The sequence below is a fragment of the Pseudomonas sp. IPO3774 genome (assembly GCF_013386835.1).
In the GTDB taxonomy this organism is placed as follows: domain Bacteria; phylum Pseudomonadota; class Gammaproteobacteria; order Pseudomonadales; family Pseudomonadaceae; genus Aquipseudomonas.
In genome coordinates, this window is the sequence record NZ_JACAQY010000055.1 from 52,212 (window position 1) to 109,882 (window position 57,671).

The 57,671-nt window shown below is 62.4% G+C and carries 37 protein-coding genes and 1 pseudogene (1 of these 38 only partly in view); 22 read left to right on the forward strand and 16 right to left on the reverse strand.

The annotated features are described in order from the left end of the window. Positions 1–274: 274 nt before the first annotated feature. The 3 genes from HYE77_RS26255 to ercA form a co-directional block, all read right to left on the reverse strand. Positions 275–1,753: a DASS family sodium-coupled anion symporter gene (locus HYE77_RS26255; protein WP_102369552.1), complete on the reverse strand. Its 1,479-nt coding sequence runs from the start codon at positions 1,751–1,753 to the stop codon at positions 275–277. 79 nt (positions 1,754–1,832) lie between these two features. Continuing rightward, positions 1,833–3,203 carry a hybrid sensor histidine kinase/response regulator gene (locus HYE77_RS26260; protein ID WP_003207799.1) on the reverse strand — a complete coding sequence of 457 codons (1,371 nt, stop codon included), beginning with the start codon at positions 3,201–3,203 and terminating at the stop codon, positions 1,833–1,835. Then, positions 3,187–4,350 carry an alcohol dehydrogenase-like regulatory protein ErcA gene (ercA, locus tag HYE77_RS26265; RefSeq protein WP_003207798.1) on the reverse strand — a complete coding sequence of 388 codons (1,164 nt, stop codon included), beginning with the start codon at positions 4,348–4,350 and terminating at the stop codon, positions 3,187–3,189. Before ercA ends, HYE77_RS26260 begins: the two co-directional genes overlap by 17 nt. A 237-nt stretch (positions 4,351–4,587) precedes the next feature. Between ercA and HYE77_RS26270 the strand changes: the two genes are divergently transcribed. Then, the gene (locus HYE77_RS26270) at positions 4,588–5,253 is read left to right on the forward strand and encodes a response regulator transcription factor (protein WP_003207796.1); all 666 of its coding nucleotides are present in this window, start codon (positions 4,588–4,590) and stop codon (positions 5,251–5,253) included. Between the two features lie 30 nt (positions 5,254–5,283). Here HYE77_RS26270 and HYE77_RS26275 read toward each other — a convergent pair whose 3' ends face one another. Then, the gene (locus HYE77_RS26275; RefSeq protein WP_003207794.1) at positions 5,284–6,099 is read right to left on the reverse strand and encodes a sulfite exporter TauE/SafE family protein; all 816 of its coding nucleotides are present in this window, start codon (positions 6,097–6,099) and stop codon (positions 5,284–5,286) included. A 9-nt stretch (positions 6,100–6,108) separates the two neighbouring features. Then, complete coding sequence (locus HYE77_RS26280) at positions 6,109–7,353, reverse strand: FAD/NAD(P)-binding oxidoreductase (protein WP_087694487.1); 1,245 nt, start codon at positions 7,351–7,353, stop codon at positions 6,109–6,111. 179 nt (positions 7,354–7,532) lie between these two features. Here HYE77_RS26280 and HYE77_RS26285 point away from each other — a divergent pair, with 179 nt between their 5' ends. After that, complete coding sequence (locus HYE77_RS26285; RefSeq protein ID WP_177069810.1) at positions 7,533–8,396, forward strand: MBL fold metallo-hydrolase; 864 nt, start codon at positions 7,533–7,535, stop codon at positions 8,394–8,396. A 122-nt stretch (positions 8,397–8,518) separates the two neighbouring features. Here HYE77_RS26285 and bkdR read toward each other — a convergent pair whose 3' ends face one another. After that, positions 8,519–9,004: a Bkd operon transcriptional regulator BkdR gene (gene bkdR / locus HYE77_RS26290; protein ID WP_003212855.1), complete on the reverse strand. Its 486-nt coding sequence runs from the start codon at positions 9,002–9,004 to the stop codon at positions 8,519–8,521. 195 nt (positions 9,005–9,199) lie between these two features. Between bkdR and HYE77_RS26295 the strand changes: the two genes are divergently transcribed. From HYE77_RS26295 to HYE77_RS26315, 5 genes are all read left to right on the forward strand, one after another. After that, complete coding sequence (locus HYE77_RS26295; protein WP_003212857.1) at positions 9,200–10,435, forward strand: 3-methyl-2-oxobutanoate dehydrogenase (2-methylpropanoyl-transferring) subunit alpha; 1,236 nt, start codon at positions 9,200–9,202, stop codon at positions 10,433–10,435. A gap of 1 nt (position 10,436) precedes the next feature. Further along, on the forward strand, positions 10,437–11,495 hold the full coding sequence (locus HYE77_RS26300; RefSeq protein ID WP_177069811.1) for an alpha-ketoacid dehydrogenase subunit beta: 1,059 nt from the start codon (positions 10,437–10,439) through the stop codon (positions 11,493–11,495). Continuing rightward, positions 11,496–12,770 (forward strand): dihydrolipoamide acetyltransferase family protein, encoded by a 1,275-nt coding sequence (locus tag HYE77_RS26305; RefSeq protein ID WP_177069812.1) that lies wholly within the window; start codon positions 11,496–11,498, stop codon positions 12,768–12,770. A gap of 3 nt (positions 12,771–12,773) precedes the next feature. Continuing rightward, on the forward strand, positions 12,774–14,153 hold the full coding sequence (lpdA, locus tag HYE77_RS26310) for a dihydrolipoyl dehydrogenase (RefSeq protein WP_177069814.1): 1,380 nt from the start codon (positions 12,774–12,776) through the stop codon (positions 14,151–14,153). A gap of 195 nt (positions 14,154–14,348) precedes the next feature. Then, positions 14,349–15,368, forward strand: a complete 1,020-nt coding sequence (locus HYE77_RS26315) for a branched-chain amino acid aminotransferase (protein ID WP_003212864.1) — start codon at positions 14,349–14,351, stop codon at positions 15,366–15,368. Positions 15,369–15,508: 140 nt separating this feature from the next. On the opposite strand, the gene HYE77_RS26320 is transcribed toward HYE77_RS26315, so the two are convergent. After that, complete coding sequence (locus HYE77_RS26320) at positions 15,509–16,405, reverse strand: GNAT family acetyltransferase (protein ID WP_003212866.1); 897 nt, start codon at positions 16,403–16,405, stop codon at positions 15,509–15,511. Positions 16,406–16,683: 278 nt separating this feature from the next. Between HYE77_RS26320 and ctlX the strand changes: the two genes are divergently transcribed. The 7 genes from ctlX (at position 16,684) to HYE77_RS26355 (ending at position 22,735) form a co-directional block, all read left to right on the forward strand. Further along, a complete protein-coding gene (gene ctlX, locus HYE77_RS26325) occupies positions 16,684–17,610 on the forward strand; it encodes a citrulline utilization hydrolase CtlX (RefSeq protein WP_087694491.1) in 927 nt (308 codons plus the stop codon). Between the two features lie 11 nt (positions 17,611–17,621). Beyond that, entirely contained in the window at positions 17,622–18,668 is a 1,047-nt protein-coding gene (locus HYE77_RS26330) for an ornithine cyclodeaminase (protein WP_003212869.1), read from the forward strand. A 356-nt stretch (positions 18,669–19,024) separates the two neighbouring features. Further along, positions 19,025–19,804, forward strand: a complete 780-nt coding sequence (locus HYE77_RS26335; RefSeq protein WP_003212870.1) for an ABC transporter substrate-binding protein — start codon at positions 19,025–19,027, stop codon at positions 19,802–19,804. Positions 19,805–19,964: 160 nt separating this feature from the next. Next, entirely contained in the window at positions 19,965–20,666 is a 702-nt protein-coding gene (locus tag HYE77_RS26340) for an ABC transporter permease (RefSeq protein WP_008434488.1), read from the forward strand. Beyond that, the gene (locus tag HYE77_RS26345; RefSeq protein WP_008434490.1) at positions 20,663–21,376 is read left to right on the forward strand and encodes an ABC transporter permease; all 714 of its coding nucleotides are present in this window, start codon (positions 20,663–20,665) and stop codon (positions 21,374–21,376) included. The genes HYE77_RS26340 and HYE77_RS26345 overlap by 4 nt, the downstream gene beginning before the upstream one ends. Before the next feature lie 3 nt (positions 21,377–21,379). Beyond that, positions 21,380–22,225, forward strand: a complete 846-nt coding sequence (locus HYE77_RS26350) for an ABC transporter ATP-binding protein (RefSeq protein ID WP_256344069.1) — start codon at positions 21,380–21,382, stop codon at positions 22,223–22,225. Positions 22,226–22,237: 12 nt separating this feature from the next. Beyond that, positions 22,238–22,735 (forward strand): Lrp/AsnC family transcriptional regulator, encoded by a 498-nt coding sequence (locus HYE77_RS26355; protein WP_003208571.1) that lies wholly within the window; start codon positions 22,238–22,240, stop codon positions 22,733–22,735. A gap of 119 nt (positions 22,736–22,854) precedes the next feature. Here the strand turns inward: HYE77_RS26355 and HYE77_RS26360 are convergent, their stop codons facing one another. The 4 genes from HYE77_RS26360 to HYE77_RS26375 form a co-directional block, all read right to left on the reverse strand. After that, positions 22,855–23,688 carry a TIGR03915 family putative DNA repair protein gene (locus HYE77_RS26360; RefSeq protein WP_102369559.1) on the reverse strand — a complete coding sequence of 278 codons (834 nt, stop codon included), beginning with the start codon at positions 23,686–23,688 and terminating at the stop codon, positions 22,855–22,857. Next, positions 23,685–24,905, reverse strand: coding sequence for a putative DNA modification/repair radical SAM protein (locus HYE77_RS26365; protein ID WP_003208568.1), 1,221 nt, complete (start codon positions 24,903–24,905; stop codon positions 23,685–23,687). Before HYE77_RS26365 ends, HYE77_RS26360 begins: the two co-directional genes overlap by 4 nt. Before the next feature lie 67 nt (positions 24,906–24,972). Next, entirely contained in the window at positions 24,973–26,310 is a 1,338-nt protein-coding gene (locus HYE77_RS26370) for a lysine N(6)-hydroxylase/L-ornithine N(5)-oxygenase family protein (RefSeq protein ID WP_003208565.1), read from the reverse strand. 127 nt (positions 26,311–26,437) lie between these two features. Further along, positions 26,438–26,920 carry a sigma-70 family RNA polymerase sigma factor gene (locus tag HYE77_RS26375; RefSeq protein ID WP_032899291.1) on the reverse strand — a complete coding sequence of 161 codons (483 nt, stop codon included), beginning with the start codon at positions 26,918–26,920 and terminating at the stop codon, positions 26,438–26,440. Between the two features lie 256 nt (positions 26,921–27,176). Between HYE77_RS26375 and HYE77_RS26380 the strand changes: the two genes are divergently transcribed. The 3 genes from HYE77_RS26380 to HYE77_RS26390 are packed head-to-tail and all read left to right on the forward strand — an operon-like array spanning position 27,177 to position 31,737. Then, entirely contained in the window at positions 27,177–28,349 is a 1,173-nt protein-coding gene (locus HYE77_RS26380) for an efflux RND transporter periplasmic adaptor subunit (protein WP_177069816.1), read from the forward strand. Beyond that, on the forward strand, positions 28,350–30,320 hold the full coding sequence (locus HYE77_RS26385) for a MacB family efflux pump subunit (protein WP_177041538.1): 1,971 nt from the start codon (positions 28,350–28,352) through the stop codon (positions 30,318–30,320). Positions 30,321–30,327: 7 nt separating this feature from the next. After that, positions 30,328–31,737, forward strand: a complete 1,410-nt coding sequence (locus tag HYE77_RS26390; RefSeq protein WP_177069818.1) for an efflux transporter outer membrane subunit — start codon at positions 30,328–30,330, stop codon at positions 31,735–31,737. A gap of 44 nt (positions 31,738–31,781) precedes the next feature. Here the strand turns inward: HYE77_RS26390 and HYE77_RS26395 are convergent, their stop codons facing one another. Beyond that, positions 31,782–33,410: a PvdJ/PvdD/PvdP-like protein gene (locus HYE77_RS26395; RefSeq protein WP_177069820.1), complete on the reverse strand. Its 1,629-nt coding sequence runs from the start codon at positions 33,408–33,410 to the stop codon at positions 31,782–31,784. A 151-nt stretch (positions 33,411–33,561) separates the two neighbouring features. On the opposite strand from HYE77_RS26395, the gene pvdM reads away from it, so the two are divergent. From pvdM to HYE77_RS26420, 5 genes are all read left to right on the forward strand, one after another. After that, on the forward strand, positions 33,562–34,911 hold the full coding sequence (pvdM, locus tag HYE77_RS26400) for a pyoverdine-tailoring dipeptidase-like protein PvdM (RefSeq protein WP_008434503.1): 1,350 nt from the start codon (positions 33,562–33,564) through the stop codon (positions 34,909–34,911). A gap of 27 nt (positions 34,912–34,938) precedes the next feature. Continuing rightward, complete coding sequence (locus tag HYE77_RS26405) at positions 34,939–36,216, forward strand: aminotransferase class V-fold PLP-dependent enzyme (protein ID WP_003208551.1); 1,278 nt, start codon at positions 34,939–34,941, stop codon at positions 36,214–36,216. A 31-nt stretch (positions 36,217–36,247) separates the two neighbouring features. Further along, the gene (locus tag HYE77_RS26410; protein WP_008434504.1) at positions 36,248–37,123 is read left to right on the forward strand and encodes a formylglycine-generating enzyme family protein; all 876 of its coding nucleotides are present in this window, start codon (positions 36,248–36,250) and stop codon (positions 37,121–37,123) included. 157 nt (positions 37,124–37,280) lie between these two features. Next, positions 37,281–38,930: a cyclic peptide export ABC transporter gene (locus HYE77_RS26415; RefSeq protein ID WP_177069822.1), complete on the forward strand. Its 1,650-nt coding sequence runs from the start codon at positions 37,281–37,283 to the stop codon at positions 38,928–38,930. Positions 38,931–39,027: 97 nt separating this feature from the next. Then, the gene (locus HYE77_RS26420; RefSeq protein WP_008434507.1) at positions 39,028–41,493 is read left to right on the forward strand and encodes a TonB-dependent siderophore receptor; all 2,466 of its coding nucleotides are present in this window, start codon (positions 39,028–39,030) and stop codon (positions 41,491–41,493) included. A gap of 50 nt (positions 41,494–41,543) precedes the next feature. Here HYE77_RS26420 and HYE77_RS26425 read toward each other — a convergent pair whose 3' ends face one another. The 4 genes and pseudogenes from HYE77_RS26425 to HYE77_RS33035 all read right to left on the reverse strand — a co-directional run. Then, positions 41,544–42,506 (reverse strand): alpha/beta hydrolase, encoded by a 963-nt coding sequence (locus HYE77_RS26425; RefSeq protein WP_177069824.1) that lies wholly within the window; start codon positions 42,504–42,506, stop codon positions 41,544–41,546. An 84-nt stretch (positions 42,507–42,590) separates the two neighbouring features. Then, positions 42,591–54,920, reverse strand: a complete 12,330-nt coding sequence (locus HYE77_RS26430) for a non-ribosomal peptide synthase/polyketide synthase (RefSeq protein WP_177069826.1) — start codon at positions 54,918–54,920, stop codon at positions 42,591–42,593. Then, positions 54,920–56,872 carry an amino acid adenylation domain-containing protein gene (locus HYE77_RS33030; protein ID WP_371321569.1) on the reverse strand — a complete coding sequence of 651 codons (1,953 nt, stop codon included), beginning with the start codon at positions 56,870–56,872 and terminating at the stop codon, positions 54,920–54,922. Before HYE77_RS33030 ends, HYE77_RS26430 begins: the two co-directional genes overlap by 1 nt. Beyond that, a pseudogene (locus tag HYE77_RS33035) lies at positions 56,867–57,671 on the reverse strand (condensation domain-containing protein) (its annotated part continues 1,970 nt past the right edge of the window); the annotation flags it as partial. The pseudogene HYE77_RS33035 and the gene HYE77_RS33030, both read right to left, overlap by 6 nt.

The window sequence follows — 57,671 nt, forward strand, 5'->3', positions numbered from 1 at the left end:
CCGGCCGGCTTGAGTGTTGTAAATCAAAAGCTAAAGCGGGCACGGTCAAATGTGGGAGCGGGCTTGCTCGCGAAGGTCGTTAACGATGACGCGGGCATCCTGAATGAACGCGGCGCTCTCAGGTTCTTCGCGAGCAAGCCCGCTCCCACAGAAAAGCAGCTCTGCTTTCGCCCTGGATCTTGCCTCTGTTTTTAACACTCAAGCCGGCCGGTAGGCCGCTGTAAGAGCGGAACCATCAGCGGCCGTTACCGAAATAACGGATATGCCCCCCACCTCAAATCCACCCCAACCAACTCCAATACGTAGCCGCAAACACCAACATCAACCCATACCCAATCAACGTCACCAAAATCCCGACCTTGGCAAACTGCCGCGCCGTAAACGTGCCGGTCCCCAAACACACCATATTCTGCGGCGCATTGATGGGCAGGATAAACCCGTAGCTCATCACAAACCCCAGCAACATCGTCATCCCCAGCCGACTGAACTCCCCGGGCAACGTCTGCAACACCGCAATCAAAATCGGCAACAACGCCGAGGTCAACGCCGTGGCACTGGCAAACCCCAAATGAATCACGATCAAAAACACCCCCAGAATCGCAAACACCCCCAGCGGCCCCACCTGGTCCAACCCGGTATGCGCCACCACCTGCGACCCCAGCCACTGCCCCGCCTGGGTGGTCAGCAACGCCGTACCCAGGCTGATGCCAACCCCAAACACAATCACCGTGCCCCACGGAATCCGCGACTGCACATCCTTCCAGGTCATCACCCCAATCCCCGGCATCAGCAAGAACACCAGCCCGGCATACGTCGTCGAGGTCGTATCAAAGCTGTGCAACCGCCCCTCAGTCGCCCACGCCAGCAACAGCAGCACCGACACCGTCAGCAAGCGCTTCTGCGGCCCCGTCATCGGCCCGATGTCCACCAGCGATTGCGCCACCGCCTCCTTGCCTCCGGGAATGCTGTCACTCTCCGGCGGCAGCAGCTTCAACACCAAAAACAACAACACCGCCGACATGATCAGCGCCCACGGCGCCCCGGCGATCAACCAGTCGATCCACGACACCCGCTGCCCCAGCATCTTGTCCATGAAGCCAACCGTCAGCAGGTTCTGCGCCGCCGCCGTCTGGATACCGACGTTCCAGATGCTCGTACCCTGGGCCACGACGATCATGATCCCGGCCGCAATATTCGAACGTTTGTCCACGCCAAACGCGGCAATCACCCCCATCATGATCGGCACCACACACGCACTGCGGGCCGTGGCGCTGGGCACCACCAGGCTCAAGAGGATGGTCACGGCAACTGCCCCGACGAGAATGCCCCGGGTGCTGGTACCCACCCGGGTCAGGGTGACCAACGCGATGCGCCGGTCCAGCCCGGTATGGGTCATGGCTGCGGCGATAAACAACGCGCCGGCCACCAGCGCCAGCGCCGGGTTGGAAAACCCCGTCAACGCCATGCTGATCGCCGGGCTGGAACCGATCAGGTGCGTCGGCTCTTGCAGCGACGGCGCAGTGCCGAGCAAAAACGCCATCAGCGAGGTGATCATGATCGCGCTGGCCTCGTAGGAGACCGCTTCGGTGATCCATACCACCACCGCAAACGCGAGGATCGCCAGCATCCGGTGCCCGGCCACCGGCAAGTCGGCCGGCAGCGGCAACAGCAGCACGCCGACCATCACCAGTACGCCGACCACCAGGCCCAGGGGCAACTTGAATGAAGCAGCTGTTGTTGCGGGGGCACTCATGGGGTTCTCCGTCGGCCGTGAAATCTGGCCCACAGCATGAGGCAAAGCGTCACGCCCGGTGTTGACGGGTATCAAGTGGCTAGGCCAATAACTGGGTCAACACCGCTCGCAACTTGCCGGGCTTGACCGGCTTGTTCAGCAATGGCACGTCCAGGCGCTGCAATGCACGGCGGCATTGGTCGGTGCGGTCGGCGGTGATAATCACTGCCGGAATCCTGCAGCCAAAATGCTCGCGCAACTGGTGCACGACCTCACAGCCCACCACGCCATGGTCCAGGTGATAGTCCGCGAGAATCAGCTCCGGTGCCCGGCCCTGCAACGCAACCAGTGCGCCGGCCTGATCGGTCGCAGTGACCACTTCGCAGCCCCACTGCCCAAGCAGCGCGCTCATGCTGTCGAGGATGCCGACTTCGTTGTCCAGCACCAGCAGCCGCCTCCCCGGCAACGGGTTGCCGGTGCTCGGTTGCGCGGCCACCACACTGATGGGCAGCGGCATGTCCTCGCTGATGGGGACTTCGATGCTGAACATCGAACCGCGCCCCGGCCACGAACGCACCGCCACCGGATAACCGAGGACCTCGGCGATACGCTCGACAATCGCCAACCCCAGTCCCACGCCCTTGCGGTCGGCGGCGCGGCCCACGTCCAGTTGATTGAACTCCAGGAAGATGGCGTCCAGGCGGTCCGCCGCAATTCCGCGCCCGGTGTCCCACACCTCCAGGCGCAACCGCTCACCCCGGCGGCGGGCGCCCAGCAGGATGGAGCCCGCGCTCGTGTAGCGGCAGGCGTTGCTGAGGAAATTGCGCAGGATCCGCGTCACCAGCCGCAGGTCGGTGTTGATTGCGTAATGGCCTGTACGCGCCCGCAGGTTCAGCCCGGACGCCGCGGCCACCGACTGGAATTCCGAGACCAGCGGTGCGAACAGTTCGTCGAGACGGTACAGGGCGATGTCCGGCTTGACCGCCGCTTGATCGAGTCGGGAAATGTCCAGCAAGTCGGTGAGCAAATCCTCGGCGCCTTCCAGGGCCTGATGGGTGCGCTCCACCAACACGTGTTCGACGCTGGGCAAGTTGCGCTCGCGCAGGGTGGAAATCAGCAAGCGTGCGGCGTTGAGGGGTTGCAGCAGGTCATGACTGGCGGCGGCAAGGTATTTGTCCTTGCTGCGGTTGGCGGCCTGGGCGGCATCCCGGGCATCGCGCAGGTCCTGCTCGATCTTCTCGCGCTGGGCGATTTGCTGTTGCAGGTTGCGGTTGGCTTCCAGCAACTCGTCGGTACGCGCCGCGACCCGCTGTTCCAATTCGTCGTTGAGGCGGATGTAGCGATTGCGCTCGGCTTCCAGCTCGTCGAGGCGCGCGGTCAGTTCGGGGTAATGACTCTTGCGCGCCGAGTGGTTGCCCAGCCCCAGGAGCCCCGCGAGTGCCCGTTGCTGATCGTCAGAGAGCTTCGCCATAGACGACCTCGACGTCACGCTGGCTGGACTCACGCGGGTTGGTAAGGATGCACGGGTCGTGCATGGCGTGCTGCGACAGAAAGGGAATGTCCGCCACTCGAATCCCATGCAGGCCGAGGGTTTCATGGAAGCCGATCGCATGCTTCAACGCGATCAAATGGTCCACCAGCCGGCCGCAGATTTGCCGGTGGTTGAGGCCCCGGCAATCAATGCCGAAGGTCTCGGCAATCACCTTGAAACGCTCCGGTGCCGCGCTGTAGTTGAACGCCACCACATGTTCCACCAGCACCGCGTTGCACAGGCCATGGGGCAGGTCGAGAAAGCCGCCAAGGCTGTGGGACATGGCATGCACCGCGCCGAGGATCGCGTTGGAAAACGCCAGCCCGGCCTGCATGCTGCCCAGCATGATTTTCTCCCGCAGGGCGATGTCGCCGGGGTTGGCGATCATCTGCACCAGGTTGCCATTGATCAGGCGCATGGCTTCCAGCGCGTGGGGATCGGTCAGCGGGCCGTGGCCGGTGGACACGAAGGCCTCGATGGCATGCACCAGCGCATCGATGCCGGTACAGGCCGAGAGAAACGGGTCCATGCTCGCCGTGGTTTCCGGGTCGATCAGTGAAACATCGGGCACCACCGCCTTGCTGACGATGGAGAACTTCATGCGCTCCTGCTGGTTGGAAATGATCACGAACTGCGAGACATCCGCCGAGGAGCCCGCGGTAGTCGGGATCAGGATCAGCGGCGGGCTCGGCACGCGGATGGTGTCGACACCTTCGAAGTCGAGGATGCTGCAGCCATGGGCGACCACGATGCCGATGGCCTTGCCGCAGTCCATCGGGCTGCCGCCACCGACGGCGACGATCACGTCGCAATGGTTTTCACGGTAGACCTCGGCGCCGAGCATCACCTCTTCAACCCGGGGGTTGGGCGAAACGGCGGTGTACAGGCAGTAGTCGATGCCGATGGCTTGCAGGCTGGCCTCGACATCGGCCACCCAGCCGACAGCAACCACGCCGGGATCACTCACCACCAACACCTTGCGCGCGCCAAAGGTCTTGGCGTAGTTGCCTACGTTGTGCCGGCAGCCGGCGCCAAAGATGATTTCAGGGGAAACGAATTTACGCAGGAGACTCAGGTTCGGGCTCATTGGTAAGCCTGTTTTTATTATTCTGGAAGATGCGCTCCACACTAACCCATCCGACACTGAATGCAATCAGACCAATGGGTGGCGCTGAAACCGCGACGTACGGCACGATCTACTACTTTGGTACTGATTCCCCTCTCTATCGTCGCATTCCCAAGGCATCGAGACTGGCATGTAATGGGCGCATGACCCTATGGATCGGACCTGCTTGAATAAGCAAAAACAATAAGGCGAACGTCCATGTACAAAATTCTGATAGCCGACGATCACCCACTGTTTCGCGAGGCGATCCACAACGTCATCAGCGACGGGTTCCCGGGCAGCGAAGTGATGGAAACCGGCGACCTGGACAGCGCCCTGACCATGAGCCAGGAGCACGACGATCTGGATCTGATCCTGCTGGACCTGAACATGCCGGGCATGCACGGCCTCAATGGCCTGATCAACCTGCGCAACGAGTCGCCGACGATTCCGGTGGTGATCGTGTCCGCCGAGCAGGACAAGCAGGTCGTGCTGCAAGCCATCACCTATGGCGCGGTGGGGTTTATCACCAAGTCCTCGCCCAGGCTGCAGATGACCGAGGCAATCCAACAGATTCTCAACGGCAATGTGTATTTGCCGCCGGAGATTATTCGCAGCCAGAAAATCGGCGGGCAACGGCGCATGAATGATTGCCTGGGGCTTGCACCGGAGCTGCTGCAGGCCCTGACCCGCAAGCAATTGCTGGTGCTGGAGCGGATGACCAAGGGTGACTCGAACAAGCAAATCGCCTATAGCCTGGAGATTGCCGAGACCACGGTGAAGGCCCATGTCTCGGCGATCCTGCGCAAGTTGAACGTGCACAATCGGGTGCAGGCGATTCTCAGCGCCGGGGACATCGACTTTGGTGCCTACCTGCGGCGCTGATACCCGTAGGGGCGGGATGCTGACCGCATTTCAAGGCACCTGAATGAGGGCCCGAAACAGCATGCCCGCCGCCACCAGCACACACAGGGTGGCAAAACCCACCTGCAAGGTGCGCGCCTTGATCACCGAGCACAGGCGCCGCCCCGCCAACATGCCGACAATGCTCGACCCGATAAACACCCAGCCCATCGGCTCGATACTGACCCCGGCATGAAACGCGCCGATCACGCCGATCAACGAGATCAGGCTGATCACCATCAGCGAGGTGGCGACGATGCCGCGCATCTGCACATCGGTCAGTTGCTTGAAGGCCGGTACGATCAGGAAGCCGCCGCCCACGCCGAGCAGGCCCGATACCGCACCGGTCACTGCGCCGAGGGCGGCCAGGGTGGCGGTGCATTTGGCGGTCCAGGAAAAGCGCCCGGTCTGTTGATCGAGCATGCAGTTCTTCTGGCCCCAGGACGCGGTGCCGTGGTCGCTCGGCCCGGCCTCAAGCTTCTCCCGTTGCAGCATGCGCCAGGCCACCAGCACCATCAGCGCACTGAACAGGCCCATCAGGACTTTCTCCGACATCTGGTGGGCGAAGAAAACCCCCAGCGGCGAAAATAGCGCGCCAAGCAGCGCAATCAGCAGCGCCGCGCGGTAACGCACCAGGCCATGGCGCAAACCGTCGACAGCCCCCACGGCAGCGGCCGCGCCCACCGCGAACAACGACACGGGCGCGGCCTGGGTCATGGTCAACCCCAGCCCCAATACCAGGGCCGGGACACCAAGAATGCCGCCTCCGGCACCGGTCAAGCCCATGACCAACCCCATCAACACGCCCAGAAAACTTGCCAGCAGCATAGGGTTGCCTCAATCCACCTTGGCCAGACGGGTCAGCCACTCGCGGCCCTTGAGCATGCCGTTCCAGTAGAACCACGGCAGGAAACTCGCCTTGAGGAACCACGCCGAACGCCGCGCCACAGTCGGGTCGAGGGGAAAGGTCGGCAGCAACTTGCCGCCATAGCCGAACTCGGCCAGCACCACCTTGCCCTTCTCCACGGTCAGCGGGCAGGAGCCATAGCCGTCGTACTTGAGGGGCAACGGTGCCTGTCTGCGCAGGGCCAGCAGGTTTTCCGCCACCACCACGATTTGCTTGCGCACCGCCGCGGCGGTCTTGGCGTTGGTGGTGGAACACACATCGCCCAGGCCGAAGATGTGCGGGTAGCGCAGGTGTTGCAGGCTCTGGGGATTCACTTCGCACCAGCCGGCGGCATCGGCCAGGGGGCTGTGGCGAATGAAGTCCGGCGAGACCTGTGGCGGGACGACGTGCAGCAGGTCGAAGGTTTTCTCTTCGACGCGCACATTGCCTTCGGCGTCCTTGATTTCGAACCAGGCCTTGCGCGCGGGGCCGTCGACCTTGACCAGGTTGGAGTTGAATGCCAGTTGCGCCGAGTACTTTTCAACGTACTTCATCAGCGGCGGCACGAAGGTCGGCACGCCGAACAAGGCGGCACCAGCCAGGTTGAATTCGACCTTGATGTTTTTCAGGTCACCCTGGCGGAGCCAGTGATCGCACGACAGGTACATGGCTTTTTGCGGAGCGCCGGCACATTTGATCGGCATGGCCGGTTGGGTAAAGATCGCCTTGCCATTTTTGAGTTGCTGCACCAGCTGCCAGGTGTAGGCGGCGTGCTCATAGCTGTAGTTGGACGTTACGCCATGCCGGCCGAGGGTCTCTTGCAGGCCTTCGATCTTCTCCCAGGCCAGGCGCAGGCCCGGGCACACGATGAGGTTCTTCCAACTGACGCGCTGGCCACTGTCGAGCACCAGGGTTTGCTCGTCGGGCAGTAATTCGCTGACCGCGGCCTGGATCCAGGTGACGCCGTTGGGCAGCACGTCGGCCATGGGGCGCACGGTCCTGGTAACGTCATAAGCCCCACCGCCCACCAGGGTCCAGGCCGGCTGGTAGTAGTGGTGGTCGCTGGGCTCGATCAGGATGATGTTCAGGTGCGGGTCGCGCTTGAGCAGGCTGGCCAGCAGGCCGATGCCTGCCGAGCCGCCACCGATGACAACGATATCGCCACTGATGGTAGGTCCCCAGTGTTGGTCGTTCATGGTCTATGGCCTTTTTCAGTTAATGCACGCAAGGGTCGTTGCCGTATGGCACCACGCCCTAGCTGTTTGCCACCACGATGCCATCCTTTGCCTCGGGTCCTTTAATTCACTTAAGCTCACAAGGTTATGTGGAAACCTAACTGAATGTAAGTCGCCATTAGCTATCTGGGAAACCCGTCATGTCAGCGTTGATTCAATCCTTTCTGGACGAGGCGTCGTCGACCTACACCTACGTCGTCTATGAAACGGACGGTGGCCCATGCGCCATCGTTGATTCGGTGCTCAACTACGACCCGGCCTCCGGACGCACCGGCACCGGCCAGGCGGACAAGGTGATCGCGTTTGTGCGCGAGCATGGCTTGCAGGTGCAGTGGTTGCTGGAAACCCACGCCCATGCGGATCATCTGTCGGCTGCGCCTTATTTGCGTCGCCAGCTGGGGGGCAAGATCGCGATTGGCCAGTCCATCAGCAAGGTGCAGGGAGTGTTCAAGAACCTGTTCAACCTGGAGCCGGAGTTTCGGGTGGATGGGTCGCAGTTCGACCATCTGTTTGCGCCGGATGAGGTGTTTCACATCGGCAACCTGAAGGCCCAGGCGCTGCATGTGCCGGGGCATACGCCGGCGGATATGGCTTACCTGATTGATGACCAGTTGATTCTGGTGGGCGACACGCTGTTCATGCCGGACGTGGGCACGGCGCGCTGCGATTTCCCTGGTGGGGATGCGCGCCAGCTGTATGGGTCGATGCGCAAGCTGTTGGCCTTCGCGCCTGAAACCCGCCTTTATGTGTGCCATGACTATCCGCCCGCAGGACGCGCAGCCAAGTGCCTGACCACGGTGGCTGAACAGCGGGCGGGGAATATTCATGTGCATGACGGGGTGGATGAGGCGGCGTTTGTCGAGATGCGCACCACGCGGGATGCCGGGTTGGGCATGCCGACGCTGTTGTTGCCGGCGATTCAGGTGAATGTGCGGGCCGGGGTGATGCCGCCGGCGGAAGGAAATGGGGTGGTTTATTTGAAGATTCCCCTCAACCAGCTTTGAAATGCACTACAAAATGTGGGAGCGGGCTTGCTCGCGAATGCGGTGTATCAGTCTATATTTTCGGTGACTGACACTCCCCATTCGCGAGCAAGCCCGCTCCCACATTTGTTTTGTGTCGTTCGTTAGCCGAGGTTGATGCCGTTAGCCGGTAGCGGCAGCGCGGTCTTGTAGCGCACTTGCTTGAGGGCAAAGCTGGAGCGGATGTTGGCGACACCCGGGACTTTAGTCAGGAAGTCCATCATGAAACGCTCCAGGGACTGGATGGTCGGCACCAGCACCCGAATCAGATAATCGGGGTCGCCGGCCATCAGGTAGCACTCCATCACTTCGGGGCGATCCGAAATCGCCCCTTCGAATTGCTGCAATGCCAATTCGTTCTGCTTTTCCAGGCTGACGTGGATGAACACATTGACGTGCAGCCCCAGCAGGTCGGCGTCCAGCAGCGTCACCTGGTCGCGAATCAGCCCCAGTTCTTCCATGGCCTTGACCCGGTTGAAACACGGCGTGGGCGACAGGTTGACCGAGCGGGCCAGGTCGGCGTTGGTGATGCGGGCGTTCTCCTGAAGGGCGTTCAGAATGCCGATATCGATACGGTCCAGTTTGCGCATGAGACAAAACCACCTGTTTATTATGTTTATGCAGTTTTTTTATCCCCAAATGATCTCCAACGCAATGAAACAGAGATAAATATTCTCCTGAGCCGAGCCTATGATTGTTGTAGGACAAGATTTCTTCTACCCGAAGAAGGACTGTCAGCTACCGCGCCCACTACAAGAAATTCACAAGATAGAGCGTAGAAAGCCATGACTCAGCAGTACGAACCACTGCGCCTGCACGTTCCCGAACCCTCGGGCCGCCCAGGCTGCAAGACCGACTTTACCTACCTGCGCCTGACTGACGCTGGCCTGGTGCGCAAACCCCCAATCGACGTAGAACCCGCCGACACCGCCGACCTGGCCAAGGGCCTGATTCGCGTGCTCGACGATCAAGGCCAGGCCCTCGGCCCATGGGCTGAAGGCGTGCCAGTCGAGATTCTGCGCAAGGGCATGCGCGCCATGCTCAAGACGCGGATCTTCGACAACCGCATGGTGGTCGCCCAGCGTCAGAAGAAGATGTCGTTCTACATGCAAAGCCTCGGCGAAGAAGCCATCGGCAGCGCCCAGGCCCTGGCCTTGAACATCGACGACATGTGCTTCCCCACCTATCGCCAGCAAAGCATCCTGATGGCCCGGGAAGTGCCGCTGGTAGACCTGATCTGCCAGCTGCTGTCCAACGAGCGCGACCCGCTCAAGGGCCGCCAGTTGCCGATCATGTACTCGGTAAAAGATGCCGGCTTCTTCACGATTTCCGGCAACCTCGCCACCCAATTCGTACAAGGCGTGGGCTGGGGCATGGCCTCGGCCATCAAGGGCGATACCAAGATTGCCTCGGCCTGGATCGGCGACGGCGCCACCGCTGAGTCCGACTTCCACACCGCCCTCACCTTCGCCCACGTGTACCGGGCACCCGTGATTCTTAACGTAGTGAATAACCAGTGGGCGATCTCCACCTTCCAGGCCATTGCCGGCGGTGAAGCCACAACCTTTGCCGGACGCGGCGTGGGTTGCGGCATCGCCTCCCTGCGGGTGGACGGCAACGACTTTGTCGCGGTGTACGCCGCCTCCGCCTGGGCCGCCGAACGTGCCCGCCGCAACCTGGGCCCGACCCTGATCGAATGGGTGACCTACCGTGCCGGCCCGCACTCCACCTCCGATGACCCGTCCAAATACCGTCCCGCCGACGACTGGAGCCACTTCCCGCTGGGCGACCCGATCGCCCGCCTCAAGCAGCACCTGATCAAGATTGGTCAGTGGTCCGAAGAGGAACACGCGGCGGTCAGTGCCGAACTTGAAGCCGAAGTGCTCAAGGCCCAGAAAGAAGCCGAACAGTACGGCACCCTGGCCGGTGGCCAGATTCCAAGCGCCGCGACCATGTTCGAAGACGTTTATAAAGAGATGCCGGAGCACTTGAAGCGCCAGCGTCAAGAGTTGGGGATCTGACATGAACGATCACAACAACAATATCGAGCTGGAAACCGCCATGACCACCACGACCATGACCATGATCCAGGCCTTGCGCTCGGCCATGGATGTGATGCTTGAGCGAGACGACAATGTGGTGGTGTTCGGCCAGGACGTCGGTTACTTCGGCGGTGTGTTCCGCTGCACCGAAGGCCTGCAGAACAAGTACGGCACCTCGCGGGTGTTCGACGCACCGATCTCCGAAAGCGGGATCGTCGGCGTGGCGGTCGGCATGGGCGCCTATGGCCTGCGGCCGGTGGCCGAGATTCAGTTCGCCGACTACGTATACCCCGCCACCGACCAGATCATTTCCGAAGCGGCCCGGCTGCGTTATCGCTCGGCCGGCCAGTTCACGGCACCGCTGACCATGCGCATGCCCTGCGGCGGCGGCATCTACGGCGGCCAGACCCACAGCCAGAGTATTGAAGCGGTGTTCACCCAGGTCTGCGGTCTGCGCACGGTGATGCCGTCCAACCCTTACGACGCCAAGGGCCTGCTGATCGCCTCCATCGAAAACGATGACCCGGTGATCTTCCTCGAACCCAAGCGCCTGTATAACGGCCCGTTCGACGGCCACCACGACCGCCCGGTAACCCCGTGGTCGAAACACCCGCAAGCGCAGGTGCCGGACGGTTACTACACCGTGCCGCTGGATGTGGCCGCCATCGCCCGCCCGGGCAAGGACGTGACGATCCTCACCTACGGCACCACGGTGTATGTGTCGCAAGTCGCCGCCGAAGAAACCGGCATCGACGCCGAAGTCATCGACCTGCGCAGCCTGTGGCCGCTGGACCTGGAAACCATCGTCAATTCCGTGAAGAAAACCCGTCGCTGCGTGATCGTTCACGAAGCCACCCGTACCTGCGGGTTCGGCGCCGAGCTGGTGGCGCTGGTGCAGGAGCATTGCTTCCACTACCTGGAAGCGCCGATCGAGCGCGTCACCGGTTGGGATACCCCGTATCCCCACGCGCAAGAGTGGGCGTATTTCCCTGGCCCGACCCGTGTGGGCACGGCTTTGCATCGGGTTATGGAGGTCTGAATGGGCACGCACGTTATCAAGATGCCGGACATTGGCGAAGGCATCGCAGAAGTTGAATTGTCGGTATGGCACGTCAAGGTCGGCGACCTGGTGGTAGAAGACCAGGTGCTGGCGGACGTGATGACCGACAAGGCCATGGTGGACATTCCGTCGCCGGTGCACGGCAAGGTGATTTCCCTCGGCGGCGAGCCGGGGGAAGTCATGGCGGTGGGCAGTGTTTTGATCAGTATCGAGGTGGAAGGCGCGGGCAATACCCGGGAATCGGCAGTGGTTGAAGACCTCGCGCCGGTACCCGCACCGGCGCCGAAAGTTGAAGCCAAGGCCGCGCCCGTGGTTGAGCCCAAGCCGGCAGCCAAACCTGCGGTGGTGGCTGCGCAAGCGCCCGTGGCCCGCGAGGCCGATGACCGCCCGCTGGCCTCCCCGGCCGTGCGCAAACATGCGCTGGATGCTGGCATCCAGCTACGACTGGTCCAGGGCTCCGGCCCGGCCGGCCGGATTCTGCATGAAGATCTGGACGCTTACTTGCTCCAGGGTCCGGCGAAAAATTCCGGGGCCTCCAACCCGTACGCCGAACGCAACGACGAGCAGCAAATCCCGGTGATCGGCATGCGCCGCAAGATCGCCCAGCGCATGCAGGACGCCACCCGGCGCGCCGCGCATTTCAGCTATGTGGAAGAGATCGACGTCACCGCCCTCGATGAGTTGCGCGTGCACCTCAACGAGAAACACGGCGCTACCCGCGGCAAGCTGACCCTGCTGCCGTTCCTGGTGCGGGCCATGGTCGTCGCATTGCGCGACTATCCGCAGATCAACGCGCGTTATGACGACGAAGCCCAGGTCATCACCCGCCTCGGCGCAGTGCATGTGGGTGTCGCCACCCAGAGCGATGTCGGCCTGATGGTGCCGGTGGTGCGTCACGCCGAAGCCCGCGACCTGTGGGGCACGGCGCAAGAAATCAATCGCTTGGCGAATGCGGCGCGCAATGGCAAGGCCAGTCGCGATGAGCTGTCGGGCTCGAGCATCACCCTGACCAGCCTAGGTGCGTTGGGCGGGATTGTCAGCACCCCGGTGCTGAACCTGCCGGAAGTGGCCATCGTCGGGGTCAACCGCATTGTCGAGCGGCCGATGGTGATCAAGGGCCAGATTGTGATCCGCAAGATGATGAACCTCTCCAGCTCCTTCGATCACCGGGTGGTCGATGGCATGGACGCGGCGCAATTCATCCAGGCCATCCGTGGCCTGCTCGAACAACCCGCCAGCCTGTTCCTGGAGTAACCCATGTCTCAAACATTGCACACCACGCTGCTGATCATCGGCGGCGGGCCTGGCGGTTACGTGGCAGCGATTCGCGCCGGCCAGCTGGGCATCGCGACCATCCTGGTGGAAGGCCAATCGCTGGGCGGCACCTGCCTGAACATCGGCTGCATTCCGTCCAAGGCGCTGATCCATGTCGCCGAACAGTTCCAGCAAACCGTGCACCACAGCCAGGGTTCGCCGTTGGGTATCGAAGTCGATGTGCCGACCCTGGACATCGGCAAAAGCGTTGAATGGAAAGACGGCATCGTTGACCGCCTGACCACCGGCGTTGCCGCGCTGCTGAAAAAACACAAGGTCCAGGTCATCCAGGGCTGGGCCAAGGTCGTGGACGGCAAGACCGTCGTTGTCGGCGACCAGCGCATCCAGTGTGAACACCTGTTGCTGGCCACCGGCTCGAAAAGTGTCAACCTGCCGATGCTGCCGATTGGCGGGCCGATCATCTCCTCCACCGAAGCCCTGGCGCCGAAACGCATCCCGAAACGCTTGATCGTGGTGGGCGGCGGCTACATTGGCCTGGAATTGGGGATTGCCTATCGCAAGCTCGGTGCCGAGGTCAGCGTGGTTGAGGCCCAGGACCGGATTTTGCCGGCCTACGACGCCGAACTGACCCAACCGGTGGCCGAATCCCTGAAGCAACTGGAGGTGAAGGTGTTCCTCAAACACAGCGTCACCGGTTTCGAGAACAATACCCTGCAAGTGCGCGACCCCAGCGGCGAGACGCTGTCGCTGGAAACCGACCAGGTGCTGGTTGCCGTTGGTCGCAAACCCAACACCCAGGGCTGGAACCTCGAAGCCTTGAACCTGGACATGAACGGCTCGGCGATCAAGATCGACAGCCGCTGCCAGACCAGCATGCGCAATGTGTGGGCCATCGGCGACCTCAGCGGTGAACCGATGCTCGCCCACCGGGCCATGGCCCAGGGCGAAATGGTCGCCGAACTGATCAGCGGTAAATCCCGCGAATTCAACCCGGCCGCGATCCCGGCGGTGTGCTTCACCGACCCCGAACTGGTAGTGGTCGGCAAGACCCCGGACGAAGCCAGGGCGGCCGGGCTGGACTGCATCGTGTCGAGCTTCCCGTTCGCCGCCAATGGCCGGGCCATGACCCTGGAGTCGAAAACCGGCTTCGTGCGGGTAGTGGCGCGCCGCGACAATCACCTGATCGTCGGCTGGCAGGCGGTAGGCGTTGGCGTCTCGGAACTGTCCACGGCCTTCGGCCTGAGCCTGGAAATGGGTTCACGCCTGGAAGACGTGGCGGGCACCATCCACGCCCACCCGACCCTCGGCGAAGCGGTACAGGAAGCAGCCCTGCGGGCCCTGGGGCATGCATTGCACCTATAAAATGGCGAAGTTCAAATGTGGGAGCGGGCTTGCTCGCGAAAGCGGTGGATCAGCACCGAATGCATCGAATGACACGCCGCATTCGCGAGCAAGCCCGCTCCCACACAAGCCAAGAATGAAGTATTGTTGCGCCCATCCAGAAATAAACCATAAGCCTGCCTTCGACCAGGCGGTTGACAAAAGATAGAGGGTGTCATGGGTAACGAAAGCATCAATTGGGACAAGCTGGGTTTTGACTACATCAAGACCGACAAGCGTTTCCTCCAGACCTGGAAAGACGGCGAGTGGCAAAAAGGCACCCTGACCGACGACAACGTGCTGCACATCAGCGAGGGCTCCACCGCCCTGCACTACGGCCAGCAATGCTTTGAAGGCCTCAAGGCCTACCGCTGCAAGGACGGTTCGATCAACCTGTTCCGCCCCGACCAGAACGCTGCGCGCATGCAGCGCAGCTGTGGCCGCCTGCTGATGCCACAAGTGCCGACCGACGCCTTCATCGAAGCCTGCAAGGAAGTGGTCCGCGCCAACGAGCGGTTCATCCCGCCGTACGGCACCGGCGGCGCGCTGTACCTGCGCCCGTTCGTGATCGGCACCGGTGACAACATCGGCGTGCGCACCGCGCCGGAATTCATCTTCTCGATCTTCTGCATCCCGGTCGGCGCCTACTTCAAGGGCGGCCTGACCCCGCACAACTTCCTGATCTCCGGCTACGACCGTGCGGCTCCCAACGGCACCGGCGCAGCCAAGGTCGGTGGCAACTACGCCGCCAGCCTGATGCCCGGTTCCCTGGCGAAAAAAGCCAACTTCGCCGACTGCATCTACCTCGACCCGGCCACCCACTCGAAGATCGAAGAAGTCGGCTCGGCCAACTTCTTCGGGATCACCCACGACAACAAGTTCGTCACCCCGAACTCGCCGTCGGTGTTGCCAGGCATCACCCGCCTGTCGCTGATCGAGCTGGCAAAATCGCGCCTGGGCCTGGAAGTGGTTGAAGGCGACGTGCTGATCGACAAGCTGTCGGACTTCAAGGAAGCCGGCGCCTGCGGCACCGCCGCCGTGATCACCCCGATCGGCGGCATCGAGTACAAAGACAAGCTGCACGTGTTCTACAGCGAAAAAGAAGTCGGCCCGGTCACCCAGAAGCTCTACAAAGAGCTGACTGGCGTACAGTCCGGCGACGTCGAAGCGCCTGAGGGCTGGATCGTCAAGGTCTAAGCAACACTGCAAAACCAAACTGTGGGAGCGGGCTTGCTCGCGAATACGGAGTGTCAGTCGACAGATTTATTGACTGATACACCGCATTCGCGAGCAAGCCCGCTCCCACATTTTGATTTCAGTGTTTGGAAAACCGACGTTCAGGCCTTATCCATCGGGATGTTTTCCAGGATCTTCTTGCCCATGCTGATCCGCGGCTCCGCGCCATAACCCAGCGCCTCATAAAACCCCATCACCGCGTCATTGCCACTGGTGATCTGCAGGTTGATCTTCATGCAACCCAGCGCCGTCAACGCCTGCTCCGCATGCCGCACCAACGAGGCGCCCAGGCCCTGGCGGCGATAGTCGTTGTGCACCGCCACTGAATACAACCAGCCACGATGCCCGTCGTAGCCGGCGAGGATAGTGCCGATCACCGCCTTCTTGTCGGTGGCCACGAAGAACAACCCATCGTTGACCGCCAGCTTCTTGTCGATCGCCAGGCTCGGCAGGTTATGCGCCGCGTCATAACCAAACGCCGCCTGCCACAACGCCACCACCTGCGCCCGATGGGCCCGATCGCGATAGACGCCGATGGGATGGCGGGATGACAACGCCTTCTCCATCACCAGCGTGCGTTCATTGCCATGGTAGACATCGCGCACCGTGTGGAAACCCAGCTTGGTGTAGAACGGCTCGGCCGTCAGCGAAGACGGCACATGCAACAAGGTCACCCCGGCTTCCCGGGCGCGCAGCTCGATTTCAATCATCAGCAAGCGCCCGATGCCCTGCCCTTGCAGCGCCGGATTGACGAAGACCGAGCGCACCACATTGGCGTCAAGTGCCGCCGTGGCAACGATCACCTCATCCTGAACAGCCACCAGCACCGTTCGACGCGCGAGCAACGCCACGACAGCCTCGGGAGTAAAGTTGCTCGCCACCCGCGCAATCACATCCGCCGGATAATCCCGGGCGTTGCTGTCATGCAGGGCCGCCAGGATGACCTGGCTGATGCCCTCGGCATCGGTAGTTTGGGCGAGACGAACTTCAGTGGGCATGGTTTCTCCATCCAGACAAAAAACCTCAGGCAACACAATACCAATGTGGGAGCGGGCTTGCTCGCGAAGGCGGTGTATCAGCCACCGAATTTATTAACTGACCCACCGCTTTCGCGAGCAATCCCACATTTTGATCTCCACTCACCTCCACAGCCGATTCGGCTGCCCCACCCCACTTTTCAGCTTTCCCGGCTGAGCCACCCCCTCAGTTCAGCCGGGATTCTTCCTTCACACCGCACAAAATAGCCTCACTGCCCAACCCATGGACCCGTGCCCCCATGCAAACCACCAACACCGTCCTGATGATCCGCCCGGCGCACTTCGCCTTCAACCCGGACACCGCGATCAACAACCGCTTCCAGCGTGCGCCCCTCGACCCGTTGGCGGCACAGCAGAAAGCGCTGGAAGAGTTCGACGGCTACGTCGACACCCTGCGCCACCACGGCGTGGAAGTGCTGGTGGTACAAGACACCCCCGCTCCCCATACCCCGGATTCGATCTTCCCCAACAACTGGTGGAGCAGCCACGCCGACGGCAGCCTGGTGCTGTACCCGATGGAAGGCCGGAACCGACGACTGGAACGCGACAAAGGCGTGCTGCAAGTGCTGGAGCAACGCTTCGCGATCCACAACACCATCGACTTCAGCCACCTCGAACAACAGAACATGTTCCTCGAAGGCACCGGCAGCATGGTCCTCGACCGCCAGCACCGCATCAGCTACGCCTGCCATTCCGGGCGTACCCATCAGGATGCCCTGCGCCAGTTCGCCGAACGCCTTGACTACCAGGTCTGCGTATTCCACGCCGTCGACCGCCACCACGCGCCGATCTACCACAGCAACGTAATGATGAGTGTCGGCCGCGACCTCTCCGTGGTGTGCCTGCAAGCCCTGCCCGATGACCACGAGCGCCAGGCCCTTGAACGCTCCCTGCGGGACACCGGCAAAGACATCGTCGCCCTGGACTTCGATCAGTTGGAAGCCTTCGCCGGCAACATGCTGGAAGTCCACGACCGCGACGGCCAGCCGCTGCTGGTGATGTCGGCCAGCGCCTGGGGCTCGCTCAAGCCCGCCCAGCGTCAGCATGTGGAGCGTCACACCCGGCCGGTGGTGGTGAACATCGACAACATCGAACGCATCGGCGGCGGCAGTGCCCGCTGCATGTTGGCGGAAGTACATCTGCCCGCCCGCCCTTCATTTCAATAAGGAGTCTTCCCATGACCCGCTATATCGACGTCAACGACTTGAGCTACCTGGTTTCGCAAAAAGGCCTGCAAACCTGCATTACCGAGATGGCCGAGTACATCCGCGCCGACTACCTGCGCTGGCAGGACTTTGAAAAATGCGCACGCCTGGCCAACCATTCCCCCGAGGGCGTGATCGAGCTGATGCCGGTGTCCGACGCGTCGCTGTACGCCTTTAAATACGTGAACGGCCACCCGAAAAACACCCAGAGCGGCATGCTCACCGTCATGGCCTTCGGCGCCCTGGGTGATGTGGACACCGGCAAACCGGTGCTGCTGGCGGAAATGACCCTGACCACCGCGATCCGCACGGCCGCCACCTCGGCCCTGGTGGCGCGCTACCTGGCCCGGGACAACAGCCGCAGCATGGCGCTGATCGGCAACGGCTCCCAGAGTGAGTTCCAGGCCCTGGCCTTCCACGCGATGCTGGGCATCACTGAAATCCGCCTGTTCGACATCGACGCCAAGGCCACCGCCAAACTGGCCGCCAACCTCAAAGCCTTCCCGGCGATCAAGGTGATCCTGGCAGGCAGCGTTGCCGAAGCCGTGAAAGGCGCCGACATCGTCACCACCGTCACCGCCGACAAGGCCTACGCCACCATCCTCACGGACGAGATGATCGAACCGGGCATGCACCTGAATGCCGTCGGTGGCGACTGCCCCGGCAAGACCGAACTGGACCGACGAATCGTCGAACGGGCCCGCGTGATTGTCGAGTACGAGCCACAAAGCCGCATCGAAGGCGAGATCCAGCACATGCCGGAGGATTCGCCGGTCACCGAGCTGTGGCAAGTGATCAACGGCCAGGCGCCAGGCCGCGAAAACGCGCGCCAGGTCACCCTGTTCGACTCGGTAGGTTTTGCCATCGAAGACTACTCCGCCCTGCGTTACGTACTGGACGTGGCCAAGGCGCTGGACGTGGGCAGCGAACTGGAACTGGTGCCGGACCTTGCCGACCCCAAGGACCTGTTTGCCCGCCTGGCCCAAGCACCGGTGGCACAGCAGAAAAAGCGCGCCTGAGACCGCTCTGGCCTGCCGCTTTGCGTGAAAGGCAGGCCGGAAAAACCCGGTCAACAAGCCGATTCAGCGGGTGCCGCAGCCGTTTCCGCTGTGACCCGCGTTTTAACAGCACATTCCGCCCGCCGCGGCAGGGGTAAACGACACAAAAAACGCACCATCTTGAAGCATTCTCTCTGACAACAAACAGCCCAATGTGGCGAGGGAGCTTGCTCCCGCTGGAGTGCGTAGCGCTCCCAGGATTTTGGGGCCGCTGCGCAGCCCAGCGGGAGCAAGCTCCCTCGCCACAAAAAGCCTCTTCACCTTAGCGTCCCGTTTTCTACTGCCCTGACATCAATTACAAAATATAGGGAATACACATGACTCCGCTCCGATCACTTTTCGCTGCGCTGCTCCTGCCATTGGCCGCAACCGCTGCCCAGGCTCAGGAATGGAAAGAAATCCGCTTTGGGGTTTTCCCCGAATACCCACCGTTTGAATCCGTCGCCGCCGACGGCAGCCTGCAAGGTTTCGACATCGACCTGGGCAACGCCATCTGCGCCAAGCTGGAAGTCAAATGCGTGTGGGTCCACAACGAATTCGACGGCATGATCCCGGCCCTGCGCGCCCGCAAGTTCGACGCCATCATGTCCTCCATGGCCGTGACCCCGGCCCGCCAGAAAGTCATCGACTTCAGCGACCGGCTGTTCCTCAGCCCGACCTCGGTGATCACCCGCAAAAGCGCCGACTTCGGCGACACCCCCGAATCCCTGAAAGGCAAACAGGTCGGCGTGCTGCAAGGCTCGCTGCAGGAAGCCTACGCCCGTGCGCACCTGGCCAAGCTCGGCGCGCAGATCAAGGCGTACCAGTCCCAGGAACAGAACTACGCCGACCTGCAAAACGGTCGTCTCGACGCCACCCTGACCGACAAGCTTGAAGCCCAGCTCAACTTCCTGTCCAAACCTGAAGGCGCCGACTTCAAGACCGGCCCGGCCTTCAAGGACCCGACCCTGCCGCTCGACATCGCCATGGGCCTGCGCAAGAACGACAAGGACCTGGTGGAGCTGATCAACAAAGGCATCGCCGCCGTCCAGGCCGATGGCACCTACACACAGATCCAGAAGAAATACTTCGGCGATCAGGATATCTACAACGAGTGACGCCTCCTGTGGGAGCGAGCTTGTGTGGGAGCGGGCTTGCTCGCGAAAGCGGTGGGTCAGTCACACATGTATTGACTGAAACGCTGTCTTCGCGAGCAAGCCCGCTCCCACACAAGCTCGCTCCCACAGTAAAACTCTGCGCCCCATCGAGATACTTCCCATGAATGAACTCCTCAACTTGCAAGGCTTCGGCCCGCTGCTGGCCCAGGGTGCCTGGATGACGGTCAAGCTGGCGTTCCTGGCGCTGCTGCTGAGCCTGTCCCTGGGACTGCTCGCCGCCGCCGCCAAGCTCTCCAGCGTCAAGCTGCTGCGGGTTCCGGCCACGCTCTACACCACGCTGATTCGCAGCGTGCCGGACCTGGTGCTGATCCTGCTGATTTTCTACAGCCTGCAACTGTGGCTGAACGACCTGAGTGAAATGCTCGGCTGGGCCTACTTCGAAATCGACCCGTTCACCGCCGGTGTCATCACCCTCGGTTTTATCTACGGTGCGTATTTCACCGAAAACTTTCGCGGGGCGATTCTCAGCGTGCCCGCCGGCCAACTCGAAGCCGCCACCGCCTACGGCCTGAGCCGCTGGCAGCGCTTTCGCCTGGTGCTGTTCCCGCAACTGATGCGCTTTGCCCTGCCGGGCCTGGGCAACAACTGGCTGGTGCTGCTCAAGTCCACCGCGCTGGTGTCGATCATCGGCCTGTCAGACCTGGTCAAGGCCGCACAAAACGCCGGCAAGACCACCAATGACCCGCTGTATTTCCTGATCCTCGCGGGCCTGGTGTACCTGGTGATCACCACCCTCTCCAACCGCATCTTCAAACGCCTGGAACGGCGCTACAACGTGGGCATCAAGGGGATGGTGCGATGATCGAACTGATCCAGCAATACGGCCTGGCCTACCTGTTCACCGACGGTAACGGCTTTTCCGGGGTGGCGATGACCCTGTGGCTCTTCATTATCTCGGTGGTGCTGGGCTTCTTTCTGTCGATCCCGCTGGCGATCGCGCGGGTCTCGGAACACTTCTGGATTCGCTGGCCAGTGGAGGTCTACACCTACCTGTTTCGCGGCACGCCGCTGTATATCCAGTTGCTGATTTGCTACACCGGCCTCTACGGCCTGGACGTGGTGCAGGACAACGCCCTGCTCAACCAGTTTTTTCGCAATGCACTGAACTGCACGCTGCTGGCGTTTGTACTGAACACGTGCGCCTACACCGTGGAAATCTTTGCCGGGGCGATTCGCAACATCCCCCACGGCGAGATCGAAGCCGCCAAGGCCTACGGCCTGCATGGCTGGCGCCTGAACCTGTTTGTGGTAGTGCCCGCCGCACTGCGTCGCGCACTGCCGGCCTACAGCAATGAAATGATCCTGATGCTGCACGCCACGTCCCTGGCGTTCACCGCCACCATTGCCGACATCCTCAAGGTGGCCCGCGACGCCAACGCCGAGACGTTCCTGACGTTCCAGGCCTTCGGCATCGCTGCCCTGTTGTACATGCTGCTGTCCTTTGCACTGGTGGGCCTGTTTCGACTGGCCGAACGTCGCTGGATGCGTTTTCTTGTTCCTACCCGAGGCTAACCCATGAATCAGTCCGCGCAGGCCCTGGCCGCTTATCCCACCGATGTACGCCCCGCTACCCAGCCGGTCGCCGTGGCCGAAAACGCCAACGTCAAACTCCAGGTCGAAGGCCTGCACAAACGCTATGGCGAGCATGAGGTGCTCAAGGGCGTTTCACTGAACGCGCGCAACGGCGACGTGATCAGCCTGATCGGCGCCAGCGGCTCCGGCAAGAGCACGATGCTGCGCTGCATCAACTTCCTCGAACAGCCGGACGCCGGGGTTATCACCCTCGATGGCATCAGCATCGAAATGCAGCAAGGCCGCGCCGGCACGCGCGCGCCGCACCAGGCGCAATTGCAGAACCTGCGCACCCGCCTGGCCATGGTGTTCCAGCACTTCAACCTGTGGAGCCACATGACCGTGCTGGAAAACATCACCATGGCGCCGCGCCGGGTGCTGGGGGTGAGCGCCGCCGAGGCGGAAAAACGCGCACGCCTGTACCTCGACAAGGTCGGCCTGCCGGGCCGGGTGGCGGACCAATACCCGGCATTCCTCTCCGGCGGCCAGCAACAGCGCGTGGCCATCGCCCGGGCCCTGGCGATGGAACCGGAGATCATTCTGTTCGACGAACCCACTTCGGCCCTCGACCCTGAACTTGTAGGAGAAGTGCTCAAAGTCATACAGACGTTGGCGGAGGAAGGTCGTACCATGCTCATGGTCACCCACGAAATGGGCTTTGCCCGCCAGGTGTCCAGCCAAGTGCTGTTCCTGCATCAGGGCCGCGTCGAGGAACAAGGCGCAGCGGATATCCTCGACCAGCCGAACAGCGAACGCTTGCAGCAATTTCTTTCCAACCGATTGAAGTGAACACCACACACCATGGATACCAAGGCCACCGGACCGAACGCCTCACCTGTGCTGGACCGCATCGATGAAGCCATCATCGACGTGTTACGGCACCAGGGACGCATCACCTACGAAAAACTCTCGTCGCTGGTGCACCTGACGCCCAGGCCGTGCCTGGAACGGGTACGCAAGCTGGAACGACGCGGGGTCATCCGGGGTTATGGGGCGATCATCGACGTGCAGATGGTCTCGCCGGGGCTGTCACTGCTGGTGCTGGTGGCCCTCTCCAACCAGAGCGGGCGCTCGGCGCAGAAGGCGTTCGAGGCATGTGTCAAAGCCTGCCCGCAAGTGTTCGAGTGCCAGTTGATCAGCGGGCCGTTCGACTACAGCCTGCGCATGCGCTGCCGGGACATGGAGCACTACCGCGTGCTGACGGAAACCTGGCTCAACAACGATGAATTGCACATCGATAAGTTGGTGGCGCATCCCGAGCTGGCGGTCGTAAAAAACACCGCCACCGAACTGGCCTGAATCCGCCCCTACAGGCAATAGAGATCAAATGTGGGAGCGGGCTTGCTCGCGAATGTGGTGTATCAGTCGCTGGATGTGCTGCTGACACACCGCATTCGCGAGCAAGCCCGCTCCCACATTTAACCGTGCCCGCTTGAAATTCGCTTGCCTGGACGCGCCCCAATCAGCTTCGCCTGCCCATCCCGCTGCTTGCCCGTACGCGCCTCGCTGATCAACCCCGGAATCAACTTGCCCTCCGGCAGATTCTTCCAGAACCGGCTCGGCAAATGCCCTTCCATCACCTTCGGATTCAACCGCGCCGGGTTAAAGATATGGCTGTAGTACGTCAACCACATCGCACTGTGGGGATCCTCGACATTCTGCGCCAACGCCTGCCATTCCACTGGGCATTGCCGCTGGTGAATCAACTGCTCCCCGTCGTAATAAACCCCATCCAGGGGCGTGGCGATCATCCAGCGATGACGCCCCATGCGCCCGACAAAATGCTGGCTGGCCACCTTCAAGATATCGTGGGCCGGCTCATGCCACGCCACGTACTCCGGCAACTGCGGCCCCGCCTCTGCCGGCAATGCGATAAACCGCACAAACGCATGCAGGTGATGGGCCTCGCGCTGCACCTGCTTGATCCGCCGCTGCAATTCGCTGCCCAGCTTGTCCCCCGACATCATCGCCGTGCGGTCCCCATGGCTGACGCGCCACAGCACCTCATACAACAGGCTCCAGCGCTGTTCACCGTGATAACACGCGGCAGACTCCAGCAGCTCCAGCAGCGCCTTGGGAATCCGCGCCTGGAACGGCCCGCACTCGGCCGGGTACTGCTCGTCGGTGGCAAACAGGTCCGCCACCTCGGCCACGCCCCAACTCACGTGGCTGGGGTCGATCTGATGGCTGAGCAACCAGCGCGCCTGCTCGCGCCATGTGCTGAACAGGTTGTCGCATTCCAGGCTGATCATCCCCACAGCCCCATTTGCTGCGGCTGCGGGCGGTCGCGCAGTTGTTCGCGCAGCAGCACGCTGGTGCTTTCCGCTTGCTGCGGGTGGTAGTCGCTGGTGATGAAAAACGGCTTGGCCTTGGTCAGCACACACCGCATGCGCGCCAGGTCTTCGAAGCGGATCTTGCGCTGGCGACGCAGGTCCACCAGCCGTTGGGTGGTGCGCAGGCCAATTCCGGGAATGCGCGCAATAAGCGTCGGCTCGGCCCGGTTCAAGTCCAGCGGGAACACCTCGCGGTGCTCCAGCGCCCAGGCCAGCTTGGGGTCGATATCCAGGGCCAGGTCGCCCGGCCCTTCAAACAGTTCATTGGCGCTGAACCCATAGCTGCGCAACAGGAAATCCGCCTGGTACAAGCGGTGCTCGCGCATCAGCGGCGGCGCGGCCAGGGGCACGCTTTTCGGGCTGTTGGGGATCGGGCTGAACGCCGAGTAATACACCCGGCGCAGTTTGAAATTGCCGTACAACGCCTCGGCGCTGTGGAGGATGGTGCTGTCGTCGGTGTCATCGGCGCCGACGATCATCTGCGTGCTCTGCCCGGCCGGCGCGAAACGCGGCGCGCGGGGTTCGTTGAGCACGGTCTGCTCACCGGTATAGATGGTTTGCATGGCCTGCTTGATCGAGACGATCTGCTTCTCGGGCGCCAGGGTTTGCAGGCTCTTGTCCGTTGGCAACTCGATATTCACGCTGAGGCGATCGGCATACCGCCCCGCCTCGGCAATCAGTGCCGGGTCGGCTTCGGGAATGGTCTTGAGGTGGATATAGCCGCGAAAGTCATGCTCTTCGCGCAGCAGTTTGGCCACCCGCACCAGCTGCTCCATGGTGTAGTCGGCCGAACGGATGATGCCGGAGCTGAGAAACAGCCCGCTGACGCAGTTGCGCCGGTAAAAGTCGAGGGTCAGGGTCACCACCTCCTCCGGGCTGAAGCGTGCACGGGGCACGTCGCTGGAGCGGCGGTTGACGCAGTATTGGCAATCGTAGAGGCAGAAGTTGGTCAGCAGCACCTTGAGCAACGACACGCAGCGACCGTCGGGCGTGTAGCTGTGGCAGATGCCCATGCCATCGGTGGAACCCAGCCCCGCCTTGCCTTCCGAGCTGCGCTTGGGCGCACCGCTGCTGGCGCAGGACGCGTCGTACTTGGCGGCGTCGGCGAGGATGCTGAGTTTTTCGATCAACTGCATGGGCTTCTACCAATACTGGTTTTTTGTACAGTATCAGCAGCCGCCCCCGCGGTTCAAGTGCAGCCTGTCAGCTGGCGGTGGCCAGCAACACGTCCTGCACCGAACGGCTCTTGCCGCGGCTGCGGTCGTGTTCGTACAGCGACGCGGCAATCTCGTCGGCACGGATCGGCAGGATCGACAGCAAGGTATCGCTCAGGCCATGGCTGGCCTGGCTGAAGCCCTGCATGTAGATGCCGGCCTTGCAGCGCTCGTCGGTGACGATGCGGTAGTCGCGGCTGACTTCAAAGTCGCCCATATAGTCGGCCAACGGTGCGAGCAACTGACGATGCATCTGACGCTCGTAACCGGTGGCCAGTACGACGGCATCGTAATGGTTGAGGCTGGTTTCGCCGGTGGCGTTGTTGCGCAGCGCCAACTCCACACCCAGCGGCCCGGCCGTGGCTTTTTCCACGGTGGTCAGGGTACGGAACGCGTGACGGGCAATGCCGGAGACTTTCTGGCGGTAGAAGATCCCGTAGATGCGCTCGATCAGGTCCAGGTCCACCACCGAATAGTTGGTGTTGTGGTACTCGTTGACCAGGCGCTCGCGTTCGCTGCCGTTCTGCTGGAACACCAGGTCGGTGAACTCCGGCGAGAACACTTCGTTGACGAACGGGCTGTCATCCGCAGGCTTGAGGGCCGAGCCGCGCAGGATCATGTCGACCTGCACCGACGGGAAGCTGTCGTTGAGGTCGATAAACGCCTCGGCTGCGCTCTGGCCACCACCGATGATCGCGATGCGCATCGGCTTGCCGTCGACACACGGTTGCTGAGCCATGCGTTCCAGGTACTGGGAGTGATGGAACACCCGACCGTCATCCTTGAGCGCCTTGAACGACGCCGGAATACGCGGCGTACCACCGGCGCTGACCACCACCGAGCGGGTGGTGCGCACGTGCTGTTCACCCTGGGCGTCCCGGGAAATCACCCGCAGCGCCTCTACCTGCTGCTGATGCAGGATCGGCTCGATGGCCAGCACTTCCTCGCCGTAGCGGCTTTGCGCCTGGAACTGCCCGGAGACCCAGCGCAGGTAGTCGTTGTACTCCATGCGGCACGGATAGAAGGTACCCAGGTTGATGAAATCCACCAGGCGCCCGTGGGCCTTCAGGTAATTGACGAAGGAATAAGGGCTGGTGGGATTGCGCAGGGTCACCAGGTCCTTGAGGAAGGAAATCTGCAATTCACTCTGGGTGACCAGGGTGTTGCCGTGCCAGCGGTAGTCGGCCTGTTTGTCGAGGAACAGCACGTCCAGTTTGCCCTGGGCTTTCTCGCGTTCCTGCAGGGCGATGGCCAGCGCCAGGTTCGAAGGGCCGAACCCGATACCGATCAGGTCGTGAACGGCGGGCGATGCAATTGCCTGTGTCATTCCAGTGTCCTCTGGATAAGCCCCGTGGCAGTGGGGCGGGAAAGCCTCAGAGACCTGAAGGCACAGCAACAGGTCGTGTGTTGATAGGAGACGAGGACAATGAAATAAAATTTAGCTAACGCTGGAATCAGTGCGCATCCCACTCACGCATGCGCGCCCGGCAATGCTTCATGGCATTGACGATGTGTTTTTCCACCAGCGCGCGGGAAATACCCAGGCGCTCGGCGATTTGCAGGTGGGACAGGCCGTCGAGCTTGCGCAACAGGAAACTGTCACGGCAGAGCGCCGGCAGCTCGGCCAGCGCGCGCTCAAGCATTTCCAGGCGCTGGCCGTGGTCCAGGCAGTGATGGGGCGAAGACAGCGAAAAACGCTCCTCGCTGTCGAGTACTTCCAGGGGTTCATCCTGGCGCAGGGCGTTGCGCCGATGACCGTCGATCACCAGGTTCAGCGCCGTGCGATAGAGAAACGCCCGGGGCTGCTCGATCGGGACCTCGCTGGCACGCCCCAGCACCCGCACATAAGCGTCATGCACCACATCTTCGGCCACCTGACGGTTGCCCAGCTTGGCGTTGAGGAAACACACCAGCTCGCGATAGTAGTTTTCCAACATGACTCCCGACCGCCTGTAGGCGGCATTAGGTCCTTTGAGTACGAAGATAACGGCCGATTCGATGATGGCAGTTTGAGGTGCGTGTAATTTATAGTAATTCTCATCTAGTTTTAAACAAGACTTGCAACGCCGGCCAATTATTTTGCCTGACACACCTGTAACGGCATATGTAACGGCCTAAATCCCCGGACAATTTCCTCGTCTACCTGTCAGCTTCCCGCTCCTGCGGGCCGATCTTTCCTGGCTGGAACTCTGCATGAAACGTCCTCGACCTGCCCGACGCGCCCTGCTTGTGGTCGCGTGCCTGATCCCCGTCATCGCTTTAGCTGCCTGGCAGGTCCTGCCGCCGGGCCGGGACAAGCTGGCGACCGTCACCGTGACCCGGGGCGATATCGAAAGCAGCGTCACCGCCCTGGGCACCCTGCAACCCCGGCGCTACGTCGACGTGGGCGCCCAGGCGTCCGGACAGATCCAGAAGATTCATGTCGAGGCCGGTGCCCAGGTCAAGGAAGGCCAATTGCTGGTAGAGATCGACCCCTCCACGCAAAAAGCCAAGCTCGACGCCAGCCGCTATGCCATCGAGAACCTGCAGGCCCAGTTGCAGGAGCAACGGGCCCAGCACGAACTGGCCCGCCAGAAGTACCAGCGCCAGCAACGCCTGGAAGCCGGTAACGCCACCCGGGAAGAAGACGTGCAAACTGCCAGGGCCGAACTGAGCGCCACCCAGGCGCGGGTCGACATGTTCCTGGCGCAGATTCGCCAGGCCAGGGCCAGCCTGCGCAGTGACGAGGCAGAGTTGGGCTACACGCGCATTTATGCGCCAATGAGCGGCACCGTGGTCGCGGTGGACGCCCGGGAAGGCCAGACACTCAACGCCCAGCAGCAAACCCCGCTGATCCTGCGGATCGCCAAGCTTTCGCCGATGACTGTATGGGCCGAAGTCTCGGAAGCCGACATCGGCCATGTCAAACCCGGCATGACCGCCTACTTCACCACCTTGAGCGGCGGTGGCCGGCGCTGGACCAGCACCGTACGGCAGATTTTGCCGATCCCGCCCAAGCCGCTCAACGAAACCAGCCAGGGCGGTGGCAGCCCGAGCAGCGCCAGCAAAAGCGGCACCGGGCGAGTGGTGCTTTACACGGTGCTGCTGGACGTCGACAACACCGATAACGCCTTGATGGCGGAAATGACCGCCCAGGTATTCTTCGTCGCCGGCCAGGCCAGGGACACCCTGACCGCGCCGGTCGCCGCCCTGCAAGGCAGCCTCGGCGGCGACAAACAGATCGCCCGCGTGGTGGCGAAAAACGGCAGCATCGAGCAACGCGAAATCCGCCTGGGCCTCAGCGACCGCCTGCGAGTCCAGGTGCTGGAAGGCCTGAACGAAGGCGATCACCTGCTGATCGGCCCGGCCGATGGCAGCGGAGGTTGAATGTCGACCCCACTGATCGAACTCAAGGGCATCCGCAAATCCTACGGCGGCGGCGACACGCCGCAGGTTGATGTGCTGCGCGGCATCGACCTGGCGATCCATGCCGGGGAATTCGTGGCGATTGTCGGCGCCTCCGGCTCCGGCAAATCCACGCTGATGAATATCCTCGGCTGCCTCGACCGCCCCACCGAGGGCGACTACCTGTTCGCCGGGGAAAACGTCGCCCGGCTCGACAGCGACGAACTCGCCTGGCTGCGCCGCGAGGCCTTCGGTTTCGTGTTCCAGGGCTATCACCTGATCCCATCCGGCTCGGCCCAGGAAAACGTCGAGATGCCGGCGATCTATGCCGGCATCAGCGCCGCCGAACGCCATGCCCGCGCCAAGGCCCTGCTCACGCGCCTGGGCCTGGCCGAGCGCACCGGCAATCGCCCGCACCAGCTTTCCGGCGGCCAGCAACAGCGGGTGTCGATTGCCCGGGCGTTGATGAACGGCGGGCATATCATCCTCGCCGACGAACCCACCGGCGCCCTCGACAGCCACAGCGGCGCCGAGGTCATGACCCTGCTGGACGAACTGGCCAGCCAGGGCCACGTGGTCATCCTGATCACCCACGACCGCGAAGTCGCGGCGCGGGCCAATCGCATCATCGAGATCCGCGACGGGCTGATCATCAGCGACTCTGCCGAGACCAGCGAGACGCCCCCCGTGGCCATCTCCGGCGCGTTGCAAGCCGTGGACCTGCGCCAGCGCCTGGCCGATGGCGCCGAGCACAACGGCGCCTGGAAAGCCGAGCTGCTGGATGCCGTGCAAGCCGCGTGGCGGGTGATGTGGATCAACCGTTTTCGCACGGCGCTGACGCTGCTGGGGATCATCATCGGCGTGGCGTCGGTGGTGGTGATGCTGGCGGTGGGCGAAGGCAGCAAGCGCCAGGTGATGGCGCAGATGGGCGCTTTCGGCTCCAATATCCTCTACGTCAGCGGGTCGGCGCCCAACCCGCGCACACCACCCGGCGTGATCACCCTCAACGACGTGGCCGCCCTGGCGGCCCTGCCTCAGGTCAAGCGCATCATGCCGGTGAACGGCGCAGAGGCCGGGGTGCGCTTTGGCAACGTCGACCATATGGCGTATGTCGGTGGCAATGACACCAATTTCCCGGCCATTTTCAACTGGCCAGTGGTCGAGGGCAGTTACTTCACCGAGGCCGACGAGCGCGCCGGAGCCACGGTGGCAGTGATCGGCAAACGGGTACGCGACAAGCTGTTCAAGGATGTGACCGACCCGATCGGGCAATACATCCTGATCGAAAACGTTCCATTCCAGGTGGTCGGTGTGCTCGCCGAAAAAGGCGCCAGCTCCGGCGACAAAGACAGCGACGACCGTATCGCCATCCCCTACTCTGCCGCCAGCGTGCGCTTGTTCGGCAGCTATAACCCCGAATACGTAGTGATTGCCGCCGCCGACGCGCGCAACGTGCACGACGCCGAACAGGCTATCAATCAGTTGTTGCTGCGCCTGCACAACGGCAAGCACGACTTTGAACTGACCAACAATGCCGCGATGATCCAGGCCGAGGCACGCACCCAGAATACCTTGTCGCTGATGCTCGGCTCGATTGCCGCGATTTCGCTGCTGGTGGGAGGTATCGGGGTGATGAATATCATGCTGATGACCGTACGTGAACGCACCCGGGAAATCGGTATTCGCATGGCCACCGGGGCGCGGCAGCGGGACATCCTGCGCCAGTTCCTCACTGAAGCGGTGATGCTCTCTGTGGTCGGCGGCGTCACCGGCATCGGCCTGGCCCTGCTGGTGGGCGGCGTGCTGATCCTCAGCAACGTGGCCGTCGCGTTCTCGATTCCGGCCGCCGTGGGGGCCTTCTTCTGCGCCCTGGTCACCGGCGTTATCTTCGGTTTCATGCCGGCCCGCAAAGCCGCTCGACTTGACCCGGTCAAGGCCCTTACCAGTGAATGATCGCCCTATGAAAGTGTCCCTGACCCTCCTCGCCGCCAGCCTGCTGCTGGCCGCCTGCAGCAGCCCCGCACCGCGTCCGGGCGCAGGCATGCAACCACCGCCCGCCTGGCACAGCGCAAGCGACGCAACGGCGCTGCGGGCCAACCAACAATGGTGGACAAGTTTCGACAGCCCCCAGCTCAACCAACTGATCGAACAGGCCCGCAGCGGCAGTTACGACCTGGCCAGCGCCATGGCCCGGGTGCGCCAGGCCCAGGCCAGCGCAGTGATAGCCGGCGCACCGTTGCTGCCTGAACTGACCGGCGCGTTCAATGCAAACCGCCAGAAGCTGCTGCGGGGCAAGGGCTACAGCCAGCTGGACGCTACCAGCAGCAACAAGGCCGTGGATTACTTCGATGCGCGCCTGAGCGCCACTTACGAAATTGATTTCTGGGGTGGCAAGCGCGCCGCCCGGGACAGCGCCGTGGAAGAGGTGCGCGCCAGCGAGTTCGACCAGGCCACCGTGGAACTGACCCTGCTGAGCGGTGTTGCGACCACCTATACCCAGTGGCTGTCATTGCGTGAGCAACTGCGCATCGCCCAACTCAACCTGGACAACGCCCAAAACGTGTTGAAGCTGGTGCAGACTCGCCACGATGCAGGCTCCGCCACCGCCCTGGAACTGGCCCAGCAAAAAAGCCTCGTGGCCGCACAACAACGCCAACTGCCGCTGGCACAGCAACAGGCCGACGAGGCCTTGATCAGCCTCGCGGCACTGCTGGGCACACCGGTGCAGGACCTGCACCTGGCCCCGCAACCCTTCGCCCAATTGAACTGGCCGGGCATCGCCGCCGGTGTTCCCAGCCAACTGCTCAGCCGCCGTCCCGACATCGCCAGTGCCGAGGCCCGGCTGGCAGCAGCCCAGGCAGACGTCACCGTCGCCCGGGCAGCCATGTTGCCCACCCTCACCCTCAGTGCCGACCTTGGCTCGGGTGCCAACAAGCTCGCCGACGTAGTGCGCAGCCCGTTCTACAACCTCACTTCCGGCCTGGTCGCACCGATCTTCAACAATGGCCGCCTGAGCGCCGAGCGGGACAAGGCCCGGGCGCGCCAGGATGAGCTGCTGCAGACTTACCGGGGAGCGATCATCAATGGCTTTGCCGATGTGGAAAAAGCCCTGAGCAGCATTCGCGGGCTGGATGCGCAGCGTCAGTGGCAGAGCGAGGAACTGAGGGAGGCGCAGACTGCCTTCGAGATTGCCCAGAGTCGCTATGAAGCCGGTGCGGAGGACTTGCTGACGGTGCTGGAGACGCAGCGCACGTTATATGCGGCGCAGGACATGAATGTGCAATTACGCCGATCGCGGCTGAACGCAAGCATTGCCTTGTATAAGGCACTGGGGGGCGGCTGGCAGGTGCCAGCAAGCACAATCAACTGAATGAAAGCCGGGCTTGCCCGGCCCCCACCGTTGAGCGGCGCGCTTTAGAGCACCCGCTCCTTGACCTTCAAATGGCGCGCGTACCAGGGACGCTTCGGCACCTTGCGAAACAGCCCGGCCAGCCTGTCCTCATCCGCCCCGAAGGTAATCCGCAGCGCCAGCTTCATGGTCTCTGGGTCCATCTCCATCGACTTGCCCATCTGCAACCCCGGCGTGGTGCTGCAACCATGGGTGTCCGGCCCCAGCCACGGGTCATCCACCTCCACCCAGCGCCCCGGCGCAAACCAGGGCACGCCGTTGACCTCCAGCCGGCTCACTTCACCCGGATGAAAACGCTCGTGGGCACGAAACCAATCCTCGATGCGGTCATCGATCCAACCATGAAAACGCCAGAACACCGGATTCACGTGAGAAGAAAACGGATCTCCAAGGAAGTCATTCTCTGCCACGTACCAACGCGCGGCAAAGTCAGCCGGGTCCCGTGCAAAAGGCACCGGCGCGCCGTTGGACGGGTCCCGCGGCACCGAGGCCCAGCGCATATGCAGCCAGTCGTGCAGGCCCAGCTCCACCTCCGAGCCGAACTGCCCCAAGGTGAGTTTCGCCAGGTAGCGCGGGTCGCGGTACTGCGACTCCCAGACCTCAAAGTTACTGTGGTAAGTCTCGGCCGCCTTGATATCGCTGACCCACTGGGTATACGCACTGTCATTCGCCGCCATCCAGGCAGGCGGCAACGCGAAACCGTCATGATTGTCGAAATAACGCACAAACCCCTGGCGATCACGCTCCAGCCCCGGCTGTGGCTGAGGGAAGTACGTCCACGATGGCAAGTCCTGCATCGAACGTGCGGCGCCCAGCATGTGCCGATGCATGAAAAAGAAGTCGATGCCCGAACCGTTGCGATCCTTGCGCGGCCCCCGTGCATCGCGCTCCCGGTCACGTGGACCAGGCTGCCAGCCGATCCCCCGCAAGGCATTACGCTTGTCTTCGGAGAGTTTGTGCCACTGGTCACGGGAAGCGTGCCAGAGCTGGTGAAACAGGCGATGTTCGGGAGCAATCAACCAGGCCAATAGAACCGGGTTGAGACCGATGCGCTCACGCGCCTCGGGAAACAGCCGCTTGGTGGCGACAAAATGATTGTCCCGTTCGAGCAGGGCCAATGGGCGGTCCAGGCTGAGGATCTGCCCACTCAGGGTGCCGCTGCCGGCGTTACCGAATTCGGCCCAGACTTCATCAAGGGTCATTTTGAACTCGTAGGCTGGAGCCCCGTCCACGGCATCGCGGTCGATCAGGCGCCAGTACAGATGCGCCCCGTCTCCGGGAGTCAGGTCACCCAACACACGATAGCGCGGCTCGCCGTCGGCACGCAGTTGTTCGCCAGTGTCGAGGTAGCCCCGCAGGCCACGCCCACGTGGGGCAACGTCGAGGAGCAATTCCAGGCCCTCCAGGGGCAGGCCTTTCAGGCCGGCATCGCGGCCTGCCAACTGCACATGCCAAACGCCACGCAGGCTGTCCGCCAAATGCTGGCCGGCAGTGTCTGCCAGATCCACCGTGGCTTCGCCCGGGGTAATCGGAAACTCTTCACGCGTCAGCTCGCGATGGGCATAAAAGGCCGCAGGCACTGCAGCGCCAGTCAGCGCCAGGCCGGCGATGAACCCTCGTCGAGAAATCGTCATTGCTTTACCTGTGTCAGCCATCAAGCAGGCTTTATCCAAGCTAGAACGTTCGCTGACAGGGGAAATTTAGCACCGCGCCCCCAGGCTTAAATTTTCCCGCCCATCGCTCGTTCATCCCAGATAGCAAAGGCCTCAACTGACTGAGATGGCAATGACAAAACCACGTTCGAAAAAGGCGTTGTACTTCGGCCTGCCGCTGGTCCTGGCCATTGGCGCCGGGGCCGGGTTCCTGGCTTGGGACCATTGGTTCAGGGGCAATGCCGGGTACCCGTTGGCGGTAATCAAGCAGGCCAATGAGATGCAGGACCGCCTGCTGTCGTTCGACAGTCACATCACCGTGCCGCTCAACTTTGGTACCGCCGGCAACGAAGCCGACAAGGACGGCAGCGGCCAGTTCGACCTGGCCAAGGCCAGCCGGGGGCGCCTGTCGGGTGCAGCCCTGACGATTTTCGGCTGGCCGGAAATGTGGAACGGCCCCAATGCGCCCCACAAGCCCACCGCGGGTTTTGTCGAAGAAGCCCGCCACCAGCAGGAGACTCGCTACAAAATCATCTCCGGCATGGTTCGCGACTTCCCCAACCAAGTGGGCATTGCCTACACCCCGGATGATTTCCGGCGTCTGCATGGCGAAGGCAAGTTTGCGATCTTTATCAGCATGCTCAACGCCTACCCGCTGGGTGATGACCTTAATCAGTTGAACCTGTGGACCGCGCGCGGCATGCGCATGTTCGGCTTCAGCTACATCGGCAACAACGCCTGGTCGGACTCGTCACGCCCACTGCCGTTTTTCAATGACTCACCCGATGCCCTCGACGGCCTCTCGGATATCGGCAAGCAAGCCGTGCATCGCCTCAATGACCTGGGGGTAATCATTGATGTCTCGCAGATGTCCACCAAGGCCCTGGAGCAAGTTGCGCAACTGAGCCGCACACCGATGGTGGCCTCCCACTCGGCGCCACGGGCGTCGGTGGACATACCGCGCAACCTCAGCGACAAGGAACTGCAACTGATCAAGAACAGCGGCGGTGTCGTTCAGGTGGTGGGCTTCCCAGCTTACCTGCGCCCCCTCAGCCAGCCCACCCAGGACAAACTCAACGCGTTGCGCGCGCGCTTCGACCTGCCGCCACTGCCCAACCTGGCCGTAGCCCTGATGCCCGGCGACCCGATCATCTCGGCCTGGCCAGAACAAAAGTTTGGCCAATACGCCAGTGCGCTGTACGCCATCCTCGAAGAAGAACCCAAGGCCACCCTCAAGGACTTGGGCGATGCCATCGATTACACCGTGCGCAAGGTTGGCATCGACCACGTCGGCATCGCCTCGGACTTCAACGACGGCGGCGGCCTCAAGGGCTGGGAGAACGTCGGCGAAGTGCGCAACGTGACTGCGGAACTGATCCAGCGCGGCTACTCCGAAGCCGATATCGCCAAGCTCTGGGGAGGCAACTTCCTGCGGGTCTGGGACCAGGTACAAAAAGCTGCCAAGCCATTGGCCAACCGCTGAACCACCCTCAATGAATGAAGTGAATTCATGACCGACCGCCGTACGTTTCTCAAGCAGGCCGGGCTTCTCGCCGCGAGCCTGCCGCTGGGCACTGCCATCATCCCCCAGGCACTGGCAGGCAATGCGGCACCACCTGGCGACCCTTGGGCAGGCTTTCGCCAACTGTTTACCCAGGACCCGGACTACCTGCACTTTTCGAATTTCCTGGTGGCCTCGCACCCCAAGCCGGTGCGTGAGGCCATCGAGCGCTACCGCGCGCAGATCGACCGCAACCCCGGCCTGGCCATGGATTGGGACCTGCAAGAGACATGGAAGCGTGAAGGCCAGGTGCGCGAATGGGCCGGCCGCTACCTGAATGCCAGGCCCGGCCAGATAGCCCTGACCGGCAGCACCTCCGAAGGCCTGGCGATGATTTACGGCGGGATCCAGGTACGCCCCGACCAGGAAATTCTCACCACTGTTCACGAACATTACGCCACCGCCTACAGCCTCGATTTCCGGGTACGCAAGGAAGGCACCCAGGTACGCAAGATCAAATTGTTCGAGAGCGCCCATTCGGTGTCCGTCGATGAAGTGCTCGGTTCTATCGAGCGCAATATCCGCCCCAATACCCGGGTGCTCGGCATGACCTGGGTGCAATCCGGCAGCGGCGTCAAGCTGCCGATCGGCGCGATCGGCAAGCTGGTGGATGAACACAACCGCAACCGTGACGACAAGGACCGCATCCTCTACGTGGTCGATGGTGTGCATGGCTTTGGCGTCGAGAACCTCGACTTCCCGGACATGCATTGCGACTTTTTCATTGCCGGCACCCACAAGTGGATGTTCGGCCCGCGGGGCACCGGGATCATTTGCGCCCGCTCGGAGCAGAACACCGACGTGACACCGATGGTGCCGACCTTCTCCGAAGACACCAACTTCGCCACCACCATGACACCCGGCGGCTACCACGCCTTTGAACATCGCTGGGCTGCGGATGAAGCCTTCAAGCTGCACTTGCAGTTGGGCAAGCCGCAGGTACAGGCACGCATTCATCAGCTCAACGACGAACTGAAGACCCAACTGCTGGCGCACTCGAAGATTGAGCTGGTGACACCCCGCAGCAGCGAGTTGTCGGCAGGCTTCACCTTCTTCCGGGTCAACGGCCAGGACAGCCGCGACGTGGCCGCCCACATGATGAAAAACCGGGTAGTGATCGACTCGGTATATCGGGACGCCGGCCCGGTGATTCGCACTTCCCCGGGCCTGCTCAACACATCGGCCGAGATCCAGCGCTTCATGACGTTGCTGAGCCAACGGTTGTGACGCCTCTTTTCCATTTCAGCGAGATGCTCCCATGAACCATCACCCGCACCTGAAACCGCTGGCCGCAGTGATTCTGACAACACTGTGCAGTGCCCTGCTACCGGGGCTGGCCCAGGCGGCCACGCCGACACCCGGTAAAGTGTTCAAGGACTGCAAGGACTGCCCGGAAATGGTCGTGTTGCCCGCCGGCACGTTCACCATGGGCACCCCGGAAGACGAAGTGGGCCGCGAGCCTGATGAAGGCCCGATGCACCCGGTCACCTTTGCCAAGCCCTTCGCCATGAGCCGCTTCCAGGTCACCGCCGGCGAGTGGGACAGCTATGTACGCCAGTCCGGGGTCAAGATTGCCAATGGCGATGAACGACCCGGCCGCGAGTGCGTCGCCAGCAAGCCACGCTACCCCCAGGGGCCGCGCCAACCTGCCGTGTGCATGGACTTCGAGGATGTGCAGAACTACGTCGCCTGGCTATCGAAGAAAACCGGCCATCACTACCAGATGGTCAGTGAAGCCCAACGTGAATACGCCGCCCGCGCCGGCTCCACCGGCCCGTTCCCCTTCCCGTTCGACGAGGGCAAGGGCTACAGCATTGCCCAGCATGCCAACACCTACGGCCCGGCGGATGGCTACAGCTACTCGTCCCCGGTGGGCAGCTACCCGCCCAACGCGTTCGGCATGTACGACATGCACGGCAACGTCTACGAGTGGACAGCCGATTGCTACAACGACGATTACGTCGGCGCCCCAAGCGACGGCAGCGCCTGGCTGACCGGTAAATGCCAGTTCAGACGCATCCGCGGCAACGACTGGGGTGAAGCCCCCGTGTTCTCCCGCTCCGGCAACCGCAATGCGTTGGTACCGGACAACCGCGGTGACTGGATCGGCTTTCGCGTCGTGCGGGATCTGTAAGGCAGCCAGCCCTCTAAATTAACCCTCCCCCCAGTCGTTTTACAGGTGTGTGTGACCCGTCATGCAACGCATTGCGGCGCACCACCGCCCTCTATGCCACCCAGGCCGAGCCCGCGACCGAAGCCGGGCCCGGCCGATCTTCAAGCAGGGAACCTCCATGAGCAAACCAACACGTGGGGTGATCAATGAATTGTTCACCCTGCTCAAACCCTTTCGGCTGATCGTTGTCGGCTCCATTCTGCTCGGCATGGTCGGCGGCCTCAGCGTCACGGTATTGCTGGCGACCATCAATACCGTGCTGCACGCCGACAACGGCCTGACCAACACCGTGGTCGGCGCCTTTGCCGGCCTCTGCCTGCTGGCACTGGTCAGTTCGATCTTTTCCGATATCGGCACCAATTATGTGGGGCAAAAGATCATCGCCCGGCTGCGCAAGGAGCTTGGGGAAAAAGTCCTGTCGGCGCCCATCGAACAGATTGAGCGCTACCGCAGCCACCGCCTGATCCCGGTGCTCACCCACGACGTCGACACCATCAGCGATTTCGCGTTCGCCTTCGCCCCGCTGGCCATTTCGCTGACCGTCACCCTTGGCTGCATGGGTTACCTGGCGATGCTGTCATGGCCGATGTTCTTGATCATGGTGGTCGCGATCATCATCGGCACGGTCGTCCAGTACATCGCCCGGGGCCGGGGAATCAAAGGCTTCATGGAGGCCCGCGACGCCGAAGACGAACTGCAGAAACACTACAATTCCATCGCCGAGGGCGCCAAGGAGTTGCGCATCCATCGTCCGCGCAGGCACCGCATGTTTGTGTCGGGGATAGAAAGCACCGCCGACAAAATCTGCGACACACAAATTCGTTCGGTGAATATTTTCGTCGTCGCCAAGACCCTCGGCTCCATGCTGTTTTTCGTGGTCATCGGGCTGGCACTCGCCCTGCAATCACTATGGCCGAGTGCCGACAAATCAGTGATGAGCGGCTTTGTGCTGGTGCTGCTGTACATGAAAGGGCCGCTGGAGCATCTGATCGGCACCCTGCCAATCGTCAGCCGCGCGCAGATCGCATTCCGCCGTATCGCCGCGCTGTCGGAGCAGTTTTCCTCGCCCGAACCCCACCTGCTGCTCAGCGACCAAGGCAACCAGAGTACGCCGGTGCAGAGCCTGGAATTGACGGACGTGTCCTACAGTTTCCCCGCCACCGAAGGGAGCGCACCGTTTCGCCTGGGCCCGGTCAACCTGAAGATCGAGCAAGGCGACATCATCTTCATTGTCGGCGAAAACGGTTGCGGCAAGACCACCCTGATCAAGCTGCTGCTAGGCCTGTACGCCCCGCAGCAGGGAGAAATCCGCCTCAACGGGCAGCCCGTGACGGCAGTGACACGTGACGACTATCGCCAGTTGTTCACCACGATCTTCGCTGACTACTACCTGTTCGACGACGTGGTGCAGGGCGATACCCATATTCCCGAAGATGCCAACCAATACCTGCAGCGCCTGGAAATCGGCCACAAGGTCAGCGTGCGTGACGGTTCGTTCACCACCACCGACCTGTCCACCGGCCAGCGCAAGCGCCTGGCGCTGGTCAATGCATGGCTGGAGGAACGCCCGGTGCTGGTGTTTGACGAATGGGCCGCAGACCAGGACCCGACGTTCCGGCGGATTTTCTACACCGAGTTGCTGCCGGATCTCAAGCGCCTGGGCAAAACCATCATCGTGATTTCCCACGACGATCGTTACTTCGACATTGCCGACCAACTGGTGCGCATGGAAGCCGGGAAAGTAGCCACCGAACTGCAATCGGCATGAATAAGTTAGATTCTCATTCTGGTTTTTTCGGCCTCGTGCGTCTAATTAAGAATCGCTAACAACTACGCAACCATTAAAACCAGTAAGAGTGAGCACAATGTCAGCAATTGCGGGGATTCCACGTTTTACCAAAGCCTTGTTCATGCGCCGTATGCTGCAGCCGGGCTTCAGCGCCACCGCGTTCAGCATGGCGCTGGCGTTGCCGTTCAGTGCGCAGGTTCAGGCCCAGGAGATCAACTTCAATATCCCGGCACAATCACTGGCAAGCGCCCTGCAGGCGCTGGGCACCCAGTCGAACATGCAAGTGCTGTACAGCGCCGATGATGTAAAGGGCCAGCACAGCCAGCCGGTGAGCGGCCGGTTGTCGCCTGAACAGGCGTTGTCGCAGATGCTGGTGGGGACCGGCGCTGTGTTCACCGTTCAAGCCAACACCGTCACCGTACGTGCCCGGGCAACGGGTGATTCACTGGAGCTGGGTGCCACCACCATCAGTGGCCAGGCTGTTGAATCGGCCTACGGCCCCGTGGACGGCTACGTTGCCACCCGCAGCGCCACCGGCACCAAGACCGATACGCCCCTCCTGGAAATCCCGCAAACCGTCAACGTGGTCACCGCTAAACAGATCGAAACCCAGGGCGCACTCAACCTGACCCAGGCCTTGCGCTACACGCCAGGCCTGAACACCGGCGGCTTCACCGACCGCAATGCGATCGCCGACGAAATCACCAGCCGTGGCTTCGCCCCTACCCAGCTGTACCTGGACGGCGCTTACTTGCCCTATGCCGGCAGCCTCGGCGGCGCCCCGCAAATCGACCCGTATACCCTGGAGCGCATCGAAGTGCTCAAGGGCCCATCGTCGGTGCTCTTTGGCCAGAACCAGCCAGGCGGCCTGATCAACATGGTCTCCAAGCGACCGACCACCGAACAACGCAGCGAGGTTAAGATCGGTGCCGGCAGCTACAACCGGGTCAACGGCGCATTCGACACCAGCGGCCCGCTCGACGATCAGAAAGAGTTCAGCTATCGCATCGTCGGCGTCGCGAAGAAAGGCAACCAGCAGGTCGATCATACCCACAGCGAACGCATGCTGCTGGCACCCAGCCTGACCTGGGCCCCGAACGATGACACATCCCTGACCGTACTGGCGCAGATCCAGCGGGACCGAGGCCTGGAAGACTATCAGGCGTTGCCAATGATCGGCTCTCTCGAGCGCGGCCCAAACGGCAAACGCATCGACCGCAACTTCTTCTCCGGCGACTCGAAATACAACGACTACAAACGTGACCAGTTCATCCTGGGCTACGACTTGACCCACAGCTTCAGCGAAAACCTGAAAGGTCGCTCCACCGCCCGCTACACCGACGTACGCGACGACTACAAAGGCTTCTACCTGCGCAGCTTCGTCACCGATGCAGTCACCGGTGCGGTCGACCAGACCCGGGCCAACCGTGTCAAACTCGACTGGCGCCAGCACAACACCGCCTACACCATCGATAACAACCTGGAATACAAATTCAACACCGGCGCGCTGGAGCACACCACCCTGGTCGGCCTGGACTATCGCAACTTCAACCGCAAATACACCGGCTACAACGCCTACAACGTACTGCCGATCAACCTCTACGGCGAAAACAACAACTACGACACCAGCAGCGTGACCCCGGAAAAAACCACCAAGTGGGACAACACCGTGCGCCAGACCGGCGTCTACCTGCAGGACCAGATCAAACTGGACAAGTGGATCCTGACCATTGGTGGCCGTCAGGACTGGGCTGAAGTTGAAAACAAGGACCTGATTGCAAACTCCATCACCGAACAGCGTGACAACAAGTTCACCGGCCGTGTCGGCCTGACCTATGTCACCGACTTCGGGCTGGCGCCGTACGTCAGCTACTCCGAATCCTTCCTGCCGACCGTTGGCACTACCGCGCCCGAACGTGGCGGCAAGGCCTTCGCGCCGACCGAAGGCGAACAGTACGAAGTGGGTGTGAAGTACCAGCCGTTCGAGAAGACGCTGATCACGGCTTCCGTGTACCAGATCAAGCAGAAAAACGTGCTGAGCCAGGATAACGAGTACACCCAGTACTCGGTCCAGCAAGGCCAGGTTCGCTCCCGCGGTGTTGAGCTGGAAGTCAAATCGTCGATTGCCAACGTCGACGTACTGGCTGCTGCGTCCTACCTCGACGCGTTCTACATCAAGAACAACTACGGCAACACCGGTAACCGCACCGAGCAACAGGCACCGGTTTCGGCATCGCTGTGGGTTGACTACCACTTCACCCAGGCGGTGCTCAATGGCCTGACCTTCGGTGCCGGCGCCCGCTACACCGGCCCCAAACCCGGTGATGCTGCCAACTCGTTCGAGGTCCCGGGCTTTGTGGTCTATGACACCACCGTCAGCTACGACCTGAGCAAGGTATCGCCAAGCCTGCGTGGCGTGGAAACCAGCCTGAACGTGCAGAACGTGTTCAACCGCGAGTACGTGTCCCACTGCAACTACTCGTTCGGCTGCTACTACGGCCAGGAACGCGTCGCCTCGGTTGACGTGACGTACAACTTCTAGCCGACACCCACAAAAAAACCGGGCCTGGCCCGGTTTTTTTGTGCCTGTTCTCAAGCTGCCAGCGCGGCTCGCAATGCCTGGGTCAATTGACCGTACACCTCGTCGATATCCGGCACCACGCTCTGCAGGCGCAGGAAATCGTGAATCAACCCGGCGTACTCGATCACTTCCACCGCCACCCCCTGTTCCTGCAACCGTCGGGCATAGGCACGCCCTTCATCCAGCAGCGGGTCATGACCGGCCAACGCAATCAGCGCCGGTGGCATGCCCGGGTACCCCGGCGCCAGCAATGGCGAGAAGCGCCAGTCAAGACGATCCGCCGCCTCCCGGGCGTAATGCCGGTAGAACCATTCCAGTGTCTCGGTCTCCAGCAGATAGCCCTCGCCGAACAGCTCGGTCGACGGGCTATTGGTAGAAGCGTCCGTCACCGGATAGCACAGCAGTTGCCAGCAGGGTTTAATTGCCAGCGTCGCGGGCTCGAGCACCGACTGCAACGCCAGCACCGTCGCCAGCGTGGCCCCCACACTGTCGCCACCGAAAGCCACGCGGGTGAGGTCCAGGCCTTCGGCTGCAGCGTTATCGGCCAGCCAGGCCATGGCATCGGCGCCATCGTTCAGCGGCGTCGGGAACCTGTGCTCCGGCGCCAGTCGATAACCCACTGAAACCACCGCACACGGAGTTCTGGCGCAGAACTCGCGGCACACCCCGTCATGGGATTCCAGGCTGCCGACCACGTAGCCACCGCCATGGAAGTACACCAGCACCGGCAGGCTCTGCGCCGAAACGTCAGCTGGACGGTACACACGCAACGCCAGCGTCGCACCATCGCGTGCCGTGAATTCGATGGGGCTGCAGCGCACCTGCGCAGGCGCCTGCCAGCGCAGTTGCGCGGTGGTGCGCTCGAACGCCTCACGAGCCTGGGCGGGCGTTGACAGGTGAAACGGCCCAGGACCGTCCGCCTGGCTTTCTTGCGCCAGGTCGAGGAAGGCATTGAGTTCCGGATGCAAGGACATCGCAGGTTTCCTTATGAAAAAGCCACAGACGAAAGAGGAGCCACAAGGGCCCCTCTTTGTATAACGATGGATCGGCCTCAATCCTTAAGCCGCTTGTGCCACGCAATGCTCGATCAGCGCCTCCAGTTCGGCCTGGTACTCTCGCATCAACTGTTCGACGGTTTCGGCACGGTAGCGGCGCGTGCTGAAAATACAGCGCATCGCCAGGCGTCCGTCATACACCTGCCCCACCACTTCCAGCCAATTGCCCAGGGCCGCCTGCGGGCTGTAGCAACTGCCATAGCTCTCCTGAGCCGGCACCAGCATCGCCTTGTCATCGAAGCTCTGGTCGAACTGCCCCAGGTAGTTGAAGGTGACACGCGCCTGGGGTGCCAGGCGCAAGGTATCGGCCATCGACACACCGCTCATGTGACGCAGGATGCCGTAGCCCAGGCCCTTGTTCGGTACGGCCGCCAATTGCCGCTGCACCGCACGCACCGAGCTCCCGATGTCAGCCCCGGCACCGGGTGCCAGGCGCACCGGGAACATGCTGGTGAACCAGCCCAGGCTGCGGCTCAGGTCGATGTCCTTGACCAGGTCTTCGCGGCCATGGCCTTCGAGCTGGATCAATACCGAAGGCTGCCCGCTCCAGCGGCACAACACCCGGCTCAGCGCGGCGAGCAACACATCGTTGATCTGCGTCTGGTAGACCGCAGGCACTTGCTTGAGCAACTGCTGGGTATGCTCCTGCGACAGGCCCATCAGCGCGACCGACTGGTACTGCACCTGGTTCTTGCCACGCGGGTTATCGCACGGCAGCTCACTGCCCGGCTGGTCGATCTGCTCAAGCCACCAGGCTTGCTCCTGCGCCGGATAATTCGCCGCGTACGCTTGCAGCCCCTCGGCCCAGGCCCGGTAGCTGCTGGTACGAATCGGCAGGGCCGGCGCCTGGCCATTGCGGTAAGCCTCATAAGCGACCTGCAAATCCTGCAGCAGCAAACGCCAGGAAACGGTGTCGATCACCAAATGATGGATCACCATCAATACCCGCACCTGGCCATCGCCCAACGTCACATGAGCGGTACGCCACACCGGCCCGTCTTGCAGGTCCAGGCTGCGCTGTACCTGTTCGGCGTACAGCTCAAGCTCCGCTTCATCGGCCACGGTGTGTTGCCATAACAAGGGCTCAGTGGCCCATTGCGCCTGCATGTCCTCCAGCGGCTGGTAATGCTGGCAATAGCGTGCGCCCACCTCACGAAAGCGCAGGCGCAGGGCGTCGTGCTGCTTCAACATGCAGCGCAATGCCAGCTCCAGCGCCGGCAGATTCAGCGCCTGGCGTGCACGCAGCATCAATGCCTGGTTGTAATGGTGCGGCTCGCTCATACGCTGGTCGAACAGCCACTGCTGGATCGGAATCAGGTTGAACTGGCCCTCGGCGGCCACCTGCGAAACATCCTCGATCAGCGTGGCGACGGTGCTTGAACGCTGCTCGAAAATCGCCTCGATGGTCTGCCCGCGCATCAGGTCCCGCAGCTTGAGGTCCATCTTCAGTTCAGGGTGGTTGCGTACCCGCGAGACGACTTGCAGGCTGAGGATCGAGTCACCGCCCAACTCGAAGAAGTTGTCGGTGATGCCCACGCGTTCCACTTGCAACACATCAGCCCAGACCTGTGCCAGCAGTTGCTCGTCACGAGTACGGCCGGGAACATACTCGCCGCCCTTGAATTCAGGCTCCGGCAAGGCCTGGCGATCCAGCTTGCCGTTGGGCGTGACAGGCAGCGCCGCCATGCAGATGACCTGAGTGGGCACCATGTAATCCGGCAATTGCGCGCGCAAGTCCGCCTTGAGGCGATCACCGATGGCCATGCCATCGGGCGTCACCACATAACCGATCAGTTGCTTGCCCGACGCACTGTCACGGGCGATCACCAACGCGTCACTGACATCGTCCAGTTGCCGCAGGCTCGCCTCGATTTCCCCCAGTTCAATGCGAAAGCCCCGGACCTTGATCTGGTGGTCAATACGCCCGACGTAATCAAGCACACCATCAACACGCTGGCGTACCAGGTCGCCGCTGCGGTAGAGGCGATCGCCCGGCGACCCGAACGGGTCCGGCACAAAGCGCTCGGCACTCAGGTCCGGACGACGGTAATAGCCGCGGGCAATGCCCTGGCCACCGATGTAGAGCTCACCGGCAATCCCCGGCGGCAGCGGGTTGAGGTCTTCGTCCAGCACGTACAGCGCGCGCTCGCCGACAGCACGCCCGATCGGCGCATAGGCAGCCTCGCACCGGGTGTCGACCGGGACCTTCCAGAGCATCGGCGTGACCACGGTTTCGGTGGGGCCATAGCCGTTGGTAAAGAACTGTGGACGCAGTGCCGCTTTCACTTGTTCGAAGGTCTGGTCCGGCACCGCATCGCCACCGAAGCAATACACCCGTACCGCGGGTGGTTCCTGTTGGCTATGGGCCGCGTACTCGGCCAACTGCTTGAGGTAGGCCGGCGGGAAACAGGCAATCGTGATGCCGTGTTGATGCAAGGCGTCGAAGGTCTGCTCCGGTGTCCACAGGCTGGCATCGCGGATCACCAGCGTGCCCCCGCTCAATAGCGTACTGAGCCAGCGCTCATGAGCGCCGTCGAAGGCAAATGACATGAAATGCAGCTCGCGGGTGCGCTCATCCATGTCATACAGCCCGGCGATGGCCTGGCAATGCATGCTCATCGGCCCATGCGCCACTGCCACGCCTTTCGGCCGACCGGTGGAGCCCGAGGTATAAATCAAGTAGGCCAGATTGGCGCCCAGCAAACTGCTGGCGGGCGGCGTGTCGCTGTAGCCGGCGCGGTCAAACGTGTCGATGGCCAGCTGCGCCAGGCCTTCCACCGCCGGAAGGCGCGCCTGCACCTGGCTATGGGTCAGCAACAGCGCCATCGCCGAGTCTTGCATCATGAACGCCAGGCGTTCGGGCGGATAGTCGATGTCCAACGGCACATAAGCCGCGCCGCTTTTCATCACCGCCAGTAACGCCACGATCATCTCGACGGAGCGCTCCAGGGCCACCCCGACCACCACTTCCGGCCCAGCCCCCAGCTCGATCAAGCGATGGGCCAGGCCATTGGCTCGACGTTCCAGCTCACCGTAGCTCAGCGAATCGCCCCCACACACCAGTGCCGTCGCCTCGCCACGCGAATCGGCATGGCGTGCGATCAGTTCCGGCAAGAGCTGCGCGTGATAGCTGGCATTCGGCGCCGCACTCCACTGCTCAAAGGCTCGCCACTGCTCGGCCCCAAGGCGCTGAAGGTTGCCCAGCCGCGCCGTCGGCGCAACGATCATGGCCTCAAGGGTGTCTTCCATGCAGCGGCGAATCTGCTCTACCGCCTCGACACTGAAGGCATTGCGCAGGAACAGATATTCGATCGACAACTGTTCGCCGAGGTTGACCGCCAGGTCCATCGCAAAGTTGGTCACGTCATGGTTACGCGACTCGCCGAAGCTCAGGCCGGTGTCCTGTTGCTCACCCAGGCGCTCATCGATCGGGTAGTTTTCAAACACGATGATGCTGTCGAACAACCCTTGCCCGCCCAGCCCCGACCAGCGCTGGATATCCGCCAGCGGCGCGTGTGCGTACTCACGGATGTCCATGTTGCAGGCCTGCAACGCTTGCAGCCACTGATCCAGCGGCTGCGCGGGTTCCAGGGTCTGGATCACCGGTAGCGTATTGATGAACAGCCCCAGGATGTTGTCGGCATTGGCCAACCCCGCAGGACGGCCAGCCACGGTGGCACCGAACACCACAGTGTTCTGCCCGGTAAAGCGTTGCAGCAACAACAGCCACGCGCCCTGGATCAGCGTGTTGGGGGTGATTTGCAAGGCGCGGCAAGCCTGTTGCAGGCGTGCGGTTTGCACCGCATCCCAACGTGAGTAAAGCGCCTGGTGCCCGGGCAAATCCTCGACATGCCGCGGGAACATCGCCTGGTTCAGCGAGGTGGCCTGCTCCAGCGTCGCAAGACGGCTTCTCCAGAAGCCCTCCAGCGCCCGTTGATCCTGGCGTTGCAGCCATTCGATGAACTCGCGGTAACGACCGTTGCGTGTCGGCACGTGGCCCTGACCATAAAACTGCATTACCTCGCCAAACAGTCGCGAACTGCTCCAGCCGTCCATCAGGATGTGATGGCAGGTCCAGATCATCTGGTAGCGGTCGTCCTCAAGCCGCAGCAACAGCACACGCTGCAACGGCGCACGGGCCAGATCGAACCCTTGCAGGTAATCAGCCGTTGCGCGCGCGCTGATCGCCTGTTCGCTGATGTCCTGGCCGCGCCAATCTTCGATCAGCAGCGGCAATTCGGCCTGGCGGTGGACAATTTGCACCGGGGCGCTCAAGCCATCCTGCCAGTGAAAGCTGGTCCGCAGAATGTCCTCACGCTCAATCACCGATTGCCAGGCTGCGGCGAAGCGCTCGGTATCCAGCCCGTGTACCGGCAGGCTGATCTGGTTGATGTACAAGCCGCTGCTGTCGTCGGCCAGGGTGTGGAACAGCATGCCTTCTTGCATCGGTGACAACGCATAGACGTCTTGCACCTGCGCCACGGGAACCGGCAAGCCGTCAAGGTGCGCCTGGGTCAAACGGGCCAGCGGGAAGTCAGACGGCGTCAGGCCCTGATGCTCTTCGCCGCAGCAATGCTCGATCAGTGCCTGCAACGCGACGCCGTAGGCATCGGCCAATTGCTGGACGGTGGCCTCATCAAAAACGTCGCGGCTGAAGGTCCAGTCCAGGGACAACTGGCCGTTGTACACCCGGCCATCGATGGTCAGCCAGTTGCCCAGCGCCACGTCATCAGCGTGCCCAGCCCCGTTGCCCTCCTCGCTCGGCGCGAATAACGCCTGCTCATCAAAGCTCTGGTCGAACTGGCCGAGGTAGTTGAAGGTAATCCGGGCCTGCGCGAGTTTCGCCAGACGCGAGCGGACATCCTCTGCACCGAGGTAACGCAGCACGCCATAACCCAGGCCCTTGTTCGGCACCGCGCGCAGCTGTTCCTTGATGCCCTTGATGGTGTCTGCCGCGTGCACCGATGGGGTCAATACCACCGGGAACAGGCTGGTGAACCAGCCCAACGTGCGGCTCAGGTCGACGTCGCCGAACAGTTCCTCACGGCCATGGCCTTCCAGTTGCACCAGGCACGCAGGTTGCGCAGTCCACTGGCAAATCACCTGCGCCAGGGCACTGAGCAAAAGGTCGTTGACCTGGGTGCGATAGGCCGACGGTGCCTGCTTGAGCAGGCGCCGAGTCTGTTCTGTATCCAGACGCGTGTTGACCGAATGGCAATGCACCGAAGCCTGGCTGCCCTCAGGCCGCGCCCGTGGCAGTTCCGGCAACGCATGGGCCTGTTGCCCGGTCCAGTAACTCAACTCCCGAGCCAGCCCTTCGCTGTGGGCGTAGCCCTGCAACTGCTCGGCCCACGCCTTGAACGCGGTGGACTTGGGTGGCAACACCACAGGCTGGTTTACCGCCAGTTGCCGGTAGGCCGTTTGCAAGTCTTCCAGCAGCACGCGCCACGACACACCGTCCATCACCAGATGGTGAATCGCCAGATGCAGGCGCGAACTGCCGTCCTGCACTGCGATCAGGCTGCAACGCAACAGCGGGCCGTGTTGCAGGTCGAGGCTGCGTTGCGCCTGGTTGGCAATGGCGATGATCTCATCGGCGTTCTCTGCCTGGCGCTGCCAGAGGCCTACCGGTTGTGCGCCGACGGCCTCATGGCTGGCCTGCCAGGTACCATCGCCCGATTGCACGAAGCGCAAGCGCAAGGCGTCATGATGGGCCACCACGTGCTCAAGGGCCTGCTGCAGACATGCGCCGTCCAACGGCTCGCGCGGGGTCAGCATCAGCGACTGGTTCCAGTGGTCACGGTGCGCCATGTCATTGGCGAAGAACCAGTGCTGCATCGGAACCAGATGGCTGTCACCGTTGACCGGCCCCTGATCGATCGTTGCGGCTTGATCGGCGCTCGCAGCCCGGGCCAGCGCCTGGATGTTCTGGTGCAGGAACAGGTCCTTGGGGGCCAGGCCGATTCCCTGCTGACGTGCACGGCTGACCACTTGAATCGAATTGATCGAGTCACCGCCCAAGGCGAAGAAGTTATCGGCAGTGCCCACCCGGGCCACGCCGAGCACGGCTTGCCAGATCTCGACCAGGACACTTTCGACTGCATTGGCGGGAGCCACGAAGTCCTGCTGTACCTCAGCCATGTCTGGCACCGGGAGAGCCTTGCGGTCGAGTTTGCCGTTGGGGCTCAGGGGCATTTTTTCCAGCGGCGTCAGGTGCGTCGGCACCATGTGTTCCGGCAGGGTCTGGCGCAGATGCGCTGTCAGCGCCTCGCGCAGTGCCGGCCAGTCGCTGGCGGCGCCAGGCTGGGTAACGACGTAGCCACTCAGGGCTTTGCCGTTGCGGCTGTCCTGCGCCACCACCACGGCTTCGCGCACGGCCCCGTGCTCCAGCAAACGGGCCTCGATTTCACCCAGCTCGATACGAAAACCGCGGATTTTCACCTGATGGTCGATACGGCCAATGTAATCAATCACCCCGTCAACGCGGTAACGGGCCAAGTCGCCCGTGCGGTACAGCCGTTCACCCGCGACAAACGGGCTTGCCACGAATCGTTCGGCCGTCAGCTCAGGGCGACGGTGGTACCCACGCGCCAGTCCCTGGCCGCTGAGGTACAGTTCGCCGTTGACGCCGCAGGGCACCGGGTTGAGCTCGGCGTCGAGAATGTAGGTCATCAAGTTCGCAATCGGCTCGCCGATGGGCACTGCGTCACGGCCCTCGTCACGACAGGTCCAGTGGGTGACGTCAATTGCGGCTTCGGTAGGGCCGTAGAGATTGAACAGCCCCGCGCCCGGCAGCTTGGCGAAGACCTGCTGCTGCGCATCGATCGGCAACGCTTCGCCACTGCAAACGATACGGGTGAGGCTGGTGCAGCGGCTGACATTGGCATCCAGCACGAACGCTTGCAGCATCGACGGGACGAAATGCAGGGTAGTAATGCCCTCGCGCTCGATCAATTGGACCAGCTTCTGTGGATCGCGATGATCCCCTGGCGACGCCACGACCAAGCGGATGCCGGTCATAAGCGGCCAGAAAAACTCCCAGACGGACACATCGAAGCTGAACGGCGTTTTTTGCAGCACGCGGTCGTCGGCGTGCAACCCGTAGGCCTGTTGCATCCAGCACAACCGGTTGGTCAGGGCACCGTGGCTGTTGCCAGCCCCTTTGGGTTTGCCAGTGGATCCGGAGGTGTAAATCACATAGGCGAGGTTTTGCGCGACGGCCCGCGACTCGGGGTTGCCTTGCGCCTCACCGGCCAGCCAGGCATCGTCACCATCGAGTATCAGCGTGCGCACCCGTTCCGGCAGTGGCAAGGTTGCGACCAGCGCTTGCTGGGTCAGCAACCATTCGATGCCGCTGTCGTCGATCATGTAGGACAAGCGTTCCGGCGGGTATTCCGGGTCCAGCGGTACATAGGCGCCGCCGGCCTTCAGGATCGCCAACAGGCCCACCACCATTTCCAGGCTGCGGTGCAGTGCAATGCCCACCAGCACATCGGGGCCTACGCCACGCGCGATCAAGGCATGAGCCAATCGGTTGGCCCGCGCGTTGAGCTGGGCATAGGTCAGCGACTGCCCCTCGAACACCAACGCCACGGCATGCGGGGCCCGTTCCACCTGGGCTTCGATCAAGTGGTGCACCGGCTGGTGGTTCGGGTAATGGGCGAACGTGCGGTTCCAGTCCTCAACCATCATCCGGCGCTGCACCGCATCGAGCATCGGCAATTCGGCAATGCGCTGGGTGGGGTTGGCCACAATCGCGCGCAGCAGGTTCAGCCAGTGTTCGCCCAGGCGTGCGACGGTGGCTGGCTCAAACAAGTCAGAGGCATAGGACAGTGCGGCACTGATGCCTTCGCTGTACTCGAACGTATCCAGGGAGAGGTCGAACTGCACGCTGCCCGAATCCCAGGTCAATTGCTCCAGGCTCAACCCCGGCAGTTCAATCGCCTCGCGACGAGCATCACTGGCATGGTTGAACATGGCCTGGAACAATGGCGTATGGCTCAGGTTGCGTGCAGGTGCAAGCAGCTCCACCAGTTGCTCGAACGGCAGGTCCTGATGGGCCTGTGCTCCCAGTACCCGCTGCTTGACCTGATGAAGCAATTGGTCAAAGCGCAGGTGCCCCTCAATGTCGGCCCGGAGTACCTGGGTGTTGACGAAGAAACCCAGCATCCCTTCGGTTTCCAGGCGATTGCGGTTGGCAATCGGTACCCCGACACGAATATCCTGCTGCCCGCTGTAGCGGTGCAACAAGGTCTGGAAGCCGGCCAGCAGCAGCATGAACAGTGTGGTGTTTTGCTGCTGCGCCAGGCGCTTGAGACTCTCGGCCAGGGACGGCTCGAGGGTGATCGGCAGCCGGGCCCCACGATAGCTTTGCTGAACCGGACGTGGATGGTCGGTTGGCAGTTCAAGGACCGGTTGCTCGCCGCCCAACTGTTCTGTCCAGTAGCTGAGCTGCCGTTGCTGCTCACCCGCCGCCAGCCACTGACGCTGCCACTGTGCGTAATCGGCATACTGGATCGGCAGTGCCGCCAACGCCGCCGGTTGGCCTTGACTGAAGCCGCGGTATAACTGCATCAGCTCATCGATCATGACCCGCATCGACCAGGCATCCGACACGATGTGGTGCTGGGTCAGGATCAGCACGTGATCTTCAGCGCCCAGTTGCAACAGCTTGACCCGCAGCAACGGCCCACGCTGCAGATCAAAGAGTTGGCGGGTTTCAGTTTCAATCAAGCCGCGCAGGCCAGGGTCATCCAGCCCGGCAGCCGCCGACTCAAGCGCAATCGCCACCGGTGCCGGCGCGTCGACCCGTTGTACGGGACGCTCGTTCTCCAGCACAAACCGGGTACGCAAGCTCTCATGACGCGCCACCAGAGCGTCAAAACACTGTTGCAAGGCCGCCAGGTCAAGGTGTCCGCGCAAACGCAGGGCCGCGGGAATATGGTAGGCGCTGCTGGTGGGCTCCAATTGCCACAAAAACCATTGCCGTTGCTGGGCATATGACAGGGCAAGCGGCTGGTCGCGTGCAACGCGCGGGATGGCCTGTTCAGGAGTCAACGATGCCGGGGCCATCGCCTCGACAAATGCTTGCAAGGTGTTATGGGCGAACAGCAGGCGCAAAGGCACCTGGACTTGCAGTTGCTGGCGAATCCGCGAAACCATTTGGGTCGCCAGCAGCGAATGGCCGCCCAGCTCGAAAAAGTTGTCACTCAGGCCAACCCGCGGCACGTTGAGCACCTCGGCCCAGATCGCCGCCACCGCTTGCTGCACCGGTGTCTGCGCAGCCACGTAGGTTTTCTGCCATTGGCTGGCATCGGGCTTGGGCAGTTGCCTGCGGTCCAGCTTGCCATTGGGGGTCAGCGGGAACCTTGGCAACAGCACCATATGCGCCGGCACCATGTAGTCGGGCAAGTTGGCCTTGAGCCGGGCGTTCAGGCTGTCGCGCAGGCGACCCTGGCCGTCGGCATCCAGGCCCTGCCATTCGGCGGCGGGGACCACATACGCCACCAACGCCTGGCCGCCCGGGGCATCCTGGGCCAGTACCGCGGCTTCACGTACAGCGTCCTGCTCCAGCAGGCGCGCTTCGATTTCTCCGAGCTCGATGCGGAAACCGCGAATTTTCACCTGATGGTCGATCCGCCCCAGGTATTCGAGGATACCGTCCGGGCGCTGACGTGCGAGGTCGCCGGTGCGGTAAAGCCGCTCGCCGGTGCTGGAAAACGGATGGGGAACAAAACGTTCGGCGGTCAATCCCGGGCGCTGGAAGTAACCCCGCGCCAGGCCGTCCCCGCCGATCAGCAATTCGCCGGCAACACCATAGGGCACCGGCATCAGGTCTGCACCGACGATGTACAGCGATGTGTTGTCGATTGGCCCGCCCAGCCAAGGTTGCGCAGCCTGCGGACGCAGCCGGTGCAACGCCGACCAGACCGTGGTTTCCGTCGGGCCATAGAGATTCCAGACTTCACCGCCAAGGCCAAGCATGCGCACCGCCAGTTCCTGGGGCAACGCCTCGCCGCCGCACAGGCACGTGCACCCCTGGAGCACGTGGGCCTGTTCATTGTCGAGCAACATGCGCCAGGTCGAGGGAGTCGCCTGCACCACGTTGACCTGTTCGGCGTCGATCAGGGCCAGCACGGCGTACGGGTCCTGCGCCACCTCCTGGCCGGTCAGCACGATGCACGCGCCGACCATCAGGGGTACGTAGATTTCCAGGCCGAAAATATCAAACGAGAACGTGGTCAGTGACAACGCCCGATCCTGGGCGGTCATGCCCGGCACCCTGGCCATGCTTGCGACAAAGTTGGTCAGGGCGCCATGTCGCACCATCACCCCTTTCGGCTGGCCGGTGGAGCCAGACGTGTAGATGACATAAGCCAGGTGCTCCGGATCCAGCCGGGTTGGCAGATCGTCACCGGCATGGCCGTCAAGCCAATTGCCCGGTTGATCCAGCACCAGCGTAGTGACCGTGTCAGGCACCGGGATCTGGCTGAGCAGTGAATGTTGGGTCAGCAACAGGTCGATGCCACTGTCCTCAATCATGTAGGCGAGGCGATCCTGCGGGAACGCGGGATCGAGAGGCAGATAGGCGCCGCCGGCCTTGAGGATTGCCAACAACCCGATCAGCATGTGCGGGCTGCGTTCGACGGCAATGCCCACCAGCACACCCGCGCCCACCCCGTGACGTTGCAGCTCCACCGCCAATTGATTGGCCCGGGTATTGAGTTGCCCGTAGCTCAAGCGCTGGCCATTGATGACCAGCGCCTGCGCCTCCGGCGAGCGGGCCACCTGTGCCTCGAACAATCGATGAACATAACCCGCCTGCGGGGTGGCTACCGACGTGCGGACGCAATCGTCGAGCTGCGCTTGGCGCTGTTCAGCGTCAAGCAACGGCAGCTCACCGATGCTTTGTGCCGGGTTCGCGATGATTGCCTGCAGCAGGTTTTGCCAGTGCCCGGCCATCCGCGCAACCGTGTCTGCACCGAACAGATCCGTGGCATAGATCAGCGCCGCAGACAGCCCATCGGGGCGCTCCATGGTTTCCAGGGTCAAGTCGAACTGTGCACTATGGGTATCCCAGCGCAGCCCCTCGACCTTCAATTCACCGGCCGGCCCCTCGCCCGCCGGGCCTTGGGTCTGGTGGTTGAACATCACTTGAAACAGCGGGCTGTGGCTCAGGTTGCGTTGCGGCTGCAAGGCTTCCACCAGTTGCTCGAACGGCAGGTCCTGATGCGCCTGGGCATCCAGCGCAGTCTGCTTGACCTGTTGCAGCAAGGCACTGAAGGAGCCCTGGCTGTCGACCTCACTCTTGAGCACTTGGGTGTTGACGAAAAAGCCGATCAACCCCTCGGTCTCCACCCGGTTACGGTTCGCGGTCGGCACGCCAACCCGAATGTCGTTCTGCCCGCTGTAGCGATGCAGCAAGGCCTGGTAGGAGGCCAGCAGGATCATGAACAGACTGACCCCTTCGCGCTGGGCCATCTGCTTGAGGCCGCAGGCCAGCGCGGTGTCGATATCCAACTCCAGCCGGGCACCGCGATAGCTCATCACGGCCGGGCGCGCAACGTCAGTCGGGAGCTCAAGCACCGGCTGCTCGCCGCCCAGTTGCGCGGTCCAGTATTGCAACTGCCGCTCCCGCTCGCCGGCCTCCATCCAGTGCCGCTGCCAGATGGCGTAGTCGCTGTATTGAATCGGCAACGCTGGCAGTTCCAGGCTCAACCCTCGACTGAACGCGGCGTAACCCTTGACCAACTCCTCGACCATTACCTGCATCGACCAGCCATCGGAAACGATGTGGTGCAAGGTGACAATCAGCACATGGTCATCCGCGCCCAGTTGCAACAGGCACGTACGCAACAAGGGCCCCTGCTGCAAGTCGAACAGCCGGCGCGTCTCGTCTTCGATCAAATGCCGCAGTTGCGCCGCATCCGGCACCTGGGCCAGAGGCTGCACCTGCAGACTTACCGGTGCAGCCTCCTGCACTTGCTGCACCACTTGCTCGCCGTGCACCACGAAGGTGGTACGCAGGCTCTCATGGCGCGCGACCAGCGCACTGAAACTCTGTTGCAGCGCCGCAATGTCCAATGGACCGCGCAAGCGCAGGGCCGTAGGCATGTGATAAGCCGCGCTTTCCGGGTCCAGCTGCCACAAGAACCATTGACGCTCCTGGGCAAAGGACAATGACAACGTGTCGAACTCGGCACTGACAGGCGGAATCGGCAGGTTCGCCGGGGAAACGTCCTCTTCGAGCATTTTCTGCAGGTAAAGACGGCGTTTTTCCAGCGGCAGCGTTATGAAGCGCCTGGCAATACGTTGTGCGACAGCGGTGTCCATCAAACCTCCTCGAATTCATCAAGCAGCGCTTCAAGCTTGCTCAATTTTGACGTGCTCATTGACGTGCCGGTCTGCTCCAGTTGCGCGACAAACGCACCGAGGACCGGAAATTGGAATATCAATTGGGGCGTTAACTTCATGCCCAGTTCGAGCTGCAGGCGCGACACCACATTCACCACCAGCAGCGAATGCCCGCCCAGCTCGAAGAAATCATCCGCCAGACCGACCTGCTCAACGTTGAGCACGCCTTGCCAGATGGCCGCGACCTTGCATTGCAGATCGCTTTGCGGCGCCAGGTAAGCCGAATGCAGCGCGCGGGTATCCGGCGCGGGCAAGGCCTTGCGGTCGAGTTTGCCGTTGGGTGTAAGCGGCAGTTGATCGAGGAAGACCAGATGGGTGGGCACCATGAAGTCCGGCATCTGTTGTGCCAGCCGCGCCTTGAGCTGTTCACTCAAGCGCGCCTCGGCCGCCCTATCCAGGCTGCTGTCCTGGCTGACAAGCCAACCCACCAGGCTCGTGCCGGTCGCCGTTTCCCGAGCCAGCACTACCGCGTCTCGTACTTCAGGTTGAGCGTGGAGGCGGGCTTCGATTTCACCCAGCTCAATGCGCAGGCCACGGATTTTCACCTGATGGTCAATCCGGCCGATGTATTCGATTACGCCATTTTCGGCGTGGCGCACCAGGTCGCCGGTGCGATACAGGCGTGCGGCGGCCGACTCGCCAAACGGATCGGGAACGAAGCGCTCGGCGGTCAGCCCTGGACGCTGGTGATAACCACGGGCCAGGGATTCACCACCGATGTACAACTCGCCAATCGCCCCCACGGCGCAAGGCTGCAAGGCGCCGTCCAGCACATAGGTGCGTACGTTGTTGATCGGACGACCGATGGCGATGATTCGCCCGTCGTCTTCGACAGTGGCCGCCACGGCATGGCTGCTGGTATCAATCGTGGCCTCCGTGGGGCCATAAAGATTGCGCAGCTCGCCATCGAAGAGGCCCAGGACCTGGCGGGAAAGGTGCGCACTCAGCGCTTCACCGCCGCACAGCAGCAGGCGCAAGGAGGCCAGGTGTTCACGGGTCGCCAGCGGCAACAGCGCCTGCAGCAACGATGGCGCCATTTGCAGCACACTGATCCCCCAACGCTCCACCTCGACCCACAAGGTGGTCAAGTCCAGGTTCAATTGCGGCGCGGCCAATACCAGTTGCGCGCCGCTCATCAGTGGCAACCAGAACTCCCACACCGAGGCGTCGAAACTGATGGCGGTCTTCTGCAGGACACGGTCACTGTGATTCAGCTTCAGGCAACCCTGCATCCATTCCATATGGTTGCTCAGGGCGCCATGGCGAATCGTCACGCCTTTGGGTTTCCCGGTGGAACCGGAGGTATAGATCACATAGGCGAGGTTCTGGCTGTCGACGGTTACCGAAGGCTCATGCTCGCCGTAGCCATCGAACCGCTCGGGCAGTGCGTCCAGCAGCAGGCAGTCCACGGCCACGTCAGCGAAGTACGGCTGTACGCTGGTTTCGGTCAACAGCAAGGCAATGCCGCTGTCCTCGACCATGTACATCAAGCGATCCTGTGGATAAGCGGGGTCCAGCGGTACATAGGCACCACCGGCCTTGAGGATCGCCAGTAGCCCGACGACCATCTGCACGCTGCGCGGCATGCACAGCCCCACCAACACGTCCGGGCCTACACCCCGCTCGATCAACGCATGAGCCAAGCGATTGGCGCGCAGGTTGAGCTGGGCATAGGTCAGCGACGCTTGATCGGCCAACAGGGCCGGCGCATCAGGCGTGCGTCGAGCCTGGGACTCGAACCATTGATGAACGTGGCGTGGGTCGGTGGCCGGCACTGCCGTGGCATTCCAGTCGCGCAACAGCACGGTGCGCGTCGCCGCGCCAACCAGGTCGATATCGCCCAGGCTACGGTCGGCGGCCAGGCTCACCATCTGTGCGAGCACGTGCTCCACCTGCTCAGCCAGGCGCTGGATTGTATGTGTATGGAACGCAGCATGGGCATAAGTGAAGTGCAGGCTCAGGGTCTCATTGAGATTAACGGCCAGGGTCAACGGGAAATTAGTCTGTTCCTGATTACCCACCGTGCCGAAGCTCAGGCCTGACGGTGCCTGCGCTTGCAGGGCCTCGGCCAGCGGGTAGTTTTCGAACACCAGCAGCGTGTCGAACAGGCCTTCACCGCCCTGCCCGGCCCAGCGCTGAATCTCGAACAGCGGCGTGTGTTCATGCTCGCGCAACGCAACGTTGCGGGCCTGAAGCTGTTGCAGCAGGCTGGTGACCGATTGTTCCGGCCGGGGGCTGGCAATCACCGGCAAGGTATTGATGAACAGGCCTATCTGCTGTTCGACGCCTTTGAGTTCGCCGGGGCGTCCGGACACCGTGGCGCCGAAGGCCACCGTGTCATGCCCGGTGTAATGTTGCAGGAGCAGCAACCAGGCCGCCTGGACCACGGTATTGAGGGTGACCTTTTGCTGGCGGGCGAATTCGCCCAGGCGCTGGGTCTGCTGTTGGGACAGTGAGTGATACAGGCTGGCATGGCTGGTTTCGACAGCCGGCTGCGGCGCGGCGAAACGGTTTTCGGCGAGGCGCGTCGGCGCGTCGAGCGCGTGCAGTTGCGCACGCCAGAACGTTTCACTGGCCTTGGCATCACGCCCTTGCAGCCAGGCGATGTAGTCACGATAGCGGCCCGCCGGGCGCGGCAGCACCTGGCCATCGTAACGTTGCAACACCTCG

What these genes read in the sequence shown, in the direction of transcription:
- HYE77_RS26365 (WP_003208568.1), bottom strand. Translation starts at nt 24,905, where the DNA reads ATGCAGTTGATCGAAAAACTCAGCATCCTCGCCGACGCCGCCAAGTAC.
- HYE77_RS26295 (WP_003212857.1), top strand. Translation starts at nt 9,200, where the DNA reads ATGACTCAGCAGTACGAACCACTGCGCCTGCACGTTCCCGAACCCTCG.
- HYE77_RS26330 (WP_003212869.1), top strand. Translation starts at nt 17,622, where the DNA reads ATGACCCGCTATATCGACGTCAACGACTTGAGCTACCTGGTTTCGCAA.
- HYE77_RS26430 (WP_177069826.1), bottom strand. Translation starts at nt 54,920, where the DNA reads ATGGACACCGCTGTCGCACAACGTATTGCCAGGCGCTTCATAACGCTG.
- HYE77_RS26410 (WP_008434504.1), top strand. Translation starts at nt 36,248, where the DNA reads ATGAACCATCACCCGCACCTGAAACCGCTGGCCGCAGTGATTCTGACA.
- HYE77_RS26305 (WP_177069812.1), top strand. Translation starts at nt 11,496, where the DNA reads ATGGGCACGCACGTTATCAAGATGCCGGACATTGGCGAAGGCATCGCA.
- HYE77_RS26355 (WP_003208571.1), top strand. Translation starts at nt 22,238, where the DNA reads ATGGATACCAAGGCCACCGGACCGAACGCCTCACCTGTGCTGGACCGC.
- pvdM (WP_008434503.1), top strand. Translation starts at nt 33,562, where the DNA reads ATGACAAAACCACGTTCGAAAAAGGCGTTGTACTTCGGCCTGCCGCTG.
- HYE77_RS26340 (WP_008434488.1), top strand. Translation starts at nt 19,965, where the DNA reads ATGAATGAACTCCTCAACTTGCAAGGCTTCGGCCCGCTGCTGGCCCAG.
- HYE77_RS26345 (WP_008434490.1), top strand. Translation starts at nt 20,663, where the DNA reads ATGATCGAACTGATCCAGCAATACGGCCTGGCCTACCTGTTCACCGAC.
- HYE77_RS26350 (WP_256344069.1), top strand. Translation starts at nt 21,380, where the DNA reads ATGAATCAGTCCGCGCAGGCCCTGGCCGCTTATCCCACCGATGTACGC.
- HYE77_RS26405 (WP_003208551.1), top strand. Translation starts at nt 34,939, where the DNA reads ATGACCGACCGCCGTACGTTTCTCAAGCAGGCCGGGCTTCTCGCCGCG.
- HYE77_RS26380 (WP_177069816.1), top strand. Translation starts at nt 27,177, where the DNA reads ATGAAACGTCCTCGACCTGCCCGACGCGCCCTGCTTGTGGTCGCGTGC.
- HYE77_RS26320 (WP_003212866.1), bottom strand. Translation starts at nt 16,405, where the DNA reads ATGCCCACTGAAGTTCGTCTCGCCCAAACTACCGATGCCGAGGGCATC.
- HYE77_RS26370 (WP_003208565.1), bottom strand. Translation starts at nt 26,310, where the DNA reads ATGACACAGGCAATTGCATCGCCCGCCGTTCACGACCTGATCGGTATC.
- HYE77_RS26375 (WP_032899291.1), bottom strand. Translation starts at nt 26,920, where the DNA reads ATGTTGGAAAACTACTATCGCGAGCTGGTGTGTTTCCTCAACGCCAAG.
- HYE77_RS26385 (WP_177041538.1), top strand. Translation starts at nt 28,350, where the DNA reads ATGTCGACCCCACTGATCGAACTCAAGGGCATCCGCAAATCCTACGGC.
- HYE77_RS26415 (WP_177069822.1), top strand. Translation starts at nt 37,281, where the DNA reads ATGAGCAAACCAACACGTGGGGTGATCAATGAATTGTTCACCCTGCTC.
- HYE77_RS26255 (WP_102369552.1), bottom strand. Translation starts at nt 1,753, where the DNA reads ATGAGTGCCCCCGCAACAACAGCTGCTTCATTCAAGTTGCCCCTGGGC.
- HYE77_RS26360 (WP_102369559.1), bottom strand. Translation starts at nt 23,688, where the DNA reads ATGATCAGCCTGGAATGCGACAACCTGTTCAGCACATGGCGCGAGCAG.
- ctlX (WP_087694491.1), top strand. Translation starts at nt 16,684, where the DNA reads ATGCAAACCACCAACACCGTCCTGATGATCCGCCCGGCGCACTTCGCC.
- HYE77_RS26315 (WP_003212864.1), top strand. Translation starts at nt 14,349, where the DNA reads ATGGGTAACGAAAGCATCAATTGGGACAAGCTGGGTTTTGACTACATC.
- HYE77_RS26275 (WP_003207794.1), bottom strand. Translation starts at nt 6,099, where the DNA reads ATGCTGCTGGCAAGTTTTCTGGGCGTGTTGATGGGGTTGGTCATGGGC.
- bkdR (WP_003212855.1), bottom strand. Translation starts at nt 9,004, where the DNA reads ATGCGCAAACTGGACCGTATCGATATCGGCATTCTGAACGCCCTTCAG.
- HYE77_RS26260 (WP_003207799.1), bottom strand. Translation starts at nt 3,203, where the DNA reads ATGGCGAAGCTCTCTGACGATCAGCAACGGGCACTCGCGGGGCTCCTG.
- HYE77_RS26300 (WP_177069811.1), top strand. Translation starts at nt 10,437, where the DNA reads ATGAACGATCACAACAACAATATCGAGCTGGAAACCGCCATGACCACC.
- HYE77_RS26395 (WP_177069820.1), bottom strand. Translation starts at nt 33,410, where the DNA reads ATGACGATTTCTCGACGAGGGTTCATCGCCGGCCTGGCGCTGACTGGC.
- HYE77_RS26390 (WP_177069818.1), top strand. Translation starts at nt 30,328, where the DNA reads ATGAAAGTGTCCCTGACCCTCCTCGCCGCCAGCCTGCTGCTGGCCGCC.
- HYE77_RS26335 (WP_003212870.1), top strand. Translation starts at nt 19,025, where the DNA reads ATGACTCCGCTCCGATCACTTTTCGCTGCGCTGCTCCTGCCATTGGCC.
- HYE77_RS33030 (WP_371321569.1), bottom strand. Translation starts at nt 56,872, where the DNA reads ATGGTGAGCCTGGCCGCCGACCGTAGCCTGGGCGATATCGACCTGGTT.
- HYE77_RS26280 (WP_087694487.1), bottom strand. Translation starts at nt 7,353, where the DNA reads ATGAACGACCAACACTGGGGACCTACCATCAGTGGCGATATCGTTGTC.
- HYE77_RS26270 (WP_003207796.1), top strand. Translation starts at nt 4,588, where the DNA reads ATGTACAAAATTCTGATAGCCGACGATCACCCACTGTTTCGCGAGGCG.
- HYE77_RS26285 (WP_177069810.1), top strand. Translation starts at nt 7,533, where the DNA reads ATGTCAGCGTTGATTCAATCCTTTCTGGACGAGGCGTCGTCGACCTAC.
- ercA (WP_003207798.1), bottom strand. Translation starts at nt 4,350, where the DNA reads ATGAGCCCGAACCTGAGTCTCCTGCGTAAATTCGTTTCCCCTGAAATC.
- HYE77_RS26425 (WP_177069824.1), bottom strand. Translation starts at nt 42,506, where the DNA reads ATGTCCTTGCATCCGGAACTCAATGCCTTCCTCGACCTGGCGCAAGAA.
- lpdA (WP_177069814.1), top strand. Translation starts at nt 12,774, where the DNA reads ATGTCTCAAACATTGCACACCACGCTGCTGATCATCGGCGGCGGGCCT.
- HYE77_RS26420 (WP_008434507.1), top strand. Translation starts at nt 39,028, where the DNA reads ATGTCAGCAATTGCGGGGATTCCACGTTTTACCAAAGCCTTGTTCATG.